Origin of the sequence: Agrilactobacillus composti DSM 18527 = JCM 14202, from assembly GCF_001436375.1 — a bacterium.
Classification (GTDB): Bacteria; Bacillota; Bacilli; order Lactobacillales; family Lactobacillaceae; genus Agrilactobacillus; species Agrilactobacillus composti.
The window spans coordinates 1-57,671 of sequence record NZ_AZGA01000084.1 but is presented as its reverse complement, the minus strand read 5'-3'; the positions used below and the strand labels follow the sequence as shown (position 1 = coordinate 57,671).

Here is a 57,671-nt window from a genome sequence, read left to right as displayed (position 1 = left end):
GTTTTTCTTCAAATTCAATAATTCGTTCAGTTTCATCGGTATTCATAATCCCAAACCGTGTTGCTTCTTCCATAGACACTGGTAAAACGCCGACAGTTAAGGCAGCCTTTTTAGCTTTATGATAATTAAACATTGCTTCATAATCCATTTTATAAATATGATCCCCAGAAAGAATCAAGATATATTTAGGCTGATATAAGTCAATATAATCAATGTTTTGATAAATTGCATGGGCTGTCCCCTGGAACCACTTCTCACCTTCTCTAGAAGCAAAAGGCTGTAAGACGGTGACGCCAGCGTTTTTTTCATCCAAGCCCCAACTAGCGCCGTTTTGGATATGGGCATTTAATTCCAGAGGTTGATACTGCGTCACAACCCCAACGGTATTGACGCCTGAATTAAAACAATTACTCAACGCAAAATCAATAATTCGATAACGTCCACCAAATGGCACCGCCGGCTTAGCCGTGGATTTGGTCAGTTTCCCCAAACGGGAGCCCTGACCCCCTGCTAAAATCATTGCCAACATTTCTGTACTCATAATTCATCCTCCTCTGAAAAATTACGCGCCTGCGTTAATTGTTTCGGTTTGATAATCAAGGCACTCATAGCTGGTAAGATCACTTCAATCGAGTCTGGTTCACTCTTATAAGCTTGCCCAGTTGTCTTAAAATCGCCCTGGCCCTTGGTCCAAGTTCCACCAAAGTCGATCATTTCGGTATTTAAGACTTCTGTATAAGTTCCCGCAAATGGCACCGGAATCTTAAAATGCTGCTTTTCGACAGGTACTAAGTTAAAAGCAAAAATCACAAAATCCTCAGCAACTTCACTTCGTCGAATAAAACCTAAAGTGCTAGACTCAGGGTCATCGGCATTGGTGATATCCATGCCGCTAGGATCATGGTCCAACTGCCATAACGCTGGTTCATCATGGTATAACTGATTCAAAGTTTGACTAAAGTGTTGCATTTTTTGGTTCATGTCGTCTTTTAAGTCCACCCATTCCAGCGGACTCCAATAACGCCATTCCAAGAACTGCCCCCACTCACTGCCCATAAATAATAGCTTCTTGCCAGGATGGCCAATCATATATACCATCATAGTCCGTAAATTGGCAAATTGATTATAGCGATCACCGGGCATTTTGTGCATCAGCGACTTTTTGCCATGGACCACTTCATCGTGAGAAAACGGCAATACAAACTGTTCATCATACATATACATGAAAGAAAACGTTAATAAGTTGAAATGATCGTGACGGAACAAAGGATCCATTTCAAAAAAGTCCAGGGTATCGTGCATCCAACCCATATTCCACTTGTAGTTAAATCCTAAACCGCCCTTATCCACTGGTCCGGTCACCTTTGGAAAGGCGGAAGATTCTTCTGCAATCATAAGAATATCTGGATGATATTTAAACACTGTCATATTTAGTTTTTTAATGAAGTTTTGTCCTTCAATGTTGGCATTATTGCCATACTCATTGACAATGCCCTCTTTACCAGCATCATAATCTAAATATAACATATTGGAAACTGCATCAACCCGTAAGCCGTCTAAATGACAATAGTCTAACCAAAACATCGCACTGGAAATTAAAAAGCTCTGAACCTGGGCCTTGCCTAAGTCAAAGTTCCAACTGCCCCAGCGTACATTGTTAGCCCGGTTGTAATCTGCATATTCATAGGTGGGCGTGCCATCATAGGCAGCTAAAGCATCCGTATTACGAATGAAGTGCCCTGGGACCCAATCCATGATCACGCCAATGTCGGCCTCATGAAAGGCTTCAATTAGTTCCAAAAAGCCATCCAAGTCACCAAAACGACTGGTGGGCGCAAAATAACCCATCAGTTGATAACCCCAAGATGCATCCAATAAGTGTTCCATCAGTGGCATAAACTCCACATGTGAGTAACCCATCTTTTGCACATAAGGCACAAGCTCTTTGGCAATTTGATCATAGGATAAATAGTTTCCCTCAGCGTTCTTGCGCCAAGACCCTAAATGCACTTCATAAATATTTAGCGGCTGTTTGTAAGGCAAGTTGGCCTGCCGCTTGGCTAACCACGCTTCATCACGCCATTTCTTTTGGGGCAAATCCATGACCCTAGCGCTATTACCAGGTTTGTGTTCGAAGCCAAATGCATAGGGATCAATTTTCAACTGATAGTGTCCTTGTTGATCTAAAATACCGAACTTATACAAATCGCCAGCCTTGGCAAGCCCCGTGGTAATTGTCCAAATACCGGTGTCGGCCACTAGCTTCAGTGGTAAGTTTTCTTCCCAGTCGTTAAAATCACCCACTAGATAAACTGACTTAGCATGGGGCGCCCAAACCGTGAATCGGTATTGTTCGCCCGCTTGATGACAACCAAAGAAATCATAACTTTCAAAATAATTGCCTGTGTTGAACAAATATGCGCGCTTTTTGAATTCAGCTTCATCCATATCTTCACCCCTAATCTCTTGTGAGAAAGCAGTCAAAAGTTTCACTAAATAAAGTATACAACATTCCCCCAGAAGTTAGTCATAAAAACACTTGAAGTAGAAACATTTGTGGCAGTAATGGCTTTGTGCAAGAAGCTATTTTAATATGTTTCTATATTAAATAACACTTTAATATTTGTGTATTATGTCACAGCTTTCGTTTGATATGCAAAGTATAAGTCAATTCGTAACTTTGACGGCTTAATATATATTTCGCATATAACGAATCAAAAAATCCCACCAGCCCATTTTTTTAAAGGGCATAGGTGAGATTTTAAAAGTGATTTACTTGGTAAATATATTCACGATGTGATTAAACGCTAGCTTATACCAAGGTAATTTAGTAACAGCTTGTTTTGTCTGTACTACTGCTGCCTTAGGCTGCATAAAAATCATTGGTGCCGCTAAGGTATAGCGGCCAATAGTTTGTTGCGCTTTGACGGGGGCATTAATGCCCTTTTGATAGGGCTTAGCTAATTGCAGTTGGCCAGATAGATCCCCATTATTTTTGGGCACCCATAGACTTTGGGCTTTAGCAAAGACTAAGGCAACCCGTTTTTGTACGCCGTCATTGACCTTTAGCGCTTGATTTTCGGGTAACGGCTGCTTCTTTTGAATGGTCGTCACTTTCCAATAATTAAAGGCGGCCTTTAAAAGATTGGTGGTGGCTACAAACCGTTTATCTTTATCATCGACTGCACCAGCGGCGTGCATCACCACAGCGATCACCCGCCGGCCATTGACCATCAAAGTAGCAGTAAAACACTCCCCAGCCGCGTCACTGGTCCCGGTTTTTAAGCCATCGATCGCTAAACTAGCATCATAGAGCTTTTGACCAGGTAACAACAGATTCCAGTTGGTCATGGGATAAGAACCCGCTTGATTGGCATGAAAGGTTTCGGTGGCAATTTTCGTCGTATCGATGACTTCAGGGTAATCTTGGAGAATATGCTGGGCAACTTGGCCCACATCATAGGCACTCATTTCATTTTCAGCATTTTTATCCGTATTGGCTGTGCTTAATTCTCCCAACAGACTATTGTTCAAACCACTGACATTCACAATTTTAGCATTGGTAATTTGCCATTTTTGCAGCTGTTGTTGCATCTGGGTGACAAAGTTTTCCTGTGAGCCGGCCACGGCCTGGGCCAAAAGCATCACGGCCACGTTTGCTGAATAGATCCAAGAAGCATCATATAATTCTTTGACCGTATAAGCCACACCGGCAGTCAATGGGACATTAGACAGTTCCGTGTTGGTACTCAGCGCAGCTTGGGCGTCATTAGGCACCACCGTATCCGTCCATTTCAATTTCCCCTGTTGAATGGCTTGTAATACTAAGTAAAGACTCAGCATTTTAGACATCGAGGCAATGGGCAAAACGGCATTGGCATCCTTGGCATACAGGATTTGACCGCTTTTAGCATCTAAAACTAGCGCGGCTTGAGCGCTAGCTTGGTAGTTCATTGGATTCAAATCATTGGGTGTTGCGCCTTGGGCTGTTTGAGCGGGCACAAGTCCTGCTGTCAGCCCCAATAGCAACAATAATACGAGTAGGATCGCTTTGAGCTTGGTTTTCATAGAAATCTCCCAACGTTTTCTTGATTAAGTGCTGCGTAATAATTGAGCATCTTGGGCCTCAATATTATCTGGTTGTTGCAAGCGTGCCCCACCCTTGAGGGGCAAATGCATGATAAAACTCGTTTGTTCGTCCGTGGAGCTAGCATAAATAAAGCCCCCATGTAAAGCCACAATACTTTGGGCAATGGCTAACCCTAAACCGCTACCGCCCGTTTCATGGGAACGAGAACCCTCCACCCGATAGAAGCGGTCGAATAAATGTAAAATATCATTGTCCGGAATTTTTTGCCCATTATTGCGGATGGCAATAATCGCTTCATCTTGATACTGACGGCCTTCAATGATCAGTTCAGTGGCACCTTTCCCATACTTCAACGCATTGATAATCAAATTGTTATAAACCCGACTCAATTTTTCTGGGTCGGCAGCCATCATCAACGGATCAGGTCGAGTTTTCGTCACGATATGAATATTTTGCTTTTGGGCTTCTAATTCATAACTGGCCGCTAATTGAGCAATCATATTGGTCATATTCACCTGGGTGAAATTCATTGTGGTGGCAGTTTGTTGAATTTTGGTAAATTCAAACAAATCATCCACCAACAATTTCATCTGTTTGGATTTGACAAAGGCTGTATGGGTATATTTTAATAACTCCGCCCGATTTTGATATTGGCCATTTTCAATTAAACCTAAATAACCAATGACCGAAGTCAGCGGGGTCCGAATATCATGGCTGACGTTTGTGATCAATTCATCTTTGGACTGTTCAATGCGCCGTTCTTCACTGATGGAACGGCTAGTACTCTCCACCAAAGCGTTGATACTGGTAACGACTTTTTGTAAATCTGGATTGACTTTAAACGTGATCCGATGGTCAAAATGATTATCTGCTATGTAATGCAGTTCTTGAATCACGTGATGCATTTGAATAGCTTGAAAACGCCGCATCAACCGGCGATAAACTATCCAGGCATTAATCAATATGATTCCTAGGCACATCCAAATGTTCAAGTGCCACTGCCCAATCTTTGGAAAATCTAGGGTAAAAATTTGTCGGAACACTTGAACATTTGCCCTAACATCTTGGCCTTGGGCAAAAAATTGATTGGCGGACAGTAATAAGGCTAATTCTAGAATTATAAGTATGAAAAAGGTGAGGATACCATCAAGGATCAGCTCACCTTTTTCTTTTGTAGATAATCTTACTTTTGTCTCTGTTTTTTTATCCTGCAACTTTATAACCCACGCCCCAGACTGTTTCAATAACTTTTTCGCCGCCAGTGGCTTCTTCAATCTTATCTCGTAAGTGGCTGACATGAACCATAACAGTCTTAGCCGATACAATACTTTCTTGTTGCCAAACCCGCTCAAAAATCTCATCGGCAGAAAAAACCCGATTGGGGTGGCTGGCTAATAAGTATAAGATACCAAATTCTAAGGCCGTCAATTGCACTTGTTTACCCGTCATAGTGATGACCTCATGGGAATCTTTTTTAATCGTCAAAGAGCCCACCTCTAATACATCCGGAATATCAGCAGTTACTTGGTGTTCACTCCGCCGCAATAAGGACTTGACTCGGGCCATGACCTCTAACGGATTGAATGGTTTGGCCACGTAATCGTCTGCACCAGTGATCAGTGCTTGGATTTTATCCATGTCCGCTGTTTTGGCAGACACAATGATAATTGGAATCTGGGAATCGGTGCGCACTTCTTTAATGACATCAATGCCATTCATATTAGGCATCATGATATCTAGAATCATGAGTTTGATATCATGATTTGTGGCTAGCTTTGTCAAAGCTTCCTTTCCGGAATAAGCGGTCACCGGTTCATAACCTTCATTTTTCACATAAATCGACAAAAGTTCAACAATTTCTTTGTCGTCGTCTACAATTAATATCTTCATAATTAACCCCTCGACTGATGGATCCAATAATATCTCTAACGCCTATTTTAACAAAGATTCTTAAAAAAATCTTTAGATTTCAAAGAATCTATTAAATGATATGGTATCGGCTACTTATTTTCACCAGCATGACTCTGTTTGGTAAAATGCTGCAACATTACTTTATGCATCTTACCATCAATACTGTTATCCCGGCTTTCAATACGCTCACGTAAGCCCAGATTCATCTTAGCCAGTAATTTACCAAACTGCTGTTGTTCGTCATCGTCTAGGAACTCTAAATAACTGGGAATTGTATTGTCAATGTTTTTCAAAGCATCCCGGCCTTGTCCCGTTAACTGAATTAAAGTTATTCGCCTATCTTTTTGAGATTTAGTTTTGTGAACATAGTGTTTACGGGCTAATTTTCCTACAAATTCTGCCGTAGATTGGGGCGTTAGATTCAGGCGAGTCGCAATTTCTTTTTGAGGTAAATTATCTTCTTGGGCTAATAAAACCAAGATTTTTCCTTGCCCAGAAAAAGATAATCGGCTACCGCGCTGGCGATCATCATCGCTATCTAACCGGGTCAAAATTGTAAATTCCCAAATTTTCTCGGCTAATTGATGTTTTTCCGAAAGCGTACTCATATAAGTTCCTCCTTCATTTAGTATCTAGTATGGTCATTTAAGTATAGCAAAAAAGTCACGAAAAATCAGGGGGCCTGATTAAAGTATTGACAAATTAATCAGGTAGGGCTTATTATATTATTCGGCAGGGGGACCTGATTAAATTCCCCCTGTCAAATCTAACTCAGGAAACGTGGCAACACGTTACAGGTGGCAAAATGACAATAGAATATGCTATTCAAATTGATAATTTAACAAAACGGTTTGGAAATTTTCTCGCAGTCAATAACGTTTCGCTAAATGTCCAAAAAGGTGAAATATTTGGTCTGTTGGGTCCAAATGGTGCTGGCAAAACAACGATTCTCCGCATGCTCACTACCTTATTAAATCCCAGCAGTGGGACCATTCAGATTTTTGGACATGATGTTCAAAAGCAGTCGCGGCAAGTCCGGGGTCTATTTGGGTTAACTGGGCAATATGCGGCTGTTGATGAAGATATCTCAGCTCGGGAAAATTTAATGATTTTTTCACGTCTGAATGGCTTAACGAAAGCTCAAGCCAAAAAAAGGACGACTGCCTTGTTACAGGAATTTTCCCTGCTGGCTTCAGCTGATAAAGCCATTGCCGATTTTTCCGGCGGCATGCGACGCAGATTAGATTTAGCCGTTAGTTTAATCAGCCAACCTCCCTTGATTTTTCTAGACGAACCCACAACTGGTTTAGATCCTCGAACTAGAACAAAAATGTGGACTACCATTCGGCAATTGGTGGCCCAAGGATCCACAATTGTCCTAACGACCCAGTATCTTGAAGAAGCTGACGAACTGGCCGACCGTATTGCCGTCATTGACCACGGGCAATTAGTGCAAGTTGGCACACCCGCGGCATTGAAAGCAACCGTGGGCGGCGTAACGCTACAGACGCAGCTACAAAATTCAGCGCTGGTTTCCACTGCTGTTGCGGTGATCAGCCAAACTCTGCAATCAACCGCTACTGCTAGTAAAAATATCATTACGGCAAAATTAACTAATCCTAATCAAGTCACAGCGGTATTAAATCACTTAAATGATCACCACATCCCCATCGCTAATATAGCTGTGAAGGAACCTTCAATGGATGATGTCTTCTTTGCCTTAACTTCTGGCAAACACTAAAACTGACGCCTATTTAATTAGGAGATAAGGAGAAAAAATATGGAATTTGTCCCAAAACGTACTAATCTCATTGCTAATACTGCTACGATGGCTTATCGTAACATTTTGAAAACCATGCACAACCCTGAACGCTTGATGGATGTTTTAATTCAACCCGTTTTATTTATGCTGATGTTTGGTTATTTATTCGGTGGCGCGATAGCCGGCGGTGTAACGGCTTATCTGCCCACAATCGTTCCAGGCATTGTCTTACAAACGATGCTATCCGCGGCCGCGGGTTCAGGTGCCCAGATCCGTGAAGATTTAGATTCTGGTGTTTTTGATCGTTTCAAATCTTTACCTATCGCGTCAGTTGTGCCATTAGCAGGTCAACTATTTGCTGACGTTTTGCGCTTAACTATTGCCACTACTGTTTCTTTTTTAACTGGTTATATCATGGGTTGGCGCCCAGCTGCTGGCTTTGGTTGGGTGTTGGCTGCCGGCGGCCTGGCTATTTTCACAGGTTGGGCCATGAGTTGGCTGTTTGCATTACTGGGTCTTTTAGCTAAAAGTGCTACCATGGTTCAAAGCTTTTCAATGCTAACAATGATGATTTTGTCCTTCTTATCCAATGCTTTCATCCCGCTAAAGACACTGCCTAATTGGTTACGATTCGTGGCTGATTTGAATCCGATTACGCATGTGATCACAGCGATGCACGCCATGCTCAATCAAGGTCTGTGGACCAGCCAAGCTTGGGTGGTCATCTTGTTTAGTTTAGCCATCGTGGTTATCTTTGCGCCGCTGACAGTTTTGGCCTATCACAAAACCAATTGATTTAAAAAATCCCAGTGAAAAATGAAGTTCACTTTTCACTGGGATTAGTTATCTTTAATTTAAACCGACTTAGTTGCCATTGCCAATTGTGTTGCTAGCAAGAATATATTCTGTCCCACTGACTTGATAAGCGGCTTGGCCGTTGACTTCAGTGACACTGGCAATTTGCCATTGGCTGCCGGCAGTAAATTTACCATCAGAACCAATTTGGTTGCCGTTGCCATCGACTGCTTTACAAGGGTTGGCAACTGTACAAACATTAGCTTGGGTGGTGTCATCTTGGTAGATATACACATCAGCACCGACTAAGTAAGCAATTTTACCATTGATCAACTTGATACCGTTTGATTTCCAAGCGGTGCCAGCATTAAAGTGTTGGGCAGAACTGCCGTTACCTTTAACGCCATTGGCACCAGTACCACCAACGGTGATGACATTGTTGTTGCTGCTAGAAGATGTATCACCTGCAGGTGCTTGGGACACACTCTTGTTGGTGAACAAACCTGTAAAGTCATAACTCATATCTAAGCTTAACCCGTTGTAATTAGAGGTATATTGCCATGCAGCGGCGTTATCTACACCAGGGGCATCGGTCCCGTAGTTGGCAACCCAAGCTGGGTAGTTACGGGGTACTTTGTTATACCAGAACCAAGAAGCCATGGAATAAATAACTTGGTTATTATAGCCACGATTCTTCAATTGTTGTTGGAAAGTAACCGTATCGCCATAAGGGTTTGATAAAGAAGGATCTTCCACATCGGCGACCATGACAGTGTCTGCCCCTAAGCCGGCACTTTTAGCCGCATCGGCAAAGAAATTGGCTTCATCAATAGCATCTTGGGTGCCATTGTATTTGGCATAGTGATATAAACTAACTTTTAAACCAGCAGCCTTCGCATTTTTGATTTGTGCTTGGGCTTTAGGGTTAATATAGTTATCCCCATCTGTAGAACCTTGGGTCAATTTAACAACAACCCCAGCCACATTACCAGTTGTTAAGTTCTGGAAGAAATATTCATCTGAACTTTGATAACTTGAAACATCGGCAAATTTCAAGAAGTCACTGGCTTGAACCTGAGCTGTTGTTGAAAAAACAGCCCCTAACAATGACAATCCGACCAATAGCCAGGTCGAAATCTTAAAATATGTACCTCTCTTTTTAATCATATTTACGCTCCATTTTCCCAAAATTAATTATTAACTTTGTAATACTGCCCATTTTCTAATACATCATAGATTGCAACGGTTGACCGGCCATTGTTTTTACCAACTTCAACTCGGAAAGCCTTTTGCCCTTGATATGTGGTTTCATTAGTGAAACCATAAACTGTTGGGCCATCTGCTTGATACTGAGCATCAACTTGGCTCTTTAAATAAGTTTGTGCCTGATCGCCAGTGGTAATGGTTTGTTGCGTAGCACTTGAGCTAGCTGAACTCTGGCTGCTAGCCGCGCTACTTGAACTAGCCGTTGTGGTTGAACTCGTCGCACTGGTCGTGCTGGCAGAACTAGAATCACTGGTAGTTTCACTAGCTTGGCTAGCGGTAGACTGACTCTTAGATGAAGCAGGACTACTTGATTTGCTAGACTTTTCAACACTTGAAGTCTTTGACGATGCATCACTGGATTGTGATGTATTATTCCCGGAACAAGCACTTAACAGTGCAATTGAGCCAACTGCTAAACCAAGTACACTTACTTTAGTCAGTGACTTCTTGAAACCGGACATATGTTTAAACATGTGATGGATGCACCTCCTGAAAATAATATGGTTAAATTTGTGACACTGAATCCTCATAATTGGGTAGTCATGATAAACTTTCATCACTACAAATTACATCATACACCCTAAATATTACGAGACAGCCATGGTTTCTTTACATTTTCTTTACTATCTGAAATTCACCTAAAAAACAGGCCCGTATGACCGGGCCTGAATAATTTTTAGTGTAGCTAATATTTTATCTACTATAGTTAGGTGCTTCTTTGGTGATTTGCACATCATGGGGATGAGATTCCCGTAAACCGGCACCGGTAATGCGGACAAATTGGGCATTATCTTGCAGATCATAAATGGTCTTAGCACCCACATAACCCATACCTGAGCGTAAGCCACCTTCCATTTGATAAATCACATCGGATAAATGCCCCTTATAAGCCACCCGACCTTCAATACCTTCAGGCACTAGCTTATCGGCTTCATTGATACCACTTTGGAAGTAGCGATCAGAAGAGCCATGAGACATGGCTGCTAAACTACCCATGCCCCGATAAGTCTTAAAGCGCCGACCTTGGAAGATTTCAAATTCGCCTGGGGCTTCAGCAGTCCCGGCTAACATCCCACCTAACATCACGGCAGTCCCACCAGCGGCTAAGGCTTTGACGATATCCCCGGAGTACTTGATGCCGCCATCGGCAATGATAGCCTTGCCCCGTTCCCGCGCCACACTAGCAGCATCGTAAACGGCAGTAATTTGGGGTACACCTACACCAGCGACGATCCGCGTGGTACAAATTGACCCAGGGCCAATACCGACTTTAACCACATCAACACCGGCATCAAACAAAGCAGCGGTACCAGCGGCTGTGGCCACGTTACCGGCAATCAAGGTTGCCACTGGGAATTGCTTTCTAATTTCAGTGATTTTCCGCAATACACCAGCTGAATGGCCATGGGCAGTGTCGATGATAATGGCATCTGCACCAGCCTTCAATAAGGCTTCAGCACGTTCGAAGGTATCACTTGTCACCCCAACCGCAGCGGCAACTAACAGCCGGCCATGGGAGTCTTTGGCGGCATCTGGATATTCCCGAACATTTTCAATATCTTTAATGGTGATCAAACCGCTTAGGCGACCTTCGTCATCAACTAAAGGTAATTTTTCGATGCGATGCCGTTGTAAAATAATTTCAGCCTCATCTAAAGAGGTATTCACTGGTGCAGTGATCAACTTGTCTTTGGTCATCACATTGTTGATAATTTCATTGCTATCAGTCACAAACCGTAAATCGCGGTTAGTGACGATCCCAATTAAATGACGGGCTTCACGGTCATCGACGATGGGTACACCACTGATATGATACTTGCTCATTAAAGCTTCAGCATCACTGACAGGGTGTTCTGCAGTTAGGAAAAATGGGTTATTGATGACCCCACTTTCAGAACGCTTAACTTGCAAAACCTCGTCAGCTTGCTTATCAATGCTCATGTTCTTATGAATGACGCCCATCCCGCCTTGACGGGCCATGGCAATCGCCATTTTTGATTCGGTGACTGTATCCATGCTGGCACTCAAAATTGGGACATTCAACTTAATGTTCTCTGCAAGTTGTACCGATAAGTCTACATCGTGGGGTAACACATGACTTTCCGCCGGAATGAGTAATACATCATCAAAAGTTAGTCCTTCTTTTTGAAACTTTGTGTCCCAATTTGACATTTGATATAGTCCTCCATTTTGTTATTTTATTTTTGTCTTGTTGAAATTGCTTGTTGACTAAGTTAACAAAAAAAGAGACATCCGTCAAGACATCTCCATCAAAAAACGTACAATAAAATAAAAAAACGAGTTTTTTTGGGATTTTTAAAGAAATCCCGAACGAAATTTTCTAATTAAATTGCCATATTCGCATATTAATGCCATTTTTCCCTAACACCCCTATCAAAACCGGTGTGCTACGTTAAGCTTTTTTCTTGGGCGGTGCCGCGGGACCGAAGACATTTCCGGTAATGCCAAATTGTTTTCTAAAGTACCAGCGGCCACCATAAATCAAAGCAGCTAGCACGGCATAAACAGGGCCAGAAAGGATCGGGTTGATGACCTTAGGAATAAATACCCCGAGGCTGACCATAGCCAGCATCGCTAAGAACACCACGATCCCGATCAATACAATTTGCCACCAAGGCCGCCGTTTACCCTTGGGTTGAGCCATCATTTCTTGAATTAAAGATAAACCAGCCCCAGCCACAATGGCAATCAACAACAGTGATAACAGACCAAAGCTTTGCAGTTGACCTTTTTGACTTGGTTTGGAGGTGAATAAAGATAAAGCCCCAAAAGCAAACATAAAGACTGCAAACAAGCCCATGGAATCCACCATTTTAGCCCACATTGGTACTTTTTTAGCAGGCTTAGGTGCATTGATCAAACTATTGGCTTTCGCCAAAGGTGGGCCGAATAATTGATTGGCGGGTTGGCCCTTAACTTGGGCAGCCATAATTTGGGGAACTAACTCTTTTAAAACAGCCACTTGTTTATCTTGACTCATACCGCCCTCGGTCAAGGCTTTACGCAAGCGAAAAACATATTCGTTGTTACGTTTGGTCAAGTTAGCAATTTGCTGGTCTAAATCGGTATCTGAAATTTGCGTCAGCGTTTTCTCAGCCTTTTTGGCTTGTGCTCTAGCCTGCTGTTGTTGCTTGGCTGCTTTGGCATTTTTTTGGCGATTGTCCACAATTCCACCTACTTTCCTAATAATTAGACGTTAAATCTAAATTCAATAATGTCGCCATCTTGAACCAAATAGTCTTTACCTTCAAGGCGCAATTTCCCGGCTTCTTTAACCGCTTGTTGACTGCCTAATTGATCTAGATCTTCAAAAGAAACCACTTCGGCCCGAATAAAGCCCCGTTCAAAATCTGAATGAATAATACCGGCAACTTGTGGGGCTTTCATCCCCTGTTTAAAGGTCCAAGCTCTAGTTTCTTTACCCCCGGCTGTGAAGAATGTGGCTAAGCCTAACAAATGATAAGATGCACGAATCAAACGATCCAAACCGGATTCACTGACACCTTCAGCTTCTAAGAAATCTTTTTTATCGGCGTCATCTAATTCGGCAATTTCTTCTTCAGTCTTCGCAGAAATAGCCAAGGATTCCGCGTTTTCCTTAGCGGCGTAATCCTTGATAGTTTGATAATAAGGTGAGGCATCAGGATCAGCCATATCTGCTTCGGCAATATTAGCCACATAAATAACGGGTTTCGCCGTCAATAAGAATAGCCCTTTGACAATTTTTTGTTCATCTTCATCAAAGTCAATTGAGCGCACACTACCCCCGTCATCTAAAACAGGTTTAATTTTTTGTAGGACCGCAAATTCAGCCATGGCCTCTTTATCTTTGGTCCGGGCGACTTTTTCAACCCGAGCATAGCGCTTGTTAACGCTGTCTAAATCAGCCAAACTCAATTCCAGATTAATAGTTTCAATATCTTCTAAGGGATCAACTTTACCAGATACTGTGGTGATATTGTCGTCATCAAAAGCCCGGACCACATGGACAATAGCGTCCACTTGCCGAATATTCTCTAAGAACTTATTACCTAAACCTTCCCCTTTACTAGCACCTTTGACGATCCCAGCAATATCCGTGAATTCAAAGGTCGTGGGAATAATTTTTTTAGCGGGGATCAATTCATCAATGCGTTGTAGCCGCTTATCAGGGACTTCAACCATCCCCACATTCGGATCAATAGTCGCAAAGGGGTAATTCGCCATTTCTGCCCCAGCTTTAGTAATCGCGTTAAACAAAGTAGACTTCCCGACGTTGGGTAAGCCCACAATACCTGCAGTTAATGCCATGTTAAAAAACTCACTTTCTTTGATTAATTAGTTTATAAAAATTCATCAGGCCGTTTAAAATTCACAACGTCCTGGTAATTTGCTTCTTCTTTCGTGACGTCAGCGGCTTGCACCAAGACGTGCTTCATTTTCTTTTGGAAATCTTTGCGAGGCATCATGATCATGTGCCCGCAACCTAGACATTTAATACGGATATCCATCCCCATTCGCAGAACTTCCCAGCGGTTGGTCCCACAGGCATGGGGTTTTTTCATCAGTACGATATCACCTAGTTCAAACATCACAAAACCTCCTTAAAAACCCAATCTAAAGCATAAAACAAAATCAAAAGGAATGCCACATTAATCGAGGGAAACCCCTAAAATTTCTAAAATACGATTTAAATCTTGGGTGGATAAATAATCGATCTGAATTTTCCCCTGGCCATTGGCCGAATCACTAATGGCCACCTTGGCACTTAATTTTTGAGCTAATGCAGCGGTGGTAGCCGTCATAAAAGGCGATTGCGCTTTGATCTTTTTACCCCGGTGTTTTTTAGAAAGCTGTTGATTCGCTGCACTGACCATGGCTTCTAATTGCCGGACAGTAAGATTCTCCCGGACAGTCCGTTTAGCCAGGGCCGTAATTTGCGCTTTATCCTTTAACCCCAGTAACGTTCGGGCTTGGCCCATGGATAGCTGCCGTTTTTGCAGAAGTTGCTTCGTACTAGCCGGTAAAGTCAACAAACGTAAGTAATTGGCAATATATGGCCGACTTTTGCCCAAGCGCTTGGATATGTCAGCCTGGGTTAAATTCAGACGTTTGATCAACGTCTCATAGGCCTGGGCTTCTTCTAGCGGATTGAGGTCTTCGCGCTGAAGATTTTCCAGGACAGCAGTTTCCATCATTTGCGCATCCGAAATTTGGCGGACAATCGCTGGAATCGTTTTTTGCTGGGCTAAGCCGCTAGCTCGAAAGCGCCGCTCACCGGCAATGATCTCATAGCCTTGAATACTGGGGCGAACAATAATCGGTTGAAAAACCCCATCTTGGGCAATAGAAGCACTCAGTTCACTGAGCGCTTGGGCTTCAAACTCTTGCCGCGGTTGGTAAGGATTGGGCCGTAGTTGATCAAGGGGCAATTCCAAAACTTGTTCTGTTGCTTTGGGTTGTTGATCATAAAAATCTGTCAAACTTGAATCAAGGGTCATCTTAAAGCACCTACTTTTTAATGGTCACAACAAGGCGATACTTATCTTTGGCATCTGTTTCTTCAACTTGAATATCTACACCGGTGCCTTGAATCATATCCAAAGATTCCCGCAATGTATTGATGGCTAACTTGGGATCCTTGGCAAAAACGTGAATTTTCGGTCCTTTGGCGGCGGTTTTGGCCTTAGGTTTATCTTGTGGCGCTGTCTGAGCTGGCGTGGCATCAGGGCTTGCTTCAGTGGTTGTCGGTGTTTGTGCCGCTGCTTCAGGCTGATGCAAGGCTGCAATCGCGACTTCTGTTTCTTTTACCGTTAAATGATCCGTCAATATTTTTTGCAAAATAATCTGTTGATCCACCGCGTCCAACTTTAATAATGCGCGACCATGGCGTTCGGACAACTCGCCATTGATAATGGCTTCTTGCACAGAATCTGATAACTTCAATAACCGTACTTTATTAGCAATAAAAGATTGACTCTTTCCCACCGCCTTAGCCAGTTGGGCCTGGGTCAACGTTTGTTGGGTCAACATGTTTTCATAGGCTTGAGCCTCTTCAACTGGGGAGAGTTGTTCCCGTTGAAGATTCTCGATCAAAGCCATGGCGGCAGTTTCAGCATCACTTAAATTCTCAATGATAGCCGACACCTTTGTCCAAGCTAATTTTTTTACCGCTCGAAAACGCCGCTCCCCAGCAATGATTTCATAGTGCCCCGACTCATATTCCCGGACCACGATGGGCTGCAGCAGGCCATGTTCTTCAATGGTCTGGGCTAATTCATTGATACTTTCAGCCTTAAATACCTTGCGCGGTTGGAAACGGTTGGGAATGATGTTGGCCACTGGAATCTGGGTGACCCGGGTCTTAGTTTCATTGTCTTGATCCTTATTGCGTCTATTGAAGAATGAAGATAGTGCCATAAATTCAGCCTCCTCTGTATTAATGGATCAACGGTTTTTTAGCCGGCATCCCAGCTTTTCTGGGATATTTATTCGGCGTCACTTTTTTCTTTTCAATTAAAATCAAATCCCGTTGTTGATCAGTGTCTGGCAAAGTAAATGTCTTTTCAGCTATCACTTTCCCCCCCAATGTGGCAATGGCATATTGGGCAGCGGCCTGTTCGCTGGCACCCTTTTGCCCCTTTAAAGCTAGAAAATAACCATTTAACTTAACATAGGGCAGACAAAATTCGGCCAAGACTGGCATAGCTGCCACGGCCCGACTCAAAACCAAATCAAAGCTAGCCCGCAGCGGCGACTTTGGCGTCGCATATTCTTCTGCTCGGCCGTGTAACAACGTGACGTCTGCCAACCCCAAAGTCGTGGTCAAAGTCTTCAAAAAAGTGATCCGTTTATTCAAAGAATCAATAATGGTCACCTCTAATTGCGGTAATAAAATTTTTAAAGGGATCGATGGAAAGCCGGCACCAGCGCCCACATCACAGACCGTCATTGCCGGATTGGCGTCAAATAAATCTTTAAAATACAAATATGGGGTGATTGAATCGTAGAAATGTTTTAAATAAACCTCTTCTACCGCTGTAATCGAGGTGAGATTGACCTGTTTATTGGTGGCCACCAATAGTTCAAAGTATTGGGCAAATTGGGTCATTTGCTGATCTGATAAATTAATTTGATAGTTTTGTGCTAATGTTTGCCGAAATAATTCTGGGGACATAGCCTACCTCCCGGACGTATTATGTGAAACAAAAATGTTTCACGCTCTAATAACTTTAAACTATCTCCCCTCCCCTTGCAAGGCTTTCCGTCATTGAAAACTTGACCCAATTCATTCTTAATCCTATGATGATAGTAACGTCTAATTATAAAGGAAGATTGCTTATGAAACTTGCAGGGAAAACCATTCAATATGATGAAGATTTATCTGACGCACAAGTCAATGAATTACATGAAAATTATCTAAAGATCTGGGACAAACTCAAACAGTTTGACTTTGATGATGGCAAGCGTGAGTTAGAGGTGTTGTATCAAGAACCAGATAATACGGCCACTTATGAAGCTGCATTTTTCACTTTACAAGTTAGACATCGTGATGACCGCTTTTTATTTGATGAATATACCATCATCATCAATAATAAAAGTACCTTCAACGATAGTGAAGATGAAAGTGTCGTTGAATTATCTAAATATGACAATTGGGACGACTTAACCAAACAAGTTTTAGCGGAAGCCCAAAAATGGGTGGCTAAAATTAAGTAGTAGGGCCTCTACGCCTTTGGAACGATGAATAATCTCTAAAATATTGCTACACTTATGACAGTTTAAACATGCCGGAAAGGAACGCATGATATGCTGTCATTTTTTATTATCTTATTACTTATTGGTGCCCTGATCCGCGGCGCCCACCGGGGCTTCTTGCGCCAATTGATTTTCTCCGTGGGCTCATTGGTGGTTTTTTTCGTTGCTTGGCACTATAATGACCCTTTGAGCCATAGTGTGGCCAAATGCTTAAATATTTTTAGCCGGCAAAATTTTGTTGCTGATCAAATGACCCGGGCCATTAGTTTTGGGTTGATCTTTATTCTAGGCCAACTATTGATTTCCTGGCTGGCTCGGGCTTCTAAAGCCATTACGTGGATTCCCGTCATTCATCAAACCAATGCCCTGGCTGGGGGCTTGTTAAATCTGATTTTAGTTTACTGTGTTATTTTCATCTTTTTATGGATCGGTAACTTCTTACCCTATGATAATATCCACCAACTCATTGCCAACTCGCCTGTGGCCAGTTGGATCACCCAACAAACCCCGCTACTCACGGAAACATTTATTCACAAAATATTTGGGAGTTGAAGTATGATATAATCTGAGAAAACATGCTGGTACAGCGCACAATGGAGGCATAAAATGGCTGATTTTAAAGATAAACCAATTAAAATTGCTTACTTATATGAAGATTTAATGAATACCTATGGGGATAGCGGGGATGTGAAAGTTTTACGTTATCTCTTGGCAAAAGAAGGTTACACTGTGGCAGTCGACAATGTGAGCCTGGGTGACCCTTTTGACGCTAGTCACTATGACTTCGTGTTCTTTGGTGGGGGTCAAGACTTCGAACAAACTGTGGTCGCCAAAGACCTGTTGCGGCATAAAGCGACTTTAGCAAATTATATTCACGCCGGCCATCCCATGTTAGGTATTTGTGGGGGCTATCAATTGCTGGGGGATTATTATAAAACCGCCAGTGGGACCACTATCAAGGGCTTGGGTATTTTACCGCTGCATACGGTCTTCAAAGCCGACAGCCGCATGATTGGCGATACCGAATTTGAAACCAAGTTTGGGAAAGTCAAAGCCTTTGAAAATCATAGTGGCCGGACTTACTTTGACAAACCTGATGAACTCAAACCCCTGGGTAAAATGATCACCGGTTATGGGAATAATCCTGAAGATGGTGTGGAAGGGCTTCACTACAAAAATACCATCGGCAGCTATGCCCATGGCCCTTTGTTACGAAATATCAATATTGCCCAAGCCATTGCCAAGTTGATCGTCACTCGGCATCAAAACCGGTTAAGCCAAACCGCGGTAAAAAACTAGTTGTGTTTGGCCCACTCCGCTTTAAGTTGGCTATAGATGACCATGTCTTCAAATTCACCATCAGTCAACACGTATTGTCTTAATGTGCCTTCTAATTGAAAGCCTAGTCGCTCAGCAACTTTGCGGCTAGGCTTATTTTTGGCCACGGCTTCAATTTCAATGCGATTTAAATTCAACTCGGTAAACCCAATGGCTACCAATTTGGCCACGGCTTTGGTCATAATACCCTGGCCTTGGTGTTTGGCGTCTAACCAATACCCCACGGCCCCGCGGCGATTATTCACATCAATTTGATGTAGATCTAAATTGCCAATCACCTTTTGATCCTCTAAAATAACCGTGGCATAAACCAGACCTGACATCTGTTTAGTCAACATATCTTGAATGAAACGAATTTCATCATCCAGCGTCAATTCTGGGGTCAACCAGGGCAAGTAAGGCATGAGGTAGGCACTATTTTGCTGGATCAGATCAAATAACGGCTGGGCATCTTGAATGGCGATTTTGCGGATACTGAAATGGTCATCAATCGGTGTTATAAACATCTTAAACCACACTTTCTATCATTATTTGTCGCCTATCCAGTGTACCCCGCCGGACAATTCTTTGCCAAGTTAAAAAGAGCCAACCCATGGGCTGACTCCTGAAAAAATCTAATTTAAATCAGAGCTAGGACAATAAAGTCCAGGATGAAAAGGATCGTTACGATCCAAAGAATGGGATGGATTTCTTTAGCTTTACCCGTGATGGTCTTGATCAAGCAGTACATGATAAAACCAGCCGCGATCCCATAGGAGATGTTATAACACAAGCCCATGAAGATAGATGCCATGAATGCGGGGATGGCTTCGCTTAAATCGTCCCAGTTGATACTCTTGAAAGAACCCATCATCATGATCCCGACGGCAATCAACGCTGGCGCGATGGCTTGAGTCGGAATCACGGAAATGAATGGCGCAATCAAACTGCTCAATAAGAATAAGACTGCGACCACCACACTGGTCAAACCAGTCCGACCCCCAGCGCCAATACCGGCGGTACTTTCCACATAAGTGGTGGTATTGCTAGTCCCAAAAATGGCCCCCACTGAGGTGGCAATGGAATCGGCAAACAAGGCTTTATCCATTTTAGAAGAGAAGCCATGACCGGTTTCCAAGGATACTTCATCTTGGGCCGAGAAAATGCCCGTCCGACGCCCAGTCCCAATAAAGGTCCCCAAGGTATCAAAGGTATCCGAGAAACTAAAGGCAAAGACCGTCATGATCACTAATGGTAATTTACTGGCGGAATTAAATAATGAACCCATGCCATGGGGCCCAAAAGCAGCCCCAAAGGTCACACTTAATTGGGAAATGGAGTTCCCTAAAGAATTAGCTGCCGAGATATGCAAATTGGTGACCCCCATGGGGATCCCAATTAACGTGGTGACAATGATACTGATCAAAACGGCGCCAGGCACGTTCTTGATCAACAAGATAACGACCACAATCAAGCCAATGAGGGCTAATAAAGCCCCGGACTGGGAAAAATTAACCAGTGCCGGTACAATACCACCATTGGAAACAATACTTTCAATACCACCCTTAAAATGAGTCTGGCTGGCGTTAAAAGCTTGACCGTTGACACTCGAAATACTCCCAGCATCAGAAGTGAATTGGAGAAAACCGGCATTCTTCACCCCAATATAGGCAATGAAGACCCCGATCCCACCACCCATAGCATGTTGCATGGTTTCAGGAATAGCCATGATGATCATCTTCCGCACCTTGGTCACGGTGATCAAGATATTGATCATCCCACAAATGAACACTAACCCCAAAGCTTCTTGCCATTTAAAACCTAAGGCAAAAACAACGGTATATGTAAAGAAGGCATTTAAGCCCATACCTGGCGCTAAGGCATAGGGAACATTGGCGAACAACCCCATGAATAAAGTCCCCACGGCACTGGCAACGATGGTGGCTAAGAAGACGGCCTGTGAGGGCATCCCTGTTAAAGAAAGGACCGCAGGGTTAACGAATAAAATATAAGACATGGCGAAGAAAGTCGTAATACCCGCGATGACTTCCGTACTGAATCTGGTATTATTGCCTTTTAAATCAAAAAAACGCTCCATAAATAATCCTTCCTCTTTTCAAAATCATAAAATCCATTATACGGGTTCAAAATTCAAAAATCAACAGCATATCGGAACTAATTTACACTATTTCTTTTGAATGTTCGTGTTTTGATTATTCGAGCAAAATCATTTATAATTGGCGTATTGACTTTTTTCAAAAATCATGTAGATTTTAAAAGTAACGTCTAATTTAAAGGAGCGATTCATCGTGCGTAATCATATTTTATTAGAGCACAAAGAAACCGGCGAGCGTATTTACTTAACAACTAAGAACAAACGTAATACGCCTGACCGTTTATCTTTACGTAAATATTCTCCAAAATTGCGTAAACATGTGGTCTTCACCGAAACTAAATAATTGTTTCCAATAAAAAATCCGCAAGCCCTTAGGCTTTGCGGATTTTTTTGGTGTGCCTATTTATTTACCAGCTTTCAATAAGGCATTAGTAACTAAGTCTAATTGAGCCATCGTAGCAGTTTGATCATAGTAATACATTTTTTGGAATGGCAACGTGATCACGTGCTTGGCTTTGACGGCCTTTAAGTTTTTCCAAACAGGATTAGCTTGTAAGTCTTTTAATTCTTGATCAGCCTTACCTTTAGTACTGTAGCTGGTGAAGAACATGTAATCGGCTTGATATTGCGGCAAAGCTTCAACGGAGATTTGTTTAAAACCAGCCCCCTTATCAATGGCCTTGATTTTCTTTGGTAAAGTGAAGTTCAAGCCGGTGGTCAATGCTTGCCCACCCCGGCCAAAGTTGGTGCCATAAACATAAAGTTTGCCATCTTGGAGTTCATAAATACCAACCGTCTTTTGTTTGGTAATCCCGGCTTTATCCAACTTCTTGCGATCTTTAGCAGCAGCTTGTTTGAAGTTCTTAGCCCACTGCTTAGCTTCAGATTGTTTGTTTAATAATTGGGCAAAACGATTATTGATTTTATTGATATTACGCATTTCAGTGTAGGGGATCAACACGGTTGGCGCAATTTTAGACATAGCCTTCACATCAGCCTCAGTATCGGTGATGATCAGATCTGGCTTTAATTTCAAAACTGCTTCCGCGTTCATGGGCGTGCCCACGTTGGTAACTTTATCTCGGGTGCTTTTAGCAATAAAAGGATTATTTAAATCCCAAGTTGTACTGCCAACCACATTCCCTTTTAAGGTCAATACTTGCCCCATGTAGGTCCGCACCACAATACGTTTAGGGTTATTAGGAACTTTGATATTCCCATTTTTAGCCTTAAAGATATGGGTGCCACTACTACTAGCTGCTTGCACTGGGGACTGACTGAAGGTCACAACCGCTAACAAGGCCAACAAGGCCACTAACAACCAACGAACTTTAAAATGCTTCATATAAAAAACTCCCTCACTTTTTTTGATGTAACATTAACACAATGAAATATGGCACGGTGATCATGGCCACCACTAAGCCCACCGGTAATTGACTGGGGGCAAATAAATTGGCCGCCACCACATCGGCAATCATTAATAAATCCACGCCAATGAACATGGTCAAGGGTAAATAATAACGGCCCTTACTTCCCACTAAGCGTTGGGCAATATGTGGTGCCATTAACCCTACAAAGCCAATGGCACCACCGCCAGCAACCCCAATGGCTGCCAGCAAAATACCAAAGATCATCAATTGCCGTCTTTTCTTATCATATTCCAAACCTAAACTGGCCGCCCCGCGGTGCCCTAGCGTTAATAAATCTGAGTTATGTAAGCTCAACAAACCACCGGCAAAAACCACCACAAAAGCGCCAGCCAATAGGCCGATATAAGACCAATCCAGATTCCAAAAACTACCGGAGATCCAGACAATAACTTTTTCAAAATCTTCTTGGGAGACCTGTAGCTGAATCAATAAAATAAGGCCATTTAACAAGGTCCCCACGGCCACCCCGCCCAACAACAAGCCCAAGGGCGATTGGCCCTGACTGATGTTAAAAACGAGCAGTGCCGTGATGCCCGCACCAATTAAAGCGAAAATAGGTAAGCCCACGGTTTCACTAAGCTGGAGCCCGATTTGACTGGCTGCTAAAAAGAGGACCGCGCCAAAACTGGCTCCGGCGTTGATCCCTAGAATGCTGGAATCCGCTAAGTCATTACCGGTCAGCCGCTGAAAAATTGCGCCACTTAAGGCTAATGCTGCCCCGACAATGACACTCATGGCCACCCCGGGTGCGCGAAATTGCCATAACACCAATTCATCTTGACGATTGGCCTGTCCTAATAGGGCTTTCAAGAGTTGCTGCGGCGATAAATGCATCTCCCCTAAGCTAATATTGATCACCGCGATGGTCACTGTTAAAAGACACAAGGCCACCACCCAAAGCATGAAGCGCCGTCTTAATTTTGCTCTACTCATGAAAACGCCACCCTACGATCTTTTCTAACATACCAGATTAAGAATAAGCCACCTAAGGCTGCTGAACAGGCCCCCAGGGGTAATTCATAAGGGGCTGTGAGCGTTTTAGATAAGAAATCACAAAATGATAAAAACGCCCCGCCCAGAAGCATATTTTCAATAAAGGTATGTTGAAAATCCCGATGATCAAAAAATCGGACTAAATGTGGGATACCCAAGCCAATAAACGCAATGTTCCCGCCAATAGCCACACTGATGGCCGTAGCCAAAACTACTACGCAAACTGCAAATATCCGGGTCACAACTAACTGGTTCCCCAGACTTTGACTAATTTTTTCATCCAAAGCCAGCATGGTGATATCTTGTCGCAACCAAAAAATAAACAACAGAACCAATAAAAAAATACCCATTAATAACCCAATCTGGGGCAACGTCGTCCCAGAAAAACCACCCACTAAAAAATTACGAAAACGTTGGCTGGAATGGGTCAAAATACTAAAACCATAAGCAATTCCATTGAGAAAGCCGGAAAAAACCGTCCCACTTAAAATCAAGCGGGTGGGATTCATCCCGCCTCGGCCCATGGATAAAGCCATGACAAAGATAAAGGTAATTAAGGCCCCAATGATGGCCAGGCCAAAGCGCCAATAGATGGTAAAGGGTAAGCCTACAATCGTCCCAATAATCAACGCCAAATTGGCGCCGCTGTTTATCCCGTGCAAAGATGGGTCCGCAATCGGGTTGCGGGAAACGGTCTGCAAGATTTGGCCGGCCACCGCTAACATGGCTCCCACTAACACGGCAGCGATCATCCTGGGAAATCTGATTTGCCAGATGATCGCAAAACCCGGGCTGGTATCGGCCCATAGACTGGGCAAGCCATACCACTTGATCCCACCTAATAAATTGAGAATCATTAGAATTACCAGGCAGATGATTAAACTTATTTGAAATGTATGCAGTTTTACGCGAATCATAACCAAACCTCAAATCATATCGTAACTTAGTAATGTGGGACAATTATTAGCGGGATCATTTTGAATCACTGCTTTGATGTTAAATACATCCGCCAACATTTTTGGTGTAAAAACGTCTTTAGGTGCGCCCTGACAAACCAGTTTGCCCCCCTTTAAGCACAAAAGCGTATCACAAAACCGGGCAGCCTGGTTTAAATCATGGAGCACGACGATAATAGTCTTCCCTAAATCCCGATTTAAGTGACGGATCAACTTCAAAATCTCCAATTGATGGGGCAAGTCCAAATAAGTGGTGGGCTCATCTAATAGGAGAATTTCACTATCTTGGGCCAAAGTCATGGCAATAAATGCCCGTTGGCGCTGGCCACCGGAGAGATCAGCTAACGGTGTTTGGGCATAGTCTTCAATGTTACTATTGACCATGGCCAATTGGATGGCCTTGTCATCAGCCGTTTTGTCGCTGGACCAACGCCGCTGATAGGCATACCGACCGTAGCCTGCCAAATCTTCAACCGTAATGTCCCCAGGAGCCTGGGGGTTTTGGGGCAAACTGGCTAGCAGTTTAGCCCGGGCCTTAGCCGAATAACTGCTCAATGGTTTATCTTTTAAAATAACCTCCCCGGCTTCGGGCTTTCTAAAGTTAGACAATGCGCCCAATAACGTGGATTTCCCACTGCCATTAGGGCCAATCAACCCGATCACTTCGCCCTTTGGAAAGGTGACGTTGAGGTTGGATATAATCGTTTTATGGCCGTAGCCGATGGTTAAGTTTTGCCCTGCAAAATAAGTCATGTTCATCACGCTTCCTAATTGAGAATGGTTCTCGGTATTATCATACCTAATATTGTTATTTTATGAAAGGCTTTTCTTTATAAAAGTTTTGCGCTACATTAATAACACAACTTATCTTAAATATAAAGGAGTTTTGTCTCATGTATTCTTATCGTGATCAAGCCCAATGGCAGATTACATCCGGTCAGATGCAATCCCCCATCGATATTCCCACGCAACAAGCTATCCCCTTGGCCGATTTACCCCAGTTTCATACATATACCATCACCGGGATTCAAAATCTCGGCTTTAAATTGTCTTTGACAGGTGTAGGATCTGCCACGCTATTGGATCGGGCAGCAGCCTTTAAAGAACTGCATTTTCACCATCCGGCTGAACATCTGCTCAATGGTCAGCGTTATGCACTAGAAGCCCATTTTGTCCATGAATTCATTGATGGTCAAAATGCCGTGGTGTCCGTTTTATTTGAACTGGGTTTGCCTAATCCCCAATTAGCAGCTTTATTAGATCAAGTCGACACGTCAGCCTTGACCCAACCCGTTGACGTGAGTAGTTGGTTAAAGGCCCCTAGCTTTTACCATTACGTGGGGTCTTTAACCACCCCACCGGTACAAGAGGGCATCGAATGGTATGTGGCCGCTAAACCCTTAATGGTGGCCCAATCCCAATTAGATCGCTTAGCCACCTTCTTTGGGGCCAATAACCGGCAAATTCAGCCCTTAAACCAGCGCAAAATCTTGCGGTTGCACTAACCCATTTAAAACGGCCGATCGACCCAACAGGCAGCGGGCATTGCGGTGGCGTAAATAATGGACATCCAAATTGCCGGTAAACCGCAAGCGATCTAAGGCATCACAATCTTTAAACAAGCTTAACAACGTCAAGCGCCGCTGGGCCGCCCGATCATTATAGCGTTTCGTAAAATCAGTCTGCGCCTGGCTATCATCTAAGCTATGGTATTGGATAATATCCAATAAAACATGCACATCATTTTTGCGAAGTTCCGGCATGGGAACTTCGCTTTTTGAATTCACCAAAACCATGGATTGCAATGAAAATGCTTGGGAAAATTGCGCCACATCAACATCCGGTGCTAATTTGTAATGCCGATACAAGCGTTCAACGGCTAACCGGCCATGGATCGGATCTATCCCCCCATTGGGCGGCCAATATCATGAAAACAAGCGGCTAACTGTAAGATCAAGCTGTCTTTTGGATCCAAGCGTTCTAAATAAGCCATAACGGTGGCAAAATAAAGTACATGTTGCACATGGCTCACCTGGTGATTGGCAATATGGTCAGTCGCCCAAAAATCGAATATTTTAGTGTCTTGTAACAAGTATTGATTGAGCGTACGTTGCCAAGATCCTTGGTATTGGGCCGCAACGGTCTCATTGAGGGCCCCATCATATTGGGGATACCCGATGATCGGGCCGTCTTCTGTGCGACTTTGAAACTTTTGCGCTAATTCTAAAACCACCCATTGTGGTGGTCTTGTGCCATCTGGCGTCCAATTATGGTCAGCATTTGCAAATAATTCAGTCATAAAATGTAAACTCCTTCATTGCCTTTAATATTAGAAAGTGGTACTATGTAGCTAAATATATGAATAGACGTTCATATGTAGAGGGGGACATGTATCATGGCAGATCACGATCATACCGCGCGGACACCGCTAATTAATCGTGCCTTTAAAATTGGTATTTTATTAAATATTTCGTTTGTTATCATTGAGGGTGGTTTTGGCTTGGCCACCAATGCCTTAAGTTTACTAGCCGATGCCGGCCATAACCTCAGCGATGTCTTAGGCCTATTGGTCTCTTGGGTAGCCGTTATCTTAAGCCAACGGGAACGGACAGATCGTTTGACCTATGGCTATAAAAAGAGCTCCATTCTGGCTGCCCTCTTTAACGCGGTCTTCTTGCTGGTGGCTATTGGCGGCATTGTCGTCGAGGCTATTCAACGTCTGCAAAACCCTCAACCCGTCTTGGAAAACGATGTGATGATCGTGGCCGCCATTGGGATTGTCATCAATGGGTTCACGGCCTGGCTGTTTATGAAAGATCAACACAAAGACTTAAATGTGAAAGGTGCTTTTATCCATATGGCCGGGGATGCCGCCATTTCTGTCGGGGTCGTCTTCGCCGCATTAATTATGAAATTTACCAACTGGTTTTGGTTGGACCCCGTTTTCAGTTTAGTGATCGCCTTGGTTATTTTAATCAGCACCTGGGGACTTTTAAAGAGTGCCACGGAATTGTCCTTAGACGCGGTGCCCCAATCCATTGATCTGCAAAAAGTTAAAAGCTTTATCCAAACCCAAGACACGGTCACCAGCGTTCATGACCTGCACATCTGGGCCATGAGTACCACCGAAAATGCCTTGACGGCACATGTTATCCGGACCACCTTAGATCATAATAACGACTTTATCCGCCGCTTGGATCATGAACTTACCCACAATTTTGACCTCAATCACACGACAATTCAAGTTGAACTGGGTAAAATCAGTGATGAGTCCACCGACCACTGCATTTAAATTAAAACATCCTGTTTTCAAAATACTTGTAAAAGTCACCGCTTCCGGTGGCTTTTTGATTGTAATTTATAATGATTATTTGTAACATATACTTATTGAATAGTTCCTATTGTGCGCTAACACAACGAAAACAGTGGAGGTTTTCTAAATTGAATATCGCATTAATTGGTCCCCACGGTGTTGGTAAAACCATCTTGGGTAAAGCAGCCGCCAAGCTAACCAACCTAAATTACTTTTCCATTGATGAAGCCCGCAGTCAATACTTTATCAAATATGGCTACGATCCCCGGCAAGCCGAACAATATATCCGTCAAAATGACACGGTTGCTTTATTCCGCTACTGGAAACCCTACGCCATTGCTACGATGAAAGAGATCCTACCTGCTAAAGACAGCACCTTATTTGACTTAGGCTCTGGCATTCTCATTGATCCCACCGATGATGAAGTGGCCGACATCCAAGACCTCACGGCCGCTACCAATACCCGGATGATCTTGATGCTGCCGTCCACCGATTTAGCGACCAACAAACAAATCTTGTTGAAACAAGGTATCTACACCGAAATTACTGAAAAATTCCTGACCCATTACTTGAGTCATCATATCACTAAATATATTTTCTACACCGAAGGTCATACCAAGGCCGAAAATATTGACCGTTTAGTGACAATGATCCGTGATATTCAAGCCGTTTAAATTGTAAAAACCCGAGACGATTATCGTCCCGGGCTATTTTTTTACACCTAAGCCATATTTTGGGTTGACGCTAACCATTCAGCATCGTTGGGGTCACGACTGCCCCGGGCACCTTTATCGATCGCTGCAATTTGGGCCATCTCTGCTTCAGTGAGATTAAAATCAAAAACATCGGCATTTTCCTCGATGCGATCGCGATGAATCGATTTTGGAATCACAATAATATGCCGTTGAATATGCCACCGTAAAATAACCTGGGCCACCGACTTGTCATGGGCTTGGGCAATTTGTGTTAAGACCGGATCAGCCATTAAATTCCCTTTGCCTTGGCCTAATGGTCCCCAGGCTTCATGAACAATATTATGTTGACCTAAGAAATCATGTAAACCTTTTTGTTGGAAATAAGGATGCGTCTCCAGTTGATCCACCATGGGTGCGATGGCTGTTTTAGACATTAAATCATTTAAATGATTGATTTCAAAGTTGGACACGCCAATAGCCCGGATCTTGTTTTCACCATAGAGTTCCTCCATAGCTTGCCAACTTTCAATGTACCCACTTGCCGGCCAATGGATCAGGTACAAATCTAAATAGTCCAACTGCAACCGTTGTAAACTCGCTTGAAAAGCCGCCTTGGTTCGATCATACCCTCGGTCGGCGTTCCATAATTTGGAAGTGATGAATAAATCTTCGCGCGCCAAGCCACTTTCAGCGATGGCTTCCCCCACAGCTTCTTCGTTGTGATAGATCATCGCCGTGTCGATCATGCGATAGCCAGCTTCCAGTGCCCATTTAATGGCACTTTTAACATTTTGATCATTTTCAACTTTAAAAACACCTAAACCTAGTTGGGGCATCGGCACCCCATTGGCTAACAGAACATTCGGAATTTTAACCATTATTTGCCTCCTTATTTGTTGGCGTCATACTGGGTGGGACAACTTGTCGCAAGATTTGTTGCCGGATTTGAGCATTGGTCAGAACCAACCAGCGTTTCAAATGAAAGCCATCATACAACCACCAGCCTAGATTGATAGCAACTAATAAATACCAGGTGAACCAACCTACGCTAAGGGCGACAAATAAACCCAGGGTCATGGCCACCCCAGAGCGATATTGTTTTAAATAATAGCGATGGCCCCCTAAAAGACCCGTTAATAACCACAACCATATCAAGGGCATGAACCGGCGTTTTTGTTGGCGATACCGGCGTTTGATCTGATGCTGTTGGTCCAAGTCCAATTGTGTCTCATCCACCAAATTGCTCACCTCTAATTACAATTTTAGCATATTCCCTAATATTTGTTTGAAAATCCCTGAAAGCAAATGTCAGCGGCAACACTGGCAATAATTTGGTTAATTTCTTCAATAAGAATTAGGCTAAACTAAAAAAGAATTCCTGATATAAAAGCAGTTTCTGGTTGCTATCTGTCGCTTTTCAAACTACAATAATAATAGTTATAATTTATAATTTTTCTACTTAATTTTTATTTGATTTTTTGTATGTTTTTTAGGGAGGTTGTTAGTATGGCACTGATGAGTATTGGTGTTTTGTCATTAGCTCGATGGCAATTCGCAATGACAACGGTCTTTCACTTCTTCTTCGTACCATTTTCCATCGGGATGGCATTTGTCGTCGCTATCATGGAAACTATGTACGTGGTTAAGAAAAATGAGACCTACAAGAAGATGGCACAATTCTGGGGGAAGATTTTCTTACTGAGTTTTGCTGTTGGGGTTGTCACTGGTATTATTCAAGAGTTCCAGTTCGGGATGAACTGGTCTAATTATTCACGGTTTATGGGCGATATCTTTGGCGCCCCACTTGCCATTGAAGCACTGTTAGCATTCTTTATGGAATCAGTCTTCATTGGGGTATGGATGTTCACTTGGAACCGGTTTAAACCGGCAGTCCACGTTTGGTTCATCTGGTTAACCATGATTGGTTCCATGTGTTCGGCAATTTGGATTTTAGCGGCCAACAGTTTCATGCAACATCCAACTGGCTTCGCGATCAACCAAGCCACTGGCCGGGTTAAAATGACCAGTTTTGCAGACATCATTACCAATCCACAGCTTTGGAAAGTATTCCCCCATGTGATTACTGGGGCTATCTTAACTGCCGCAACAGTCGTTGTTGGGATCGCTGCCTTTGGCTTATTGCGTAAACATAACCACGATTTCTTCAAGAAGTCCATGCGCATTGGCTTATGGATCAGTTTATTTGCGGCTATTGCCGTTATCGTAGCTGGGGATTTTCAGACCCAACAAATTATTAAAGACCAACCTATGAAGTTTGCCGCGACTGAAGGTGTCTACAAAGACACTGGTAAGTCAGCCCCATGGACAGTCATTGCTAGCTTTGATACGGATAAGCATGAAACTAAAAGTTCCATTGAAATTCCGAAGGTTTTGAGTCTGTTAGCTTATCACAAGACTACCGGGAGCGTTCAAGGGATGAATTCCTTGAACCAAGAGTTACACGCTAAATATGATAAGAAGTTTGGTGCTGACATGAACTACTATGTCCCTGTCAAGACCGTCTTCTGGAGCTTCAGAGTCATGGCCGGCGGGGCAGCTTTATTATTGCTCACGTCTATCTTGGGCTTGTTCTTCACCCGCAAGAATAAGGACACCATTGAAAACAAACGCTGGTTGCTTTGGGTCTTAGGTATTTGTACTTATACCCCATTTGTCTTCAACTCAGCTGGTTGGCTGATCACTGAACTAGGTCGTTATCCTTGGTTGGTTTATGGTCTACAAACCATTGCCGATGGGGTATCCCCAACGACAACAGCCGGTCAACTATGGTTTACAAATATTGTGTACTTCCTGATGTTCTCCTTAATGGGTGCCGTGATGGTCTTCTATTCTAGAAAGATCATGATCAAAGGTCCTGATGATGATGGCGCAGGTTATGGCGCAACAGCAAACAACGATCCATTCAGCAAGGAGGCGTTTGGAAGATGAGTGCCTTACAACTATTATGGTTCATTTTAATCGCAGTTTTATTTATCGGTTTCTTCTTCTTGGAAGGTTTTGACTTTGGTGTCGGCATGGCCACCCGGGTTTTGGCTAGAAACGATGACGACCGGGAAGCTTTGATCGCCACCATCGGTCCCCACTGGGATGGTAATGAAGTCTGGCTGATCACCGCTGGTGGTGCCATGTTTGCTTCCTTCCCACTGTGGTATGCCAGTCTATTTTCCGGCTACTACATTCTCTTGTTCTTAACCTTGTGTGCGTTGATTTTCCGGGGTGTATCCTTTGAATTCTCCGCTAACGCTGAAACTGCTGGGGGCCGTCATTTCTGGTATTGGGCTTTGTGCATCGGCAGTACCGTTGCGCCGTTCTTATTAGGGATGATGTTCACCAGTTTGATCCAAGGTTTACCAATGGACAAAAATGGCGACATCTTCGCTGGCCTATGGGATAACGTTAACTTGTTATCCATTGTCGGTGGTGTAGCTGTCACCTTGCTTTGCTTGATCCACGGGTTAAACTTCATTCGTTTGAAAATTGATGGCAACTTAAGAGATCGGGCTAGAAACCTCGTTGAAAAATTATATTGGGTCTTGTTTGCCGGTGAAGTTGTCTTTGCAATTCTATTGTTCATCTTCACGGACTTCTTCAAGGAACGTCCAATTTCTACCCTATTGCTTTTGGTCTTGATCGTGGCCTTGTCAGCTATCTCTATGTACTGTGCTTACGCCGACCACGAAGGCTGGGGCTTCATCACCAGTGGTTTGACCTTAGGTTCTATCGTTATCTTGTTGTTCAACGGCTTGTTCCCACGGGTCTTGATTGCTGATAATCCAGCCCATAGCCTGTTGATCAAAGATGCATCTGCATCCCCTTATACATTAAAGATCATGACCATTGTGGCTTGTATCTTGTTACCAATCATGTTGGCTTACTTCATTTGGAGTTTCTTCATCTTCAAACGGCGGGTCAAAGCCAGCGCATAGTGGTTTATCATTAAATAACTTTTAGAGAGGTCGACGGCAAAACTTACTTTTGCCCCGACCTCTCTGCTTATGTTCTTAACCCTTTTAGCTTATTATCTTTTTTGAAAATTGGTGATTTTATGATTGATCAACGCCTGTTTAAATTACCTGGCGTCCGCGTCATCTTAATAATATCTGCGCTGTTGACCTTGATTCAGGCCGGGGCGATTATTGCCCAAGCCCATTTCTTAACCAAAGTTTTGGTTTTATCTTGGCGGATGCAGTCGTTAAATAGTTTAACCACAGATACCATTCTGTTTGCCTGTGCCTTTTTATTACGGCAATTATGTGTCTGGCTCAAAAATATCATTCTAGATAAATACGCTGACAAAACCAGTGGAGCCCTGCGCGATCAGCTGTTGGACAAAGTCTATGTGACTGGCGCCAGCCAAGTTGCCCAAAGCGGAACCGGAAAATTGGTCACCGTGGCCTTAGATGGGATCAATAATGTTTATAATTATTTCAATTTGATCTTCGCCAAAATTATCGACATGGCCATCATTCCCTGGCTGATCCTCATTTACATCTATTTCAACAGTGGCCGCAGTGGGTTGATTTTAACCCTCGTCTTCCCCATTGTGATCATCTTTATGATCATTTTAGGTTTCGCGGCCCAAGACAAGGCCGATAAACAATACGCGGGGTTTTTGCGGCTATCTAATCACTTTGTAGATTCCCTGCGGGGCTTGTCCACGTTAAAATTTCTGGGCCTCTCTGAAAAATATGAAACCAATGTTTATAATGTCAGTGAAGACTACCGCCGCAGTACCATGGACGTCTTAAAAATCGCCATTTTATCCACTTTTGCCCTAGACTGGTTTACCACTTTATCCATTGCCCTCTTGGCTTTATTCCTAGGCTTAGGCTTGATCAACGGCAGCATTCCCTTGTTTCCAGCCTTAGTTTCTTTGATCCTAGCCCCGGAATTCTTTTTACCCATCAGAGACTTCGGCAATGACTACCACGCCACCTTGGATGGTAAAAATGCCTTAACAGATATTTTGGATATTGTGGCCCAACCCAGCGTCACCAATCGCCAACTGGTCCCGGACACGTTTAAATGGGATGAAAATAGCAAATTAGTTGCCAACCATTTTAATCTCCAATATAGCCCCGATGAAAATGAGGCCATTGACCTCACGGACATCGCCTTCACTTTGAAGGGTTATCAAAAAGTGGGGATCATCGGCATGAGCGGCTCTGGAAAAACCACACTACTCAACGCCTTAGGGGGCTTTTTGACCCCCTTGAAATCTGAAGATCCAAAAGCGGCCAACTTTAGCTTAAATGGCCAAGACTTGCCCCATTTGAGTCAAGCCAATTGGCAGCAACAATTTGCCTTCATTCCCCAATTTCCTTATTTATTCGCCGACACCATTGCCGCTAATATTGCCTTCTACCAGCCCAAAGCTAGCGCTGCCCAAATTGCCGCGGCGGCTTCTCAGGCCGGCTTAGACGACTTTTTAGCCACCTTAAAAGACGGTTTGAATACATTAGTGGGTGAAGGCGGCCGCGGTATCAGTGGCGGGCAGGCCCAGCGGATTGCCTTGGCCCGGGCCTTTTTAGACCAAGACCGACATGTACTCATGTTTGACGAGCCCACCGCCCATTTGGATATTGAAACCGAGTATGCCTTAAAAGAAACCATGATGCCCCTATTCAAGAATCACCTGGTCTTATTTGCCACCCATCGCCTCCATTGGCTCAAAGAAATGGATTATATATTGGTCATGAAAGATGGCCAATTAGTGCAGCAGGGAACGCTAGATGAGCTCAGCGCCACACCAGGGGAATTTACGGCCTTAACACAACATATGCAAAAGCGGGTGAGCCTTTCATGAAAAAAATTCGCGAATTGATGCAACATGATACTTGGGTAAAACCCTACTTAAAGCGCTATCGTTCGCTCTTGTTCTACTCCCTACTCTTTGGGGTTTTAACCGCCATTTGTGCCTCGGCCTTGATGTTTACCTCTGGGTATATCATCGACCGTTCGGCGACCCATCCTTATAATATTTTAATGATCTATGCGGCCGTGGTTTTGACCCGGGCCTTTGGGATCGGCCGGCCAGTTTTTAAGTATCTAGAACGCCTGCGCAGCCATAATTGGGTGTTGCGGGTCACCTCAGATTTAAGACGCCGCCTCTACCATGTTTTGGAAAAAGATGCCGCCTTTTTTGAAGAACACCATCGCACCGGAGATATCTTGGGTATATTAGCCGACGACCTCGGTCATTTGCAAAATCTTTACTTGAGAACCGTTTTTCCGACGATCGTGGGCTACATTATTGGCTTCATCGTTATTGTTTTGATTGGGGCCTTAAATTGGTTTTACGGCCTGCTATTGCTGTTGTTGTTCTTTGTGGAGATCTTTTTAGTGCCCCTTATTTCTCAAAGTATCGAAGGGGCTAGACGCTATCGGCAAAAAGCCATCAACAATGGCTTGTACGTGGATCTCACGGACAATATCATGGGCGCTTCTGATTGGGTCATTTCTGGGCGGCACCAAGATTTCACCCAGCGACCTAAACCTGCCTTAAAAGCCTTAAGAACTTCAGAACTTAAAAGCAAACGTTTTGGTTGGCGGCGTGATTTCATTTTACAAATCATCTTCTTAGTGATGGTCTTAGTCTTGATCATCTTCACCAACCAACATCTTACCGCTAATCAAGCCCAGGCCAATTTTGTCAGTGCCTTTGTTTTGGCCATCTTTCCTTTATCTGATGCGTTTATCCCCATCAGTACCGGTTTTGACGAGCTGCCATTATATGCAGATTCTGTCCAGCGGTTAAATGACTTACAACCCACACCACAACAGCTGCCAGCGCAACAAGATTTAGATCCTAAAACCTTTGCGCAATTGACACTAGCTGACCTGCAATTTGAATATGACGCCGACTCTCCGGTATTGATCAACCATTTTTCCCAGACCCTTAAAAAAGGCGAGAAAATGGCGGTACTGGGCCCCAGTGGCACCGGCAAAACCACGTTGCTGCAATTGATTTTAGGGGATCTGACCCCCCAGCAAGGTGCCGTTAAGATCAACGATTTAAACGTGTTGAGTTTACAAAAACAGCGGGCAAAGTTTTTTGCGGTCTTGAATCAAAGTCCCTTCTTATTTGACACCACGATCATGAACAACGTGCGTCTGGGTAATGAACAAGCCAGCGATGCGGACGTTAAAGCAGTTTTAGAAAAAGTGCAAATGAAGCAAAAGATTGAATCCCTACCAGATCAGTATGACACCGTGGTTCAAGAAGCCGGCAGCCGTTTTTCTGGCGGGGAGCGCCAACGTATTGCCTTGGCCCGGATCTTGCTGCAAGATACCCCGGTGGTCTTGTTAGACGAACCCACTGTGGGCTTAGATCCAATTACCGAGCAAGAATTACTGGAGACCTTTTTTAGCCTATTAAAGGGCAAAACTGTCATCTGGATCACCCACCATCTCCAAGGGGTAGAACTTGTGGATCAAGTGGTCTTCTTAGCTGAAGGGGCCATCGAAATGCAAGGTAATCCCCATACGTTACTGCAAACAAATACCCATTTCAAGCAACTCTATGATATGGACCGAGGCTACTAAACCCGATTAAATAAGCCGCCAATAATTACCCGGAATAGGGCATTATTGACGACTTTTTTAATAATTTTTGCCAGTTAATTCTCTGCCACTGGAAACCGGCCAGAATCTAAACTACTCTCATTGCGTTCAATAGGGATGCGAATTAACACTTCCAGCTTTGCCGGCGCTAAATCAGGGGTTAAGGGGGTCAAGTAAACTTCCCGATGCCCGGTGAAATGGCGCTGAAATTGATTGTCGGCCATAAATTTAGCCAGGGTCTTAAAGGTCGCATTGTCAGGTACCACGGGGCCATGATTGATCAATTGGGCCTCTACACCTTCAGCGTGCCGTTCAAAATGAATATCATCTAATAAGGCTGCTGGAAATTTTGAAACCAAGGCCGCCTTGGCATTGTCTAATAATTCGGGGATGGTAAAGTTAGGTTGCTTGATCAGCAATAAGTAACTGCCGTCTTCATACCAATAGCTGTTTAATGGATAAGGCACATAGTCTTTAAACCAAGCTAATTTGTTGCTGGTGGCCGCTTGTTGCCGAATCCCGTCGGCTAAGGCATACATACTAGCGACTTGTTGCATGAATTGGGCATCTTGTAAGTCAAAGTGTCCCTTTGACTTGAAGGTGATATAATTCCGTTCATTTAAAATGACCACCGAGGGCTCATCTGCATGGGAATACTCTTGTGCTTCTATGGTACGATAATCAAATTTTGCCATCAAAAACATCCCTTTCTCAATTCACTGTAATCCTACCGAGAATGGGCTTTAGAAGCAATTAATTCGACTTGAAATCCAAAACAAAACACAAGTCCCCTGTTAAACCAGGCAACTTGTGTTGTCTTGATTGCTGATAAATATCGGACAAGCTGTTAGTTGGTACGGATCAATAAGGCCTGGGTAATTTGTTTCAAAATTTCCGCGGCATCCCCGCTAGGCAACTGGGCAATCTCAGCCAGGGCTTTTTGGGTATAGCGGCTAGCTAAATCTTTGGCATCGGCCACGCCATAGGTTTGAACCAAGTGGACCAAGTAGGCCACATGGGCTGGGGTCATTTCTTGGCGGAGCAAGGTTTTGAGCTCAGGATAATTTTGAACAGCAAATAATAGCGGAATCGAATAAGTCTCTGAACGCAGATCCTCCCCATTGGGTTTGGCCAAAGTCGCTTCGGATTGGGTATAATCTAAAATGTCATCTAAAACTTGAAAAGCCATCCCAATATCATGGCCGATTCTACGGGCCCGGCGCTGAATGGTCAAACTTGCCCCACTTAGGCGCGTGCCCATTTCACAGCTCAATTGAAATAACGCGGCCGTTTTACCGTCAATCTCCCGCAGGTAGTCTTTGACCGACATACCAGTTTTAAAGTCAAAGCGCATTTGGTCCAGTTCCCCTAGAAGAATTTGCCGCATGCTAATGGCATTCAAGTGGGTATCTTGGGCATTGCGGGCGGTTTCATTGATCAATTCAAAATAAACCGTGAATAAATAATCCCCCGCATAAATGGCGTTACGCTTGCCATAATGGGTATGCATAGTGGTCACCCCCCGCCGCAGTGGCGAGTCATCGATCACATCATCATGGATCAAAGTGGCTAAATGCAAAATTTCCATGGCTGCTGCACTCTTGCTAAATTTCGGTGGATCTTGTTGGGGGCCAAAGGTGGCAAACAATAATAAAAACGCGGGCCGCACCAACTTTCCCCCATTGATGGTCAAAGCCTCTAACGTATTTTGAATCGCCTTATTGCGTAGCTTTATATTTGCTTGGATAACTTGTTCCACTTGCATCAGTTGATCGTGCAAGCCTGGAAAAGCTGTCCACATTGGATTAATTGAAATCACCGTGTTCTACCTCTTTACAACTGTTTTTTTAGCGCAAGTATGTTAGTTTTATATTAACCAATATCGTCAAAGAAAGGAAATGTTTTTTCGTGACTTTAAGCGTCTTTTTAGAATTAGTCGAAATAAAAGCTAAAACCGCTAGTATTTTCCCATTTTTGCTAGGTACCTTTTTTGCTTGGTACCATTATCGCAGCATCCATCCCGTTTTCTTGATTTTATTTTTCATTGCGATGTTTGTCTTTAATATGGCCGTGGATGCCCATGATAATTATCAAGACTATACCCGGGCCACCCACGCCCAAGATTTTCGCCGGAAAACCAATATTATTGGCGTCAATCACTTAAATCCTAAAAAAATTGCTTGGATGACCATTTTAATGATGGTCAGTTCAGGTTTAATTGGCTTGATTATCGTGGCCAACGTTGGTTGGCCCCTCTTAGTCATGGGGGCTTGGTGTTTTTTGGTGGGCTGGTTTTATGCCGCTGGTCCCCGCCCCATCTCTGGGACACCTTTTGGGGAGTTTTTTTCGGGCTTCACCATGGGCTTTATGATCACGTTAATTGCTGTATATATTAATGTGTATGATCAAATCACCTTTAACTGGGCCTTTGTCTGGCCAGTCCTTTTAGCGTCAGGCTTAGCCATGACCATGATTGCCAGTTTATTGTTGGCCAATAACTTCTGCGATGCGCAAGAAGATATTCAATTGGGTCGTAAAACGATTGTTTACTATATTGGCGTTCCCAATAGCCTGAAATTTTATGTGGGCTTAGAAATCCTCGGCTATGCCAGCTTAGTTCTAGCCGTCATTTTAAATGTGCTCCCACTTTTAAGTCTGTTGACCCTGTTGACCATCCCAATTATTGTCAAAAATACCCAAAAACTATTGGCCAAACAAGTCAAAAAAGAAACCTTTATTTTTGCCGTGAAGAATCTATTCGTGTCTACCTTAGCTTTAGTGGTTTCCTTTGGTTTAGGGTTATTGTTACCCTTGGGCCGCTGAGTTTTCCCGAACCAATTGTGCCAAGAAATCAACAAATTCATCGTTATCATTTAATGGTGCAATAAAATGAAATTCGCTGCCGCCAGCATCTAAGAAATAGTGGCGATTTTCCGTATCGATTTCATACAACGTCTCTAGGCAATCAGCTGTGAAGCTTGGGGTCACCACTAATAGCTCTTTAGCCCCATTTTGCGCCAGTTTGACCACCGTTTCTTGGGTAGCTGGTGTTAACCACGCGCCCGGCCCAAATTTGGACTGGAAGGTCATCTCGTAAGCAATCGCATGATCCAAACGTTCCATGGTCATTTCGGTGGTGATATGACATTGTTCAAAGTATGGATCTTTTTTCTCAGCCACATAGCGCTGAGGAATGCCATGATAGGAAAATAATAACTCATCCGCCTGGGGATGGGCATCTAAAGCTTGTTGAATCGTATTGGCTAAGACTTGAATATAGCGCGCATCCTGATAAAAATCTGTAATGATATGCAGATGCGGGATGTGGGCTTTTTTTAAATAAAATTGGGCCACCGCATCATACACCGAGCCCACCGTCGTGGTAGAGAACTGCGGATACATGGGCACGATGGTCAAATCTTCAATGCCTTGGTCATTAAAATCCTGCAAAACCTGCGCAATATTCGGTTGTGAATAGCTCATGGCAAAACGCACATCATAGCCAAGCAGGCCTGCCTGAAGCTTCTTAGTCACCTGCTGGGTATAATATAACAACGGCGAACCCCCCAGCTCAGGATCCCAAATTTGTGCATACATCTTAGCGGAATGTTTGGGTCGAAAGGGTAGAATCATCCCATGTAATATCAACCACCAAAAAGCTCGGGGCATATCAATCACCCGTGGATCACTTAAAAAGTGACTTAAAAATTGGCGGACATCTTTTGGTGCCGCGCTTTTTGGTGTGCCCAAATTAATCAAAAGTACCCCAGATTTCTTCAAAAAAACTGCCTCCTGCATCTATCCAATGAACCAATTATACCGAAAAACCTGAATATCACAAAATAACCGGTCCGCTACAATCAAAAGAGACCTGCAGCCAAAAATTCGCCACAAGTCTCATTGAAATGTTTTTCTAACGGTCGTTGACGACCACATACGTCATATCTAACGGCCCATGGACACCGACGATCAAGACCATCTCGATATCCCCAGAGTTAGATGGACCGGAAATATAGTTGATATTTGAAGTGACTAACTCACCAGATTTGATCTTGTCATCATAGATCTTAGTCACTTGGGTAGATCTAGGTAAGATATGGCTACGTTTCACAATGCTCAAGTAATGAGTTGGCAAGAAATTAAAGGCCCGCCCTTGACCTGGTGTTGTTGGCACCGTGATCGTCCCTGATTCAGCCAGCAGATAATCCCCAAAACCAATGGCCACCATGGAATCTTGGGAAGTTGTCAAATTCGTATCCCGGTCAGCCTTTGGATCCCAGTATTTGACCGTTCGTTCTTTGGCCACCGTATCAATCCAGCCTTGTAAATTATAGTCAGCCACTTGATCTGGTTCCGTGGGTAAAATCAACTGCCCGGCCCCGATCCGTTTCAAATATTCATCTAGGACTGCTGGCAACGCCGTTTGATCGGTCACTTGAAAAGTAACATGTAAGGCTTCACTGGTACTCTTAGCTAAGTCTAATAATTCATCACTGGATAAATCTGCCAAAGTTTCCTCAGGCAACTGATTCCGGTGAATAAATGGTTCTTTATCCACTTGATGTCTAGGTGTGCCTAAACGTTCTGACAAGTGGTCTAAAAACGCTTCTCGATTATAAATCGTCATGGACGATGCCCTCCTTATTGATTGGCCTTTTGGTCGCCGGGTTTAGGTTGGTTTTCCTTATGTTTGGCAAACCACTGTCTAAAGCTATCCTTGTTCTTAGGTGGCAGTGGCAAGTCCCGCACATCCGCCCAACCGCCGACTAAACCAGGGCCGCCTTTAACAGAGCCTTCTGGTTTAATAAAGTTTTCAGCGTGAACTTCTCCCTTGCTGGCCAATGGTTTCAAACCTAAATGGCCAAAGCGGACAGCCGTTCTAAATAACCATGGGAACCCAGTCCCAATGCCAATGGCCTCCATCATCAAGTTGTTCAGACCGTGTTGCATATGCCGTTGATCCGTGATGATCCGGCGGTGTTCAATCAATAATTTATGCAATGGAATTTTAACCGGACAAACCTCTGTACAAGCGCCACACAAACTAGAAGCATATGGTAATTCTTGAAAGGCTTGATAGCCCCCCAAAATTGGGGATAATACGGCACCCAATGGTCCAGGATAAATCGAACCATAACCGTGCCCGCCAATGTGCCGGTAAACTGGGCAAACATTCATACAAGCCCCACACCGGATACATTGCAAAATAGACTGGAATTCAGAACCCAAAGCCCGGGAGCGGTTATTATCCACAATGACCACGTGAAAATGTTCTGGGCCATCGGTTTCACCGGCGACTTGGCCTTTTTCAAAGGTCACATAACTGGTTAATTTTTGCCCCACGGCACTCCGGCACAGCATATTATCTAAAATTTCCGCATCATTCATGGTTGGGACGATCCGTTCCATCCCCATGACGACGATTTGCGTCTTAGGGATCGCCATGGTTAAATCGGCATTCCCTTCGTTGGTAACTAAATTGATCATACCATTATCAGCTACGGCAAAGTTACAGCCAGTAATTCCTAGATCAGATTTCAGGAAATATTCCCGGAGATATTTCCGGGCGAATCTGGCCAAGTGCATGGGATCATTATCCCCTTCATAGCCCAGTTTCATAAAGATTTCCCGCACTTGATCCCGATTTTTACTCAGCGCTGGGAACACGATATGGGTAGGCTCGGCCCAGTCATCTTCTTGTAAAATAAATTCCGCCAAGTCGGTTTCCATCAATTGGAGACCCTGATTCATGGCCAACAGCCGCTTGTCTAAATCAATTTCTGTAGTCACCATGGATTTGGATTTCACGATACGTTTGGCGCCAGTTTCTTTAACGACTTTTTGAATATAGTCTACAGCCTCTTCTTCAGTGGCCGCAAAGAAGACATCCCCGCCATTCTTTTCGACATTATCACTAAACTGTTCCAAGTAATCTGGTAAATATTTCAACGCCCGTTGGCGGATTTGTTCACCTAATTCTCGCCATTGTTCCCAGTTGCCTAAGAGTGCCCGTGAGTCTTCACGTTTAATGTGTTGGGCATCTTGAGACTTTGCAACAGAGGCTTGCATGAATTTATCTTGTTCAGATTCTTTGACCCGTTCTAATAAGGGTTTATCACTTGTTTGAATTCCCATAATTCAGTTTTCCTCCTTTGTTGCTAAACTGGCATTTGTTTTAAGTAGCTGATCCGGCTTTCATCCACATTACTGTTGAGAACTTCAGCGATGTGCATGATCTTAATGGGTTTGCCTAAGCGATTAAACCGGCCCCCAATATTCATCAAACACCCTGGGTCGCAGCTGATTAAAATTTCAGCACCAGTATCCACGATATGGCCCACTTTGGCATCCACCATTTGTCTGGAGATTTCTGGTTCTTTCGCTGAGAAAGTCCCCCCGAAGCCACAGCAATCATGGGCATTTTCCAAAGGAATCATTTCCAAGCCCTTCACATGGGCTAACAAGGCATAAGGTGATTCAGATTCACCTAACAGCCGCGTCATATGGCAAGACCGGTGGTAAGTTGCCCGGCCATCAAGTTCGGCCCCAGCATTTTCAACCCCTAGTACCCGCCATAGAAATTGGGAGAATTCGAAAGTCTTAGCGGCAACTTCTCTTGCTTTGTCTGCATATTGGGGATCATCTTTCATGAATTCAGGAAATTCCCGAATCATGGCCACACAAGAACCAGCAGGGCCCACAATATAATCCGCATCGACGCTTAACAAGGCGTCGATTTGGTTACGAAATGCCCGCTGAGTACCTTTGGCATAACCACTATTAAAAGTGGGCTGGCCACAGCAAATCTGATCCTTCGGCAAATAGCAATCACAGCCAAAGCGTTCTAAAACCTCAGTCATCGCGATCCCCACATTTGGGAACTCTAAATCAACCACACAGGTTGAAAAAATAACAACTTTCATCCGAATACCTCCTAGTCACCTGAGACAATTTATAAAAACAATCTAAGAATGAGTGCAATATTTATAACTTCAATTGTAGCGCAGACGACAGCCTTTTAAAAACTGATAAGGGTTTTCATGAAAACGGTTAAAACCCAATGATATCAGGATTTAACGCCTATTGTCAGTTTATGATGCTCAAAATGTAGGGATTCCCCTAAGTTGTTATTTAGAATTATTTTAAAAATTTGGCCAATAAAAAACGACCTTACACATCCGGTCGTTGGTCGTTTTTATCTTGCGCAGCTTTGGCTGGCACTACCAAATCATGTAACTGTGACTTGGCAGCTAACCAGTATAACACGGCCTGCACCGCCGCATATTGGACTTGGGTCAACTGATCTACCACGTCTTTAGACGTGGCACTAATATGCGGTGCAACTTGTTGGGTATTAGCAGAGGTTTGGCGATTAAAGATTTCGGCAAAGTTATCATAAGCCTTTTGTGGCGCATGGCCTTTTGCGACCACGTCAAAACCTTGTTTGATTTCACCTAAGGCAAAAACACTTTTCAATAACGCCACCACGATAGCGCCAGCCAATTGTACCCGGCCATATCGTTTTTTCACCGGGGGTACGATAATTTTGAGCTTAAAATAATTATGCAACATGGTCTTCGTCACGACCTCACCGCTGATTGGTGCCACATACTCATTGACCAGCAATAACAGCTGATCTAAGTGTAAGTCAAACGCTGGTAAGTCCGCCCATAATGGTAATTTTAAAGCTTGTTGTGTCAACCATATCACGTCCTTATTGTTATTGTCCTACTTGAATAGCCATCCCTACCAATCCCGGCCCAGTATGGACCCCAAGGACTGGGGAAATACTACCAATGTAAATTTTGGTCATTGCCGGTAAGCGTTGTTTCAAACTAGCCACAATTTTTTGCAGTAATGGCTTGTTATCCCCTTCTGCCACGGCAATTCGGGTATTGGGGTGGGCCTTAACCTGGGCTACGGCTAAATCGATCATCTTAGCGATAGCTTTTGGTTCGGAACGGGCTTTAAATAACGGGTAATAAATACCATCGGGATTACAAGAAATCACTGGCTTGATCCGCAAAATCGACCCTAATAGACCTGCCACCTTGCCAATGCGGCCCCCAGCTTGTAAGTACTTCAATGTGGGGATGTAAAAGTAGATCCGACTAGGGGCCACGCCGGCTTGCAAGCGCGCCACGATGGTGGCGTAAGGCAGTTGCTGATCGATCAACTCTTGGGCATAGACCGCAAATAAGCCGCTGCCGATACCAATATTTTTAGTATCGATAATGGTGGTTTGCAGACTATTCACATTATCCGCCGCTTGGCAAAATACATTGTAAGCAGCTGATAAACCGCTAGAAATAGTGATCCCTATCACATTAGTATAGCCATGGGCTGCTAAATCCTCAAGGGCTGTTTGAACCGCGCCTAAGCCAGGACAGGCCGATTTGGGCAATTCCGGTGCTGTTTGTAACTTACGATAAAATTGATCCGGTGTAATGTCCACACTATCTCGATAAATCTTATCACCAAAAGCGATCGTCTCCGGGACGATGGCAATATTTTTATGTTTCGCCAGAGTTTCTTTAGGCACGTCAGATGCTGAATCTACCAGCAATGCAATCTTTTCGGTCATGATCAAGCCGCCTTTCAAATATATAACATAGACATTGTAACACATAACATAGTTTTTGAAACTACTTAATTAGTTTTAATATCTATTAAACATCTGAAACCACTCAAAAAGGCCAACCACCACCAGGGTGATTGACCATTCTTTGAAATGTAGGGTTATTTAAACCAAGCATTGACACGACTTTGATTGGCTTTGATCCAATCTTTGGCCGCTTGTTGGGGTTTTTCACCCTTATTGATTTTTAACATAACGGATTCCATATCTTTCGTTGTCCAATGGAAGTTATCCAAGATCTTGTAAGCTTCTGGTTGATCTTGTTTCAAGCCTTTGCGGACCATGGTATTGATATTCTCACTCTTACCCATGGTCCCCTTGGGATCTTTGAGGTATTTCAAATAGTACTTGCTAAACATCCAATGGGGTGACCAGCCGGTGACCACAATGGGTTGTTTAGCCGCATAAGCCTTACTTAAAGCGGCCGTCATGGCTCCTGAAGAAGAAGCGGATAATTTCCAGCCCTTTAAGTTTGGATAAGTCTTCAAGGTCGTTTCAGCGGCTGCCATTTCCCCAGCACCGGGTTCGATCCCGGTAATGGTTTTATTGGCTTGGTCGGTTAAATCAGTCATTGAATTCACATTGGTCATGTATTTAGGTACGACAAACCCAACTTTGGCACCGGCAAGATTTGGCCCTAAATTCACTAAATCTTTTTTGTATTTATTATATTGGGCCTTATGGGTATTCGGTAACCAAGCACTGACCATGGCATCGGATTGTCCCTTCGCCACAGACTCCCAGGCGACTGCATTGTCCAGTGGGGTTAGATCCACAGTATAGCCCTTTTGGCGCAAGGCTTGGGCAATCACATTGGTGGAGGCTACTTCGCTATCCCAGTTAATATAGGCCAAGTTCACGGTCCCTTTAGTTTGGGCCGCTTGATTGGTGTGGGTATTGATCAAGCCACTACCCACCAAGACCACGACAGCTGCCACGATACCAGCAAACCATTTTTGCCGATGGGTTTTCTTCTCTTTAGCGGTCATGGGTTTCCGGTTAGCCTTTGGCTGATTCAAATATTGGGTAAAGCGATCAATAATAATCGCTAAGACCACTAGTGCTAACCCATTGACAAATCCCACACCGACTTGCGCCCGTTGTAAGGCTTGTAACACACCGCGCCCAAGACCAGGTGCACCGATCATAGAGGCGATGACAACCATGGATAAAGCTAACATAGTGGTTTGGTTGATTCCTGCCATAATGGTCCCCTTGGCAAGAGGTAATTCGACTTTTGTTAATTTCTGCCAACCAGTACTCCCAAAGGAATCTGCGGCTTCAGTTAAGTCCTTAGGCACATCGCGGATCCCTAAGTTGGTCATCCGCACTGTTGGTGGCAGGGCAAAGATGATTGACGCAAACAAACCAGGTACGATCCCAATGCCAAAGAAGGCAACAGCTGGAATCAAGTAAACAAAACCGGGCATGGTCTGCATGAAATCTAAGATAGGGGTGATGACGGCTTTAGCCTTATCACTTTTAGCCATCCAGATGCCCGTAGGTACCCCGATGATGATGGACAAAACACTAGATAAAAGCACCAAAGTCAAGGTGTTCATCAAGTCCTGCCACAGGCCTTGGTTATAGATATATAACAGCCCAATCAAGGTAAATAACGTCAAACCCCAGCGCTTTTTAGAAATCACAAACGCGGCCAAGGTCAAAATAATAATAAACACAAAGGGTGGCACGGCCACTAAGCCATTGGTAATGCCATTCATCAGTTTTTGACCGATGACTTGTAATACATTGAATAAGCCAGCCCAGTTGTTGGTGAGCCAATCGGTAATTTTTTCAACCCAATCGGCCACCGGTAATTTAGCGGTTAACCATAAACTATTCATTATCAGCGTTGGCCTCCTCTTCTTCATCTTCCGTCAAGGCATCAATGACACTACCTCGGATCACGACACCCACGACCCGATCATTTTCAGTAACAACTACTGGTGTTGGGGAATTGTTGATAACTTTGAAAATATCATTGACCAAAGTATCTTTTTGAATGGTGGGGATCTTCATATCAATGAAGTCCGTCAATGGTTTATTTTGTTTCCGAGCTTCTACAGCATCCTCGGCATTGATCACACCCTTGAGGTGGCGTTGACTATCCACAGCCACTAACATACTGACCTCTTCATGGCGCATGCGCCGCAGGGCAATATTAGGTCCTTCTTTGTCCAAATTAATGGTAAAGGCTGGAATCATAATATTTTGGGCGGTGAGGACCTTAGAAAAATCCACATCCCGGGTAAAGGTGCGGACATAGTCATTGCTAGGATGGGTCAGGATTTCTTCACCCGTGCCCACTTGCATGACTTGACCGTCTTTCATGATCAAAATACGATCACCAATGCGTAAAGCTTCGTTTAAATCATGGGTAATAAAGATAATGGTTTTTTTCAAACGGGCTTGTAGGTCCAATAATTCGTCTTGCATTTCATGGCGAATCAAGGGATCTAGCGCTGAGAAAGCTTCGTCCATGAGCAGTACTTCTGGATCGTTAGTCAGTGCCCGGGCTAAGCCCACCCGCTGTTGCATCCCCCCAGAAAGTTGGTCAGGATACTGGTCGATAAATGCTGTTAAGCCCATATCTTCTAAAACCGCCTTGGCTTTAGCTTCCCGTTCTTCTTTAGGAACTTTTTTGATTTCCAACCCATAAGCGGTGTTGTCTAAAATCGTGCGATTGGGGAATAGGGCAAAGTTTTGAAACACCATGCTCATTTTATCCCGCCGCGCTTTGATCAAAGCTTCCTTGTCCATCTTGGCGATGTCATCCCCATCAATGTAAATGGATCCTGTGGTGGGCGTGATCAAGCGATTGATCAAGCGGATCAAGGTGGACTTCCCACTACCGGACAAGCCCATGATGACGAATATTTCACCCTTTTCAACGGTGAAATTGGCATCATAGACCCCAACAGTGGCCCCAGTTGCTTTTAAAATTTCAGTTTTGGACTTTTTAGCCCGAATCATACTTAAAGCAGGTTTAACCCGCTTGCCGAATATCTTGGATAAATGTTCTACGTTAACGATTGGCAAATTAATAGCCTCCCTTTCTTGGATAAAAAACATTCGTGCGAAAGTGACTTAATCATATTATATGTGTATTGGCACTTTGTCAAATCTACGGCATGTCATTTATGGCCCATTTGCCGGCCACTTTCATGAAATAAACACCACAAATCCTTATTATACCAACACTAGTCATGAATCATGTGGTCACTTTTGAAAAACAAAAATAATTTTTAAGATTAATTTTGTTTGCTGCTTTTTACGAGAAAAAGTGCTCAGCCGGCAAAGAAACTTTGCACTTGTTGTAAGGAAGTTTCCGCCCCCACAAAGAAAATGGTATCGCCGGCATTTAAAACGGCGTAAGGGCCTGGTGAAACTTTCAATTGCCCACCTTGGCGCACGGCGACAATCGTAGCGGTGGTATTTTGCCACAATTGTAATTCACCAATGGACTTATTTAAATGCGGACTCTTAGCCCCAATTTCATATTGGAAAGGCACCAGGGGGCTAACTGAATTAAACCGTTGGGTCTGGTCCACAAATTGATTCATTAACTCGGCTAATTGCCGGTAATCCTCAGCTTGGCGGGCCATGATGTTTTGAATATCATTTTTTAAATCCTTTAAGGTTTTAACATTACTAAATTGATCCAGGAAGTTTCCGGCGTTTTCGATGGAGGACACGTAAAAACCACTGCCCCGTTTGGCTTCAACAATTTTTAGATCTCCCAACATCTTGATAGCCTTCCGGGCAGTTTCAGGCGATACCTGATATGTATTGGCAATCGTAGAACGAGCGTGAATCTTTGTGCCAATAGGGTACTCCTGGTTAATGATCCGGCTGGCAATGTCCAATGCAATTTGTTGATAGCGCGCTAATTGATTTTGTTTGATCCCAGACATAATTTTTAAACCTCCAAGTTTTACTTTTAACTAGTATTATACCTATTATTTCATAAAATGAAAAAACAGTTCGTCACAATTTTGAAAATTTGCTTGTGCGTCACTGTTTTCAATCTATATCACTTAATAAAGATAAACCTTGGCTTCATAAGGCCGCAAGGTGGTTTTGGCATCATCTTCATAGTTACTTTGCAATAATTTGGCTTGGGCCAAATCACTTGAAAAGGTTCTAATTAAAGTTTGGGTCGTGAAATTGGCTACCACCAGCAAGGTTTGCCCTTCAAAATGGCGTTGATAGGCCCAAACTTGTTCATCTTCAGGATCTAAGAGCTGATAATCCCCATAAATAATAATCGGATACTGGCGGCGTAATTGATTCATACGCTGATAGCAATAAAAAATCGATTTTTTATCCGCCAAAGCTTGAGCTACATTGATGGTTTGATAGTTGTCATTTAGCCCCAACCACGGCGTGATACCAGCCGCCGTGAAACCGGCATTAGCCGTGGCATCCCATTGCATTGGGGTGCGGGCATTATCACGACTTTGGGCCTGTAAAGCTGTGATGGCTTGTTCTGGGGTCAACACGTGCTTGGTGGACACCAAGTCCTGATAGCCATTCAACGCTTCGATATCTTGATAATCATCGATGGTTTTAAAATTATAGGCATTGGTCATCCCAATTTCTTCGCCTTGATAAATATAGGGCGTGCCTTGTTGATAATGAAGGACCAGGCCCAACATCTTCGCGGCGAGTACCCGATAAGCTGGGCGGTCATCCCCAAATCTAGAAACCACCCGGGGTTGATCATGGTTATTCCAATATAAGGCATTCCAGGCCTTTTGCCCCAATTGCGTCTGCCATTTGCTCATGATTGCCTTGAGGGTGGACAACTTAAAGGGATGGGTTTTAAAGCGGCCTAATTCCGGGTCTAAATCCACCCCCATGTGTTCAAATTGGAAAATCATGTTTAATTCATGGCGATCAAAGCCCGCATACTTGATACCATCCAGTGGGGTCACGTCTGGTGTCTCCCCCACGGTCATTAAATCGGCCTTGGATAAAACGGCATCATTCATTTCCCGGAGATATTCATGGACATGTTCGCCATTGGCTACAGCGCTAATGGCACTGGTAGCCGTACTGGTGAAATCTTGGGGTTTGGCAATCAAGTTAATGACATCCATGCGAAAGCCATCGATCCCCTTGTCCACCCACCAATTCATCATCTTGAAAATACTTTGCCGCACGTCGCTATTGCGCCAGTTTAGATCCACTTGTTTTTTCGAAAAAATATGCAGATAATACTGGCCTGACTGGCGATCCAGCTGCCAAGCTGACCCTGAAAAAGCCGACTGCCAGTCATTCGGGGCGTGGCCGGCCACCGGATCGCGCCAAATATAATAGTCCCGATAAGGATTATCAGCGGATTTACGGCTTTCCACAAACCAATGGTGTTCATCAGAGGTGTGGTTCACCACTAAATCCATCATGATCTTCAATCCTCGAACATGGGCCTGCTTGAGTAATTCGTCAAAGTCAGCCATGGTGCCAAAATCGCTCATGATCTGTTGATAATTACTGATATCATACCCATTGTCATCATTAGGTGAGGCATAGATTGGATTTAACCACAAAATATCCACGCCTAATTTTTTTAAATAGTCTAAGTGCCTAATGATCCCTTGTAAATCCCCAATCCCATCTTGATTAGAATCTTGAAAACTCCGGGGATATATTTGATATACGACGGCTTCTTGCCACCAATGTCTTGCCAAAATAAACCCTCCATAAGCATTTGTTTGCACATAAAATATATTGTTATTCTACCATGCAATATACCAAAATAAGGCTAGTACCACAAATTTAATGTGGCCCTAGCCTTATTTTTAACCAATCGTTGTTTTTTCACAGGACAATTGGGCGAAATATTAGCGTTGTTTTTCCAAATCTTCTTGATGTAAATGATATGTGTCCCGACTGATCATTAATTCTTCGTTGGTTGGGATCACAAAGGCCTGGACGCTTGCGTCGTCAGGGCTGATCAGGCGTTCTTTACCCCGAACGTGATTCCGTTCTGGATCAATTTGAACCCCGAAAGCACTAAGTTGGTCCCCAATGCGTTGGCGTAAATCAATCCCATTTTCACCACTGCCGGCAGTGAAGACGATGCCATCTACGCCTCCGAGGCGCGCCACATATGCCCCAACGTATTTCACAACCCGGTTGACAAAAATCTTCAAAGCCAAAGCCGAACGTTCATTGGTAGCTTCAGTGTCTTCTAAGTCCCGCATATCAGCGGACAAGCCCGAAATACCCAACAGACCGGATTTACTGTTTAAGATATCAATAAAATCGTTGATGTCAGTCAGGCCTAATTTCTTCATCAAAAATGGAATCAAAGAAGGATCGATATCCCCAGAACGCGTCCCCATGGTGATCCCAGCTAGTGGGGTGAAGCCCATGGACGTATCAATAGCTTTGCCGCCGTCAATAGCAGAAATGGAAGCGCCACTGCCTAAATGCAGGGTGATCAATTTCAAATCTTCTAGGGGTTTACCCATTAATTCTGCCGCTCTAGCCGCTACATAACGGTGACTGGTCCCATGGGCCCCATATTTGCGGGCTCTAAATTGCTTGTAGTAGTCTAAATCCACACTATACAAGTAATCTTCTGGTTCCAAGGTGCTGAAAAAGGCGGTGTCAAAAACGGCAACCTGTGTGGCATGGGGCAATAATTCGGTGAATACATTAATATAATAGGCTTGAATCGGATTATGCAAAGGGGCATATTCCGTCAATTGATTGATTTGATCAATTACCTGAGGGGTCACCCGGGTCGAACCCTTAAAGAGTTCTCCACCAGCGACGACCCGATGGCCGACGCCTTGGATTTCTTCCAAATGTTGAACGATCCCTAATTCCTTTAAACGGGTCAAAATTTTAGCCGCTGCCAATTCATTGGTGGTAATGGCTTCTTGTTTTTCAAATTTCTGCCCATCGCCATATTCAGCGATAAATCTGGCATTTTCATGACCCAAACGGTCAATCATCCCCCCGGCGATTTTTGTTTCAGATGGCATATCGAACAATTGCCATTTTAATGTGGAACTGCCGGCGTTGACAGCCATTACTTTTACCATAATAATTCCTCCAAATCAAGTATCAAAAAGTATCGAATTCTATTATAACAGTAATTGGTAGCGTATTCACTAATAGTTTTCCCTAAAATTCCCCAGAGAGGACAATCTTACCTTTGGTATGGCCCCCTTCAATCTGACGGTGTGCCTGGGTCAGGGTCTGGGCGTTAATACCCGGAATAACTTCCCGCAAAGTGGATTTAAGTACACCTTGGTCTACCAATTGCGCCACTTGTTGCAGGATTCGTCCTTGGCTAGCCATATTCACATTATAATCGGACTTGGTAAACATGAACTCCCAATCAAAGCTGGCGGATTTAGGCTTTAATAAGCCAATGGGCAGCGTTTGAACGTCTACCAATGAGGCAATATGGCCGAAGGGTTTGATCAGATCGGCGGCCATTTGGAAGTAGTTGGTGGGATTATACAAAATCGCAATGCCGTCCACATTGACAATATCCACTGCCCGTAATTGTTCGGCAATGTTTTGGTGATAATCCAAAGTCACATCGGCGCCATATTGCATCAGCCAATCAAAATTTTGATTACTGGCAGTGGCGTAAACCCGCAGGCCACTCCACTTGGCCAATTGCATCAACATAGAACCCACACCACCAGCGCCATTGACCACTAGGATCTTTTGACCCTGATTGGCCCCAGGTGCTGGGGTAAAGCCTAACTTTTCAAAAAGTAACTCCCAAGCCGTCAAACTGGTCAAAGGTAGCGCTGCGCTGGCATTGACATCTAACGTCGTGGGTTTTTCAGCCACCAGGCGGCTATCAATGGCTTGGTAGGCCATATTTGAGCCAGGCCGTTTCGTCGTGCCAGCGTAATAAACCATGTCCCCTAGGGCAAAGTCAGCCACCGCTTCACCTTTGGCCACGACTTGGCCCACGCCATCAAAACCTAAAATCCGCGGTTTAGTTGTTTTAACTTGGGTCTGACGTTGCTTAGTGTCCACTGGGTTCACGGACACGGCTTGGACCTGGACCAATAAATCTTGTGCTTTTAAGACCGGCATAGGTAAAACTAGATCTTGAAAACCGGGCTGATCACCCTTTAATTCAAACCCCTCGTAAAAACCAATGGCTTTGGTTGTAGTTGGTAGTGTCATCACAAAAACCTCCTCAAATAACGTTGTCAATGTCCAAATTATAACATCTATGCTTGGGTTTTAGATAAATGCCCCATGGTCAGCGTCAACAAGAGCCCTAAAACCCCCACAAGCATAAAGACGATGAAGGTGACGCGAAAACCTAATAACTGAGCCCCAGCTGCCCCCGCAGTTGCTTGATGCAGTTGTGTCACGACGGTCAAAATTTCTGTGGCTACCATGACCCCTAAGGACCCTAAAATTTGCCGAACCGTGGTGGTAACCGCTGTGGCATCAGCTAATAAATCTTTCGTCAATGCATTAGCGCCCCACGTGACAGCCGGCATCATGACAAAAGCATTGCCACTTTCCGTAATGATTGCTGCTAAAATGGCGATCCCCAAGAGTTGGGCATTGGCAAATAAAGCCATTAGCCCCATCCCCACGATGATCAAGCACATCCCAATTCGAATGACAAACGTCCCGCCGACTTTATCCAATAAGCGACCAGAAATCGGATTTAACAAGCTCAGCACCACCGCTGCGGGCACCAAGGAAAGCCCAGACATTAATGGTGAGATATGTAAAACTTGTTGGAAGTAAAGCGGCATGATAATGGTGGTAACAATTAAAGCAATATAAGAAATACCTGTTAAGAACACGGACATGGTATAAATTTTGGAAGCAAAGACTTTTAATTGTAATAACGGCTTACTGGCGCGTAATTGGCGGCCAACAAACCAAACCATGCCAATAATACTGGCCACGAGGATCACCCAGGCCAGCCAACTATGAAAGCCGCCGTGGACAAACTCCGTCAAAACCCATAACACCCCGGGAAAACCGGCAGCTAAAACAACGGACAGGCCATCAATGCTGCTTTTTTCTAGAGTCATCACATCTTTAATGGCGCCTAGGGACAAAACAAAGGTGATCACCATCATGATCAAGAATAAAATAAACAGTCCTTGCCAACTGAAAAACTGCAGCAAGACCCCGGAAATAATCGGGCCTACCGCTAGGGCACTGCCCATGACCAAGCCGGCTAAGCCCATGGTACCTCCCCGCTGTTTCTTGGGCGTAATGGTCAATAATACGGTTTGATAGCTAGGAAAGATGATCCCCACCGCAATGGCTTCTAGAATTCGGCCAATGAGCAGCATGGGAAAGTTAGGTGCCAAGATGCAAAATAAAGTCCCGATGAAAAAAATGGCAATAATGCCTTGAAATAACCGCTTAAAGGGGATATTATGCAACAACCAGGGACTCACCGGAATGAGAATACTCATCACCAGCATGAAACCAGTAGTCAGCCACTGGACGGTATCCGCGGTGACATTAAAGGTCCGCATCAACGTGGGGTATGCCGTGGATAGTGATGATTGACTGATGGACATGCTAAAGGTACCCAATAACAAGGTGAAGATGAATAAATTGCGTTTGCCAGAACTTTTGGCAGTGGTGCTTTGTGTGTTCAAAAGAATGCCTCCCAAGCAGGCCATAGCACATCAAGCAGCTGTTCAATGCCGAACAAGCTAAGGGTTGCCTCAGCGTTGTTTGATGTAACATGGCCTGCTAATAATTATGGTGCCTATTCTATGATACCCCTAACCCCAAAGATGTAAATAAGAATTATTATTAATAATTCCTCTAATAATTTGTTAAATACACGTGAGTGAATATGTTATAGTAGATAAATAGCTTTATTGACGAAGAAGAGGTGCAGACTTTTGAAAGCAAAACCGGATTCAATCATTCAAACAACCGCCATGCGTGGCTTTAAGGGGAAGATCAAGGCCCTCTTTTACATTGCGGCTGCTTTGACGTACAGTCTGTTGCCTAAAAAACTTGTTCAGGGGTTGGACCTATCTAAAGTCACGCCCCACACCTTACCCAATCATGCCCAACAAATCCCCACTATTTTTGTCCATGGTTTTCGGGGCGGCTTGACTACTACTGAAAAAATGGTAGAGTCGGCCATTGAATTCACCCACCAAGCTGACTTTTTGCGGGTCATCGTAGACTGGCGCGGCCGAATTCGCTATCAAGGCACTTGGACAGATAATGACAATCCTATCGTGCAAATCATTTTTGAAGAAAATATCGCCAGCATGCGCATGCATTCCCGCTGGTTGGAATTAGTGTTGCCCACCTTGAAAAAACGTTTTGGCTTTGTAAAATTTAACGCCGTGGGTCATTCTGTGGGCGCCACTGCCCTTTTAAACTGTCTGTTGGAAAATCATGATGATCCGAAATTTCCCACTTTAAATAAAGTAATTTTAGTAGCAGGTCCCTTTAATGGGGTCATCGCCCTAGGGGATATCCCTAATTTAAATCCCTTGACCGTTTCCGGACGGCCCTTATTAATGAACCCCCATTATTTATATTGGTTTTTCCATAAAAAAGATTTTCCTAAAAATGCCAAAGTATTAAATATTTATGGCAATACCGATACTGGGTTCAACAGCGACAAATACATCACCGTCAACTCCGCTAAATCGGTTAATTACCTGCTACGGGACACGGCTGCCGTCTATCATGAAATCGAAGTTCATGGCCTGGATGGCGAGCACTCCGTCATGCATGATAACCCTAAAGTCTTATTTATTATCAATAACTTTTTATTCAATGATGCCGTGGTGACCGAAGCTGTCAGCGAAACACCGTTATTAAATGAAACCTCTGTGAACTAAGCTAACATTTCATGATTCTCAAAAATTTTGGCAAATATTATAAAAATGTTGTGATTTATGAGAGATTCATGTTAGAATGTACCTACATAAGGAGGTGACATTGCTATGACAAAGCAAGATATTGAGCACCGTTTAAGCCAAGAGCTTTACACCATATGTGATCACTTTGATATTGAAATTGACGACCGGCAGTACACCGAAGACCAATATCAAGATTTGAAGCGTACACTACTGACCCTCAATGAAATGGGGATGGATTACGAACAAATGAACAAGATTTTAGCCATTGGCGCCTAAAAACAATTGAATAGGAGTGAAAAAACCATGTCCTCATCTGACTCAGCTTCACAGTCAATGAAATCTGGTTCCTAAAAGCCTGAATGCGCACCTCATGCATTCGGGCCTTTATTTGTTTTAAGATAACTTTTCAACACTAAGAAAAGTCCGGTAACATCACATAAATCCTCATTTACATAACTCTTTATGAGACTAATTCTCATATTTTAATAGAAAATAATCACTCTGATAATTAATAATCATTTTGAAAATGCTGTATTGCCGTGGTATCAGGAGTTTGACAAGTATTCATAAATCCATTAATATGATATTAAATTAAAAATATTCTAATGGAGGTGGCACAAATGGCGATGCTTGGACAAGAATTATTAATTGTCGCGGTTCTACTTGGCATTCCAACGATTTTGCTTTTACAATACATTTTAGGGTACAAACAAGTCTCATCCCGCACCGCCAAAGTCGTGCCTGTTATTTATGGCTTGTTGCTCACCTTCTTCACCTTGGCTAATCTGCCTTGGACCACAAATCACTGGTTATTTTTAGGATCTCAATGGTTAGTCAGCTATTTCTTTTATTTCATTTATGAATTTGCCAAAGGTAAAAGTATCCAAAAAATAGGCGATTTAAGCAAAAATTAGAAACGAAATTATCAGAGGTCTAGTTGGACCTCTTTTTTTGTATCAAAATAACAGACTGTCTCAAAACTTACTGTTGTTTTACAGGACGAATTTAAGTCTTAAGTTGGTTTCTGGGGTAGGCTGGACATAAAAAAATAACCCCGCTGGTCATGGACGGGGTTATTCGTATAGGGAATTGCATGGCAAAATATGAAGTTGATAATCTGGTGCAATAGATTTTTTTGATGTCGGCGTGAACCTAGACATCCCAGTAGATCGACCTCACCCACTGGGCTAGCTAGGTTGGCCTAACTAGCCTAGGGCTTTAGTGTTGGATGACTTGGTCTTGGCGCAGGTTTTTAGCGGGGGTAAATTGCCAGTCTTGTTGGCGGTAAGCTTGTTCCCAGAAATCCCATTCTAATTCACAGCTGCGCATAAAGCGCCGTTCGATAACGGCCAAGCGCGCGGCGTTATAATTGGCTGCTTCCCGATCAATCAAGGCAAAGAAACGATCCGATAAGTTGGCATCGGTATCATCGGCAATGGAACCGTAGAAATCGATCCAATCTTTGAAGACATTGGCGTCGTTGTTTTTACCTTCGGCGATCAATTTATTGGCAATTTCAAAATAAGTCCAAGGACACGGCAACATAGCGGCCACGATATCGATCAAATCTCCCGTGCGGGCGGCGTTATACATATGCTCGTTATACAAATACGTCATGGGTGCCTGCACTGCATGTTGCAGGCTTTCGTAAGGCACCCCGGCCACGTTACAAAAGACGTGGTGGGGATGAATTTCACTATTTAAAATAAAGTTAATTTGTTCGTTAAAAATCGCCATGTCCGAGCGATCGCGACATTTTTCCACAGCTGCCGCATAAACCTTGATGAAGGCATTTAAATAATTAAAATCCTGGCCCACATAAAAGGTCAGCGCCTCTTTTGGCAAGGTCCCAGTGGCAATACCTTGGACAAAAGGATGATCTTCGATGGCACTTAAAATTGGTGTGGCATTTTGTTTTAATTCTTCAGAAAATAACATAAAAAAAGCTCCCTTTTGATTTGTAGTTTCAAATCGAATCAAAGGAAGACGTCCGAAAAAAAGTTGATGGTACAATCACTTTCCTACGTTGGTCTTAACCAAATCAGGTTCTACGGGTATAATCTCAGCTCAAGGCACCCCTAGTGATTCATATTTGAATGACCTTAATGTATCACATATTTTTATAATTGGCAGATTGCAAGAAATAACTTGAACAAATTTAGTAACGCAGATCACGCAAAAA

At 43.7% G+C, this 57,671-nt stretch carries 58 protein-coding genes and 1 riboswitch (1 of these 59 running past the window's edge); of the genes, 17 read left to right on the top strand and 41 right to left on the bottom strand.

Going from position 1 to position 57,671, the window contains the following annotated elements:
* From FC83_RS13810 to FC83_RS13785, 6 genes are all read right to left on the bottom strand, one after another.
* Nucleotides 1-541, bottom strand: partial view of a glucose-1-phosphate adenylyltransferase gene (locus FC83_RS13810; protein WP_035452182.1) — the start only. 605 nt of this gene lie to the left of the window's left edge; only the first 541 of its 1,146 coding nucleotides appear in the window; the start codon lies at nucleotides 539-541; its stop codon lies off the left edge, out of view.
* The gene (gene glgB, locus FC83_RS13805; protein ID WP_035452184.1) at nucleotides 538-2,448 is read right to left on the bottom strand and encodes a 1,4-alpha-glucan branching protein GlgB; all 1,911 of its coding nucleotides are present in this window, start codon (nucleotides 2,446-2,448) and stop codon (nucleotides 538-540) included. Before glgB ends, FC83_RS13810 begins: the two co-directional genes overlap by 4 nt.
* Before the next feature lie 324 nt (nucleotides 2,449-2,772).
* On the bottom strand, nucleotides 2,773-4,068 hold the full coding sequence (locus tag FC83_RS13800; protein ID WP_057002895.1) for a D-alanyl-D-alanine carboxypeptidase family protein: 1,296 nt from the start codon (nucleotides 4,066-4,068) through the stop codon (nucleotides 2,773-2,775).
* Nucleotides 4,069-4,092: 24 nt separating this feature from the next.
* Complete coding sequence (locus tag FC83_RS13795; protein WP_057002894.1) at nucleotides 4,093-5,304, bottom strand: sensor histidine kinase; 1,212 nt, start codon at nucleotides 5,302-5,304, stop codon at nucleotides 4,093-4,095.
* On the bottom strand, nucleotides 5,294-5,980 hold the full coding sequence (croR, locus tag FC83_RS13790; protein WP_035452186.1) for a response regulator transcription factor CroR: 687 nt from the start codon (nucleotides 5,978-5,980) through the stop codon (nucleotides 5,294-5,296). Before croR ends, FC83_RS13795 begins: the two co-directional genes overlap by 11 nt.
* A 110-nt stretch (nucleotides 5,981-6,090) precedes the next feature.
* Complete coding sequence (locus FC83_RS13785) at nucleotides 6,091-6,609, bottom strand: MarR family winged helix-turn-helix transcriptional regulator (RefSeq protein ID WP_035452187.1); 519 nt, start codon at nucleotides 6,607-6,609, stop codon at nucleotides 6,091-6,093.
* A gap of 197 nt (nucleotides 6,610-6,806) precedes the next feature.
* On the opposite strand from FC83_RS13785, the gene FC83_RS13780 reads away from it, so the two are divergent.
* Complete coding sequence (locus FC83_RS13780) at nucleotides 6,807-7,742, top strand: daunorubicin resistance protein DrrA family ABC transporter ATP-binding protein (RefSeq protein ID WP_035452189.1); 936 nt, start codon at nucleotides 6,807-6,809, stop codon at nucleotides 7,740-7,742.
* Nucleotides 7,743-7,781: 39 nt separating this feature from the next.
* On the top strand, nucleotides 7,782-8,558 hold the full coding sequence (locus FC83_RS13775; RefSeq protein ID WP_057002893.1) for an ABC transporter permease: 777 nt from the start codon (nucleotides 7,782-7,784) through the stop codon (nucleotides 8,556-8,558).
* Between the two features lie 69 nt (nucleotides 8,559-8,627).
* Here the strand turns inward: FC83_RS13775 and FC83_RS13770 are convergent, their stop codons facing one another.
* From FC83_RS13770 to rsmG, 9 genes are all read right to left on the bottom strand, one after another.
* On the bottom strand, nucleotides 8,628-9,725 hold the full coding sequence (locus FC83_RS13770; protein ID WP_052004574.1) for a GH25 family lysozyme: 1,098 nt from the start codon (nucleotides 9,723-9,725) through the stop codon (nucleotides 8,628-8,630).
* Between the two features lie 23 nt (nucleotides 9,726-9,748).
* Entirely contained in the window at nucleotides 9,749-10,297 is a 549-nt protein-coding gene (locus FC83_RS13765) for a hypothetical protein (protein ID WP_035452192.1), read from the bottom strand.
* A 220-nt stretch (nucleotides 10,298-10,517) separates the two neighbouring features.
* Nucleotides 10,518-11,996: an IMP dehydrogenase gene (guaB, locus tag FC83_RS13760; protein ID WP_035452194.1), complete on the bottom strand. Its 1,479-nt coding sequence runs from the start codon at nucleotides 11,994-11,996 to the stop codon at nucleotides 10,518-10,520.
* Nucleotides 11,997-12,237: 241 nt separating this feature from the next.
* A complete protein-coding gene (locus tag FC83_RS13755) occupies nucleotides 12,238-13,011 on the bottom strand; it encodes a DUF1129 family protein (protein WP_035452197.1) in 774 nt (257 codons plus the stop codon).
* A gap of 23 nt (nucleotides 13,012-13,034) precedes the next feature.
* Nucleotides 13,035-14,135: a redox-regulated ATPase YchF gene (gene ychF / locus FC83_RS13750; protein ID WP_035452200.1), complete on the bottom strand. Its 1,101-nt coding sequence runs from the start codon at nucleotides 14,133-14,135 to the stop codon at nucleotides 13,035-13,037.
* Between the two features lie 32 nt (nucleotides 14,136-14,167).
* Nucleotides 14,168-14,416, bottom strand: coding sequence for a DUF951 domain-containing protein (locus tag FC83_RS13745; RefSeq protein WP_035452203.1), 249 nt, complete (start codon nucleotides 14,414-14,416; stop codon nucleotides 14,168-14,170).
* Between the two features lie 60 nt (nucleotides 14,417-14,476).
* Nucleotides 14,477-15,325, bottom strand: a complete 849-nt coding sequence (locus tag FC83_RS13740; RefSeq protein WP_035452204.1) for a ParB/RepB/Spo0J family partition protein — start codon at nucleotides 15,323-15,325, stop codon at nucleotides 14,477-14,479.
* 10 nt (nucleotides 15,326-15,335) lie between these two features.
* Complete coding sequence (noc, locus tag FC83_RS13735; protein WP_057002892.1) at nucleotides 15,336-16,244, bottom strand: nucleoid occlusion protein; 909 nt, start codon at nucleotides 16,242-16,244, stop codon at nucleotides 15,336-15,338.
* Between the two features lie 19 nt (nucleotides 16,245-16,263).
* Nucleotides 16,264-17,001: a 16S rRNA (guanine(527)-N(7))-methyltransferase RsmG gene (gene rsmG / locus FC83_RS13730; protein ID WP_035452207.1), complete on the bottom strand. Its 738-nt coding sequence runs from the start codon at nucleotides 16,999-17,001 to the stop codon at nucleotides 16,264-16,266.
* Nucleotides 17,002-17,165: 164 nt separating this feature from the next.
* Here rsmG and FC83_RS13725 point away from each other — a divergent pair, with 164 nt between their 5' ends.
* The 3 genes from FC83_RS13725 (at nucleotide 17,166) to FC83_RS13715 (ending at nucleotide 18,881) form a co-directional block, all read left to right on the top strand.
* On the top strand, nucleotides 17,166-17,543 hold the full coding sequence (locus tag FC83_RS13725) for a hypothetical protein (RefSeq protein ID WP_035452209.1): 378 nt from the start codon (nucleotides 17,166-17,168) through the stop codon (nucleotides 17,541-17,543).
* A 90-nt stretch (nucleotides 17,544-17,633) separates the two neighbouring features.
* The gene (locus FC83_RS13720) at nucleotides 17,634-18,134 is read left to right on the top strand and encodes a CvpA family protein (RefSeq protein WP_035452212.1); all 501 of its coding nucleotides are present in this window, start codon (nucleotides 17,634-17,636) and stop codon (nucleotides 18,132-18,134) included.
* A 54-nt stretch (nucleotides 18,135-18,188) separates the two neighbouring features.
* Nucleotides 18,189-18,881, top strand: a complete 693-nt coding sequence (locus tag FC83_RS13715; RefSeq protein WP_035452214.1) for a type 1 glutamine amidotransferase — start codon at nucleotides 18,189-18,191, stop codon at nucleotides 18,879-18,881.
* Here FC83_RS13715 and FC83_RS13710 read toward each other — a convergent pair.
* Together FC83_RS13710 and FC83_RS13705 are read right to left on the bottom strand one after the other, a co-directional pair.
* The gene (locus tag FC83_RS13710; RefSeq protein WP_035452217.1) at nucleotides 18,878-19,426 is read right to left on the bottom strand and encodes a GNAT family N-acetyltransferase; all 549 of its coding nucleotides are present in this window, start codon (nucleotides 19,424-19,426) and stop codon (nucleotides 18,878-18,880) included. The genes FC83_RS13715 and FC83_RS13710 overlap by 4 nt on opposite strands.
* A 113-nt stretch (nucleotides 19,427-19,539) precedes the next feature.
* Entirely contained in the window at nucleotides 19,540-20,997 is a 1,458-nt protein-coding gene (locus tag FC83_RS13705; RefSeq protein ID WP_057002891.1) for an NCS2 family permease, read from the bottom strand.
* A gap of 211 nt (nucleotides 20,998-21,208) precedes the next feature.
* Here FC83_RS13705 and rpmG point away from each other — a divergent pair, with 211 nt between their 5' ends.
* Nucleotides 21,209-21,358 carry a 50S ribosomal protein L33 gene (rpmG, locus tag FC83_RS13700; RefSeq protein ID WP_035452220.1) on the top strand — a complete coding sequence of 50 codons (150 nt, stop codon included), beginning with the start codon at nucleotides 21,209-21,211 and terminating at the stop codon, nucleotides 21,356-21,358.
* 60 nt (nucleotides 21,359-21,418) lie between these two features.
* Here the strand turns inward: rpmG and FC83_RS13695 are convergent, their stop codons facing one another.
* From FC83_RS13695 to FC83_RS13680, 4 genes are read right to left on the bottom strand one after another with little or no spacing between them, the layout of a single operon-like run.
* Entirely contained in the window at nucleotides 21,419-22,360 is a 942-nt protein-coding gene (locus tag FC83_RS13695) for an iron-hydroxamate ABC transporter substrate-binding protein (RefSeq protein WP_035452222.1), read from the bottom strand.
* 13 nt (nucleotides 22,361-22,373) lie between these two features.
* Complete coding sequence (locus tag FC83_RS13690) at nucleotides 22,374-23,378, bottom strand: FecCD family ABC transporter permease (protein WP_035452225.1); 1,005 nt, start codon at nucleotides 23,376-23,378, stop codon at nucleotides 22,374-22,376.
* The gene (locus FC83_RS13685; protein WP_057002890.1) at nucleotides 23,375-24,355 is read right to left on the bottom strand and encodes a FecCD family ABC transporter permease; all 981 of its coding nucleotides are present in this window, start codon (nucleotides 24,353-24,355) and stop codon (nucleotides 23,375-23,377) included. The genes FC83_RS13690 and FC83_RS13685 overlap by 4 nt, the downstream gene beginning before the upstream one ends.
* A gap of 9 nt (nucleotides 24,356-24,364) precedes the next feature.
* Nucleotides 24,365-25,147 (bottom strand): ABC transporter ATP-binding protein, encoded by a 783-nt coding sequence (locus FC83_RS13680; RefSeq protein ID WP_035452227.1) that lies wholly within the window; start codon nucleotides 25,145-25,147, stop codon nucleotides 24,365-24,367.
* Nucleotides 25,148-25,287: 140 nt separating this feature from the next.
* Between FC83_RS13680 and FC83_RS13675 the strand changes: the two genes are divergently transcribed.
* Complete coding sequence (locus FC83_RS13675; RefSeq protein WP_035452229.1) at nucleotides 25,288-25,899, top strand: carbonic anhydrase family protein; 612 nt, start codon at nucleotides 25,288-25,290, stop codon at nucleotides 25,897-25,899.
* On the opposite strand, the gene FC83_RS13670 is transcribed toward FC83_RS13675, so the two are convergent.
* A complete protein-coding gene (locus FC83_RS13670; RefSeq protein ID WP_035452231.1) occupies nucleotides 25,867-26,262 on the bottom strand; it encodes a hypothetical protein in 396 nt (131 codons plus the stop codon). The two genes, FC83_RS13675 and FC83_RS13670, sit on opposite strands and share 33 nt — an antisense overlap.
* A gap of 32 nt (nucleotides 26,263-26,294) precedes the next feature.
* Nucleotides 26,295-26,693 (bottom strand): HD domain-containing protein, encoded by a 399-nt coding sequence (locus FC83_RS13665; RefSeq protein WP_035452233.1) that lies wholly within the window; start codon nucleotides 26,691-26,693, stop codon nucleotides 26,295-26,297.
* A gap of 96 nt (nucleotides 26,694-26,789) precedes the next feature.
* Between FC83_RS13665 and FC83_RS13660 the strand changes: the two genes are divergently transcribed.
* Entirely contained in the window at nucleotides 26,790-27,686 is an 897-nt protein-coding gene (locus tag FC83_RS13660; protein WP_035452235.1) for a cation diffusion facilitator family transporter, read from the top strand.
* 149 nt (nucleotides 27,687-27,835) lie between these two features.
* Nucleotides 27,836-28,381, top strand: a complete 546-nt coding sequence (locus FC83_RS13655) for an AAA family ATPase (protein ID WP_035452236.1) — start codon at nucleotides 27,836-27,838, stop codon at nucleotides 28,379-28,381.
* A 47-nt stretch (nucleotides 28,382-28,428) separates the two neighbouring features.
* Here FC83_RS13655 and FC83_RS13650 read toward each other — a convergent pair whose 3' ends face one another.
* Together FC83_RS13650 and FC83_RS13645 are read right to left on the bottom strand one after the other, a co-directional pair.
* Complete coding sequence (locus tag FC83_RS13650) at nucleotides 28,429-29,280, bottom strand: aldo/keto reductase (RefSeq protein ID WP_035452239.1); 852 nt, start codon at nucleotides 29,278-29,280, stop codon at nucleotides 28,429-28,431.
* On the bottom strand, nucleotides 29,273-29,638 hold the full coding sequence (locus FC83_RS13645; protein ID WP_152537719.1) for a hypothetical protein: 366 nt from the start codon (nucleotides 29,636-29,638) through the stop codon (nucleotides 29,273-29,275). Before FC83_RS13645 ends, FC83_RS13650 begins: the two co-directional genes overlap by 8 nt.
* A 270-nt stretch (nucleotides 29,639-29,908) precedes the next feature.
* Here FC83_RS13645 and FC83_RS13640 point away from each other — a divergent pair, with 270 nt between their 5' ends.
* The 4 genes from FC83_RS13640 to cydC all read left to right on the top strand — a co-directional run bounded on the left by FC83_RS13640 (nucleotide 29,909) and on the right by cydC (nucleotide 35,968).
* A complete protein-coding gene (locus FC83_RS13640) occupies nucleotides 29,909-31,351 on the top strand; it encodes a cytochrome ubiquinol oxidase subunit I (RefSeq protein WP_035452243.1) in 1,443 nt (480 codons plus the stop codon).
* Entirely contained in the window at nucleotides 31,348-32,349 is a 1,002-nt protein-coding gene (cydB, locus tag FC83_RS13635; protein ID WP_057002889.1) for a cytochrome d ubiquinol oxidase subunit II, read from the top strand. Before FC83_RS13640 ends, cydB begins: the two co-directional genes overlap by 4 nt.
* Nucleotides 32,350-32,468: 119 nt before the next feature.
* Nucleotides 32,469-34,229, top strand: a complete 1,761-nt coding sequence (cydD, locus tag FC83_RS13630) for a thiol reductant ABC exporter subunit CydD (RefSeq protein ID WP_057002888.1) — start codon at nucleotides 32,469-32,471, stop codon at nucleotides 34,227-34,229.
* Nucleotides 34,226-35,968: a thiol reductant ABC exporter subunit CydC gene (gene cydC, locus FC83_RS13625; RefSeq protein WP_152537720.1), complete on the top strand. Its 1,743-nt coding sequence runs from the start codon at nucleotides 34,226-34,228 to the stop codon at nucleotides 35,966-35,968. Before cydD ends, cydC begins: the two co-directional genes overlap by 4 nt.
* Before the next feature lie 74 nt (nucleotides 35,969-36,042).
* Here the strand turns inward: cydC and FC83_RS13620 are convergent, their stop codons facing one another.
* Together FC83_RS13620 and FC83_RS13615 are read right to left on the bottom strand one after the other, a co-directional pair.
* Entirely contained in the window at nucleotides 36,043-36,681 is a 639-nt protein-coding gene (locus FC83_RS13620) for a hypothetical protein (RefSeq protein ID WP_057002887.1), read from the bottom strand.
* Nucleotides 36,682-36,833: 152 nt separating this feature from the next.
* A complete protein-coding gene (locus tag FC83_RS13615; RefSeq protein WP_052004577.1) occupies nucleotides 36,834-37,805 on the bottom strand; it encodes a polyprenyl synthetase family protein in 972 nt (323 codons plus the stop codon).
* Nucleotides 37,806-37,894: 89 nt separating this feature from the next.
* Here FC83_RS13615 and FC83_RS13610 point away from each other — a divergent pair, with 89 nt between their 5' ends.
* Nucleotides 37,895-38,809 carry a 1,4-dihydroxy-2-naphthoate polyprenyltransferase gene (locus FC83_RS13610; RefSeq protein WP_035452247.1) on the top strand — a complete coding sequence of 305 codons (915 nt, stop codon included), beginning with the start codon at nucleotides 37,895-37,897 and terminating at the stop codon, nucleotides 38,807-38,809.
* Here FC83_RS13610 and hemH read toward each other — a convergent pair.
* The 13 genes from hemH to FC83_RS13545 form a co-directional block, all read right to left on the bottom strand.
* On the bottom strand, nucleotides 38,792-39,766 hold the full coding sequence (hemH, locus tag FC83_RS13605; RefSeq protein WP_236700845.1) for a ferrochelatase: 975 nt from the start codon (nucleotides 39,764-39,766) through the stop codon (nucleotides 38,792-38,794). The two genes, FC83_RS13610 and hemH, sit on opposite strands and share 18 nt — an antisense overlap.
* Nucleotides 39,767-39,899: 133 nt before the next feature.
* Nucleotides 39,900-40,613, bottom strand: a complete 714-nt coding sequence (locus FC83_RS13600) for a LutC/YkgG family protein (RefSeq protein WP_057002885.1) — start codon at nucleotides 40,611-40,613, stop codon at nucleotides 39,900-39,902.
* A 14-nt stretch (nucleotides 40,614-40,627) separates the two neighbouring features.
* On the bottom strand, nucleotides 40,628-42,121 hold the full coding sequence (locus FC83_RS13595) for a LutB/LldF family L-lactate oxidation iron-sulfur protein (protein ID WP_057002884.1): 1,494 nt from the start codon (nucleotides 42,119-42,121) through the stop codon (nucleotides 40,628-40,630).
* 23 nt (nucleotides 42,122-42,144) lie between these two features.
* The gene (locus FC83_RS13590) at nucleotides 42,145-42,909 is read right to left on the bottom strand and encodes a (Fe-S)-binding protein (protein WP_035452253.1); all 765 of its coding nucleotides are present in this window, start codon (nucleotides 42,907-42,909) and stop codon (nucleotides 42,145-42,147) included.
* A 247-nt stretch (nucleotides 42,910-43,156) separates the two neighbouring features.
* Nucleotides 43,157-43,687, bottom strand: a complete 531-nt coding sequence (locus tag FC83_RS13585; RefSeq protein WP_235184254.1) for a DUF1836 domain-containing protein — start codon at nucleotides 43,685-43,687, stop codon at nucleotides 43,157-43,159.
* A 19-nt stretch (nucleotides 43,688-43,706) separates the two neighbouring features.
* Entirely contained in the window at nucleotides 43,707-44,570 is an 864-nt protein-coding gene (locus tag FC83_RS13580; protein ID WP_035452257.1) for a DegV family protein, read from the bottom strand.
* Nucleotides 44,571-44,725: 155 nt separating this feature from the next.
* Nucleotides 44,726-46,471, bottom strand: coding sequence for an ABC transporter permease/substrate binding protein (locus tag FC83_RS13575; protein WP_035452259.1), 1,746 nt, complete (start codon nucleotides 46,469-46,471; stop codon nucleotides 44,726-44,728).
* A complete protein-coding gene (locus tag FC83_RS13570) occupies nucleotides 46,464-47,666 on the bottom strand; it encodes a quaternary amine ABC transporter ATP-binding protein (protein WP_162260671.1) in 1,203 nt (400 codons plus the stop codon). The genes FC83_RS13575 and FC83_RS13570 overlap by 8 nt, the downstream gene beginning before the upstream one ends.
* A gap of 248 nt (nucleotides 47,667-47,914) precedes the next feature.
* Nucleotides 47,915-48,541 (bottom strand): GntR family transcriptional regulator, encoded by a 627-nt coding sequence (locus FC83_RS13565; RefSeq protein ID WP_035452262.1) that lies wholly within the window; start codon nucleotides 48,539-48,541, stop codon nucleotides 47,915-47,917.
* A gap of 123 nt (nucleotides 48,542-48,664) precedes the next feature.
* Nucleotides 48,665-50,320: a glycoside hydrolase family 13 protein gene (locus FC83_RS13560; protein WP_035452264.1), complete on the bottom strand. Its 1,656-nt coding sequence runs from the start codon at nucleotides 50,318-50,320 to the stop codon at nucleotides 48,665-48,667.
* A 153-nt stretch (nucleotides 50,321-50,473) separates the two neighbouring features.
* The gene (locus FC83_RS13555) at nucleotides 50,474-51,685 is read right to left on the bottom strand and encodes an acetate/propionate family kinase (RefSeq protein WP_052004578.1); all 1,212 of its coding nucleotides are present in this window, start codon (nucleotides 51,683-51,685) and stop codon (nucleotides 50,474-50,476) included.
* 82 nt (nucleotides 51,686-51,767) lie between these two features.
* Complete coding sequence (locus tag FC83_RS13550) at nucleotides 51,768-52,796, bottom strand: zinc-binding alcohol dehydrogenase family protein (RefSeq protein ID WP_035452267.1); 1,029 nt, start codon at nucleotides 52,794-52,796, stop codon at nucleotides 51,768-51,770.
* Between the two features lie 47 nt (nucleotides 52,797-52,843).
* On the bottom strand, nucleotides 52,844-54,253 hold the full coding sequence (locus FC83_RS13545) for an MFS transporter (RefSeq protein ID WP_052004579.1): 1,410 nt from the start codon (nucleotides 54,251-54,253) through the stop codon (nucleotides 52,844-52,846).
* Nucleotides 54,254-54,505: 252 nt separating this feature from the next.
* Here FC83_RS13545 and FC83_RS13540 point away from each other — a divergent pair, with 252 nt between their 5' ends.
* From FC83_RS13540 to FC83_RS13530, 3 genes are all read left to right on the top strand, one after another.
* Nucleotides 54,506-55,468 (top strand): alpha/beta hydrolase, encoded by a 963-nt coding sequence (locus tag FC83_RS13540; RefSeq protein WP_052004580.1) that lies wholly within the window; start codon nucleotides 54,506-54,508, stop codon nucleotides 55,466-55,468.
* A 105-nt stretch (nucleotides 55,469-55,573) separates the two neighbouring features.
* Nucleotides 55,574-55,765, top strand: a complete 192-nt coding sequence (locus FC83_RS13535) for a hypothetical protein (RefSeq protein ID WP_057002882.1) — start codon at nucleotides 55,574-55,576, stop codon at nucleotides 55,763-55,765.
* Between the two features lie 344 nt (nucleotides 55,766-56,109).
* Nucleotides 56,110-56,403 carry a hypothetical protein gene (locus tag FC83_RS13530; protein ID WP_035452269.1) on the top strand — a complete coding sequence of 98 codons (294 nt, stop codon included), beginning with the start codon at nucleotides 56,110-56,112 and terminating at the stop codon, nucleotides 56,401-56,403.
* A 304-nt stretch (nucleotides 56,404-56,707) separates the two neighbouring features.
* Here the strand turns inward: FC83_RS13530 and tenA are convergent, their stop codons facing one another.
* Nucleotides 56,708-57,427, bottom strand: a complete 720-nt coding sequence (tenA, locus tag FC83_RS13525; RefSeq protein ID WP_035452271.1) for a thiaminase II — start codon at nucleotides 57,425-57,427, stop codon at nucleotides 56,708-56,710.
* Between the two features lie 63 nt (nucleotides 57,428-57,490).
* A riboswitch (TPP riboswitch) is annotated at nucleotides 57,491-57,579 on the bottom strand.
* Nucleotides 57,580-57,671: the final 92 nt, after the last annotated feature.

Bases quoted from the DNA above. Each gene is read 5' to 3' on its own strand.
- glgB (WP_035452184.1), bottom strand. From the start codon at position 2,448: ATGGATGAAGCTGAATTCAAAAAGCGCGCATATTTGTTCAACACAGGC.
- FC83_RS13800 (WP_057002895.1), bottom strand. From the start codon at position 4,068: ATGAAAACCAAGCTCAAAGCGATCCTACTCGTATTATTGTTGCTATTG.
- croR (WP_035452186.1), bottom strand. From the start codon at position 5,980: ATGAAGATATTAATTGTAGACGACGACAAAGAAATTGTTGAACTTTTG.
- FC83_RS13785 (WP_035452187.1), bottom strand. From the start codon at position 6,609: ATGAGTACGCTTTCGGAAAAACATCAATTAGCCGAGAAAATTTGGGAA.
- FC83_RS13780 (WP_035452189.1), top strand. From the start codon at position 6,807: ATGACAATAGAATATGCTATTCAAATTGATAATTTAACAAAACGGTTT.
- FC83_RS13775 (WP_057002893.1), top strand. From the start codon at position 7,782: ATGGAATTTGTCCCAAAACGTACTAATCTCATTGCTAATACTGCTACG.
- FC83_RS13770 (WP_052004574.1), bottom strand. From the start codon at position 9,725: ATGATTAAAAAGAGAGGTACATATTTTAAGATTTCGACCTGGCTATTG.
- FC83_RS13765 (WP_035452192.1), bottom strand. From the start codon at position 10,297: ATGTTTAAACATATGTCCGGTTTCAAGAAGTCACTGACTAAAGTAAGT.
- guaB (WP_035452194.1), bottom strand. From the start codon at position 11,996: ATGTCAAATTGGGACACAAAGTTTCAAAAAGAAGGACTAACTTTTGAT.
- ychF (WP_035452200.1), bottom strand. From the start codon at position 14,135: ATGGCATTAACTGCAGGTATTGTGGGCTTACCCAACGTCGGGAAGTCT.
- FC83_RS13745 (WP_035452203.1), bottom strand. From the start codon at position 14,416: ATGTTTGAACTAGGTGATATCGTACTGATGAAAAAACCCCATGCCTGT.
- FC83_RS13740 (WP_035452204.1), bottom strand. From the start codon at position 15,325: ATGACCCTTGATTCAAGTTTGACAGATTTTTATGATCAACAACCCAAA.
- noc (WP_057002892.1), bottom strand. From the start codon at position 16,244: ATGGCACTATCTTCATTCTTCAATAGACGCAATAAGGATCAAGACAAT.
- rsmG (WP_035452207.1), bottom strand. From the start codon at position 17,001: ATGTCCCCAGAATTATTTCGGCAAACATTAGCACAAAACTATCAAATT.
- FC83_RS13725 (WP_035452209.1), top strand. From the start codon at position 17,166: ATGAAACTTGCAGGGAAAACCATTCAATATGATGAAGATTTATCTGAC.
- FC83_RS13720 (WP_035452212.1), top strand. From the start codon at position 17,634: ATGCTGTCATTTTTTATTATCTTATTACTTATTGGTGCCCTGATCCGC.
- FC83_RS13715 (WP_035452214.1), top strand. From the start codon at position 18,189: ATGGCTGATTTTAAAGATAAACCAATTAAAATTGCTTACTTATATGAA.
- FC83_RS13710 (WP_035452217.1), bottom strand. From the start codon at position 19,426: ATGTTTATAACACCGATTGATGACCATTTCAGTATCCGCAAAATCGCC.
- FC83_RS13705 (WP_057002891.1), bottom strand. From the start codon at position 20,997: ATGGAGCGTTTTTTTGATTTAAAAGGCAATAATACCAGATTCAGTACG.
- FC83_RS13695 (WP_035452222.1), bottom strand. From the start codon at position 22,360: ATGAAGCATTTTAAAGTTCGTTGGTTGTTAGTGGCCTTGTTGGCCTTG.
- FC83_RS13690 (WP_035452225.1), bottom strand. From the start codon at position 23,378: ATGAGTAGAGCAAAATTAAGACGGCGCTTCATGCTTTGGGTGGTGGCC.
- FC83_RS13685 (WP_057002890.1), bottom strand. From the start codon at position 24,355: ATGATTCGCGTAAAACTGCATACATTTCAAATAAGTTTAATCATCTGC.
- FC83_RS13680 (WP_035452227.1), bottom strand. From the start codon at position 25,147: ATGACTTATTTTGCAGGGCAAAACTTAACCATCGGCTACGGCCATAAA.
- FC83_RS13675 (WP_035452229.1), top strand. From the start codon at position 25,288: ATGTATTCTTATCGTGATCAAGCCCAATGGCAGATTACATCCGGTCAG.
- FC83_RS13665 (WP_035452233.1), bottom strand. From the start codon at position 26,693: ATGACTGAATTATTTGCAAATGCTGACCATAATTGGACGCCAGATGGC.
- FC83_RS13660 (WP_035452235.1), top strand. From the start codon at position 26,790: ATGGCAGATCACGATCATACCGCGCGGACACCGCTAATTAATCGTGCC.
- FC83_RS13650 (WP_035452239.1), bottom strand. From the start codon at position 29,280: ATGGTTAAAATTCCGAATGTTCTGTTAGCCAATGGGGTGCCGATGCCC.
- FC83_RS13640 (WP_035452243.1), top strand. From the start codon at position 29,909: ATGGCACTGATGAGTATTGGTGTTTTGTCATTAGCTCGATGGCAATTC.
- cydB (WP_057002889.1), top strand. From the start codon at position 31,348: ATGAGTGCCTTACAACTATTATGGTTCATTTTAATCGCAGTTTTATTT.
- cydD (WP_057002888.1), top strand. From the start codon at position 32,469: ATGATTGATCAACGCCTGTTTAAATTACCTGGCGTCCGCGTCATCTTA.
- cydC (WP_152537720.1), top strand. From the start codon at position 34,226: ATGAAAAAAATTCGCGAATTGATGCAACATGATACTTGGGTAAAACCC.
- FC83_RS13620 (WP_057002887.1), bottom strand. From the start codon at position 36,681: ATGGCAAAATTTGATTATCGTACCATAGAAGCACAAGAGTATTCCCAT.
- FC83_RS13600 (WP_057002885.1), bottom strand. From the start codon at position 40,613: ATGACGATTTATAATCGAGAAGCGTTTTTAGACCACTTGTCAGAACGT.
- FC83_RS13595 (WP_057002884.1), bottom strand. From the start codon at position 42,121: ATGGGAATTCAAACAAGTGATAAACCCTTATTAGAACGGGTCAAAGAA.
- FC83_RS13590 (WP_035452253.1), bottom strand. From the start codon at position 42,909: ATGAAAGTTGTTATTTTTTCAACCTGTGTGGTTGATTTAGAGTTCCCA.
- FC83_RS13580 (WP_035452257.1), bottom strand. From the start codon at position 44,570: ATGACCGAAAAGATTGCATTGCTGGTAGATTCAGCATCTGACGTGCCT.
- FC83_RS13575 (WP_035452259.1), bottom strand. From the start codon at position 46,471: ATGAATAGTTTATGGTTAACCGCTAAATTACCGGTGGCCGATTGGGTT.
- FC83_RS13565 (WP_035452262.1), bottom strand. From the start codon at position 48,541: ATGTCTGGGATCAAACAAAATCAATTAGCGCGCTATCAACAAATTGCA.
- FC83_RS13555 (WP_052004578.1), bottom strand. From the start codon at position 51,685: ATGGTAAAAGTAATGGCTGTCAACGCCGGCAGTTCCACATTAAAATGG.
- FC83_RS13550 (WP_035452267.1), bottom strand. From the start codon at position 52,796: ATGACACTACCAACTACAACCAAAGCCATTGGTTTTTACGAGGGGTTT.
- FC83_RS13535 (WP_057002882.1), top strand. From the start codon at position 55,574: ATGACAAAGCAAGATATTGAGCACCGTTTAAGCCAAGAGCTTTACACC.
- FC83_RS13530 (WP_035452269.1), top strand. From the start codon at position 56,110: ATGGCGATGCTTGGACAAGAATTATTAATTGTCGCGGTTCTACTTGGC.
- tenA (WP_035452271.1), bottom strand. From the start codon at position 57,427: ATGTTATTTTCTGAAGAATTAAAACAAAATGCCACACCAATTTTAAGT.